Source organism: Bradyrhizobium vignae, from assembly GCF_004114425.1.
Classification (GTDB): domain Bacteria; phylum Pseudomonadota; class Alphaproteobacteria; order Rhizobiales; family Xanthobacteraceae; genus Bradyrhizobium; species Bradyrhizobium vignae.
Genome location: NZ_RDQF01000054.1, coordinates 1 through 53,689 on the forward strand (window position 1 = coordinate 1; position 53,689 = coordinate 53,689).

The following is a 53,689-nucleotide window of genomic DNA, read 5'->3' on the forward strand; positions in this document are numbered from 1 at the left end:
GCAGGCCATCTCAATTTGAAGCGAACTTGGAGCAGATGACTTTGAAACCCCGCGACAACCCGATCGGCACGAGGTTGTCACCCATCTCTTAGGTACGTTTCGTTACCCATGTCTCCGGGCCGGACATTTTGGTGGGATGGCGGAGAGAGTGGGATTCGAACCCACGGTACGGTTTCCCGCACACACGCTTTCCAAGCGTGCGCCTTAAGCCACTCGGCCATCTCTCCGGAGCGCCCTCTCTTGAAGGGGCGCCGATGATTTTGCAAGGGATCGCGGGGAAATCGAGCAATTTTTCCGCAACTTATTGTATTTACAGGATAATATCTGGTCTCCACACGTGCCTTGGCACGCCTGCCGGCTGAACCGCAGGCGGGTTTGGCGCGACGATTCACGGGAAGCCGCCAAACACCACCGGGGACGCCATGACCATCTGCAAGACCATCGCCGCCCTGAGCCTGATTTCGGCCCTCGGCTCCGCCCTCGCCGCCCCGGCCCTGGGGCGGGTCTGCACCCGGCAAGGCGTCGACGTCAGCTGCGACGACGGGCGGCGCGGGGTGCTGTCGGGGAATGCCATCATCTGGCCGGACGGCACCCGCTCGAGCTCGACGCCGCATCAGAGCGTGATCATCGGCAACAAGAGCTCGGTGCATGTCGGGCCCGGCGTGTTCGTCGGCCAGGGCAAGGGCGTGGTGCCGCTGGACGATCCCAGCGCGCCGAACAAGCCGCAATGCGCGATCCTGGATGGCCTGTCGTATTGCTATTGAGGAGGCGTCGCGAATCCGACTGTCACCGTCCTTGCGGAAACAGGCCCCTCACCCCGACCCTCTCCCCGTAAGAACGGGGCGAGGGAGAAGAAAGTCAAATCAACCGCACCCCTGATATCGCCGACCTCAGCCAGCGCAGCGCCTGCGGCGGCTGGGCTGCGAGTGGGGCGACGGCGGCCTTTTCGGTACGGCACTTCTCGAGCCCGGCAACGAAATCGGCGGACCATTGCTGGATGGTGTGGCCGCGCAGCTTCTTCATCATCGCGTCCCAGCGCATCTTGCGCTCGGTGAGCGGCATGGCGGCGGCGATCGCGATCGCGCGGGCCATGCCGTCGATGTCGTGCGGATTGACCAGCAGTGCGGCGTCGAGCTCGTTGGCCGCGCCGGCGAATTTCGACAGCACCAGCACGCCGGGATCGGCCGGGTTTTGCGCGGCGACATATTCCTTGGCGACGAGGTTCATGCCGTCGTGCAGCGGCGTCACCACGCCGATCTGCGCGGCGCGGTAGAGTCCCGCGAGCACGGCCTGGCTGAAGCCTTTGTTCAAATAGCGGATCGGCGTCCAGTCGACCTCGCCGTGGCGGCCGTTGACGTCGGAGACGAGGCGCGCGACCTCGTTCTGGAGATTGCCATAGGCCTCGATGCCGCCGCGCGAGGGGTTGGCGATCTGGAGCAGCGAGATGCTGCGCGCAAACTGCGGGTGCTCGGTCCAGAGCCTGTCGAACGCGCTGATGCGATTGACGAGACCCTTCGAATAGTCGAGCCGGTCGACGCCGATCGCGAGCCGCTCGCCGTTGAGGCTGCGGCGCAGGCGCGACACGTCAGGATGCGAGGCCGATTTTGCGGCATAGGCAGCGAACTTCTCCGCATCGATGCCGATCGGAAACACTTCGCAGCGCGTGCGCCCGTGCTGCGAGATCGCAATGCCGTCCTCGATGGCGAGACCGAGTTCGCCGCCGACATAGCCGAGAAAATTCTGGCGGTCTTCCTCGGTCTGGAAGCCGAGCAGATCGTAGGCCAGCATCGCCGTGATCAGCTCACGATGGTTGGGCACGCCCTGGATCACCGCGGCGACGGGCCACGGCGTATGCAGGAAGAAGCCGATCGGATCATCGACGCCGAGCTCGCGCAGCTCGGCACCAAGCGCGAGGAAATGATAGTCCTGCACCCAGAACGCGGTCTTGGGTTTTCGGAAGCGCAGCAGGGCCCGCGCCATGAAGGCATTGACCTCGCGATAGCTGACATAGTCCTCGCGCGAGACGCGGATCAGATCGCTGCGCGAATGCAGTGCCGGCCACAGCGCGGAATTGGCGAAGCCTTCGTAATAACCGCCGTAATGCGCCGCCGGCAGATCCAGCGTCGCAATCGCGCCCGTCCCGAGCGCCTCGATCTCGGCGAAGGGTTCCTTCTGATGGCCATCACGCACCCGGCCGGAGGAACCGACCCAGATCGCACCAGAATGTTCCACCACGGGAAGCAGTGCCGCCGCAAGGCCGCCCGTCATGGGCTCGTTGGGTTTGCCGCGGGCGACGCGATTTGAAACGACGATCAAGTTCACAGGTCGTCCCCTCCTGTTCATTCCACCGCGTTTAACTGCCGTTCATCAATATGGTTCCGGATCATCGTTTCAACCAATTGAAACCAAAATCGGGCGCGTGCGTTGGAACTGGCTTCGCTTGCGGAACCCGGCAAATTTCGCCGCCAAAACAGCTTTTCCGTTTCTGTTCCGCAGCATTCATAGCGCCGCGCAATGCGCTGCGCTGAATGCATTCGTGTCTGTAAGGTGGCGCTGCCTTGGTTTCACCTCGGATCGAGCAGGCGCGCAAGGAACGCACGCACATCGCTCGGCGCGTCGAAGTGGCCGTTCACGCCCATGGCGCGGCGGCCGACCGAGAAGGCGAGCCCGTCCATGTCGGGCATGATCGCAAACACCGTTTCATCGGTGACGTCGTCGCCGATGAAGAGCGGGCGTCGTCCGCTGAACGGCTCGTGCTTCATCAATTCGCGCACACCGCTCGCCTTGGTGAAGCCGGAATGCTTGATCTCGCAAACGAATTTGCCCGGCAGCACCTCGATCGGCGCGTTGGGCAGATCGGCGCGGATCAGCGAGACGGATTCGTAGATCGCCTTCTCCGCATGCGGTGCAAGGCGGTAATGCAGCGCGAGCGAATAGCCCTTGTCCTCGAGCAGGATGCCAGGGCTCAGCTTGGCGATGGCGGCCAGGCGCCGCTTCAGCTCCTTGTCGAGCGGCGGGGCGTGGACATCATCCGCTTCACTGTCCACCGACAGCCGCATCTCCGCGCCGTGGCCGGCGACGGCGCGGAATACATCGGGCGCGAAGATCAGGTCGATGTCGTTGAGCGAGCGGCCGCTGACCAGCGCCAGCGCTCCGGAGGTGCGCTCGGTCAGATGCTTCAGCGTTTCCGACAGGCCCGGCGGCACCCACACCTCGCGCGGCGTCGGCATCAGGTCGAGCAGCGTGCCGTCGATGTCGAGCAGGATGGCGATTTCATCGAGATGCGGCACCAGCGCATGCGGCACCGGCACCGTTTCCGGCGTATCGTCATCCCGCATGGTGCGCTTCTGCTCCAACGTCATTTCCGCAAGTTCCGATTTCATCAGTCTACTCCATAAAGGCGAGCGGGCGCGCGACGTGTTCGAGCGATTTGCGCTCCGCGGAGACGGCATAGCGCCACGCCACGATCGCAGCCGCGATCATCAGGACTGCCCCCAGCAGATAGCCGGCGAACACGCTGTTGCGTGATCCCGTGTCGATCAGCGCGCCGAACAGCGCCGGCCCGATCACGCCGCCGATGCCGGTGCCGACCGCATAGAACACCGCGATCGCCAGCGCGCGAACCTCAAGGGGAAAGGTCTCGCTGACGGTGAGATAGGCCGCGCTCGCGGCGGGCGATGCAAAGAAGAAGATCACCATCCAGGCGATGGTCTGCCCCTGCGCACTGAGCACGCCGATCGTGAACAGATAACCCGAGAGCGCCAGCAGCAGCCCGGAGACACCGTAGGTGAACATGATCATAACACGGCGGCCGAGCGTGTCGAACAGGCGACCGAGCAGCAGCGGTCCGAGGAAGTTGCCGGCGGCGAAGGGCAGCAGGTACCAGCCGACATGATCGGCGCTGATCCCGTAGAAATCGGTCAGCACCAGCGCGAAGGTGAAGAAGATCGCGTTGTAGAAGAACGCCTGCGCGCTCATCAGCACGAGACCGACCAGCGCGCGCTGACGATAGGCGGAAAACAGCGTATGCACGACTTCGCGGATCGGCGTGTGATCGCGCATCTTCAGCCGGACCGTTGTAAAGCGCTCCTCGCTCGCATCCTGGTCGCGTCCGATCACCGAACGCTCGATGTCGTCGACGATCGCGTGGGCCTGGTCTGGCCGCCCGTGGATCATCAACCAGCGCGGACTTTCCGGGATCCACATCCGCATCAACAGCACGACGAGACCGATGGAGGCACCGATGAGATAAGCCAGGCGCCAGCCGAGATCGGGGCCGGTTACGGCGGGATCGAGCAGCACGATAGCCGCCACCGCGCCCATCGCAGCACCGATCCAGAAGCTGCCGTTGATGACGAGATCGGTCCAGCCGCGATAGCGCGCCGGCACCAGCTCCTGGATGGTCGAATTGATCGCGGTGTACTCGCCGCCGATGCCGGCGCCGGTGAGGAAGCGGAATAGCGCGTAGCTCGCGACATCCCATGACAGCGCGGTCGCGGCCGTAGCCGAGAGATAGAGCGCAAGCGTGATGAAGAACAGCTTCTTGCGGCCGATGCGGTCGGTGAGCCAGCCGAAGCCGAGTGCACCGAGCACGGCGCCGGCGAGATAGGCGGAGTTGGCGATGCCGAGATCGAGATTGGAGAAATGCAGCGACGGGCTCTGCTTCAGCGCGCCGGAGAGCGCACCCGCCAAGGTCACTTCGAGCCCGTCGAGAATCCAGGTGATGCCGAGCGCCAGCACGACGCGGGTATGAAAGCCGCTCCACGGCAGCGCGTCGAGCCGCGAGGGAATGCTGGTCTCGACGATACGGTCGGTGGCGGTCGCCGCCGGGACTACGGGTGCATAGTTCAGCGCTGGGTTCTGCTGCAATTCCATCGGGTTGTTGCGTCTGATCAATGGAAGCGGCCCCGCTTCACAGGCCGTGGACGGGTCGGTCCGATCATGGGGGTGCGGCATTCTGCCTGCCACCTGCGACAACGTCTGCGATGAGGCCCGGTTCCCTCGGGAACAGTCTCCAAGAGCACCCGTTTCCGATTGAGCTCCAAGGAGTTGACGCATGGCTCAGGTCAGAAAGACGACACATTCACGCAAGACAGGCGCACGAAAGACAGGCGCGCGCAGCAGCGCGCGTCGCAAGGTGAGCACGACGCGCAAGAGGTCAAGTCGTCGTGCAGCACCGAAGCGCTGGTCGCAACGGGTGACGCAGGAGAGCGACGCGCTCGATCTCAAGCGCGGCGTGTTCAAGTTCAAGGATCCCAAGAAGATCGCGGCCTCGCTGAAGCGCTCGGCCGAGCACAGTCGGCGCCGCAAGGCCGGCGCCTATCGCTCCGCGCTGTCGATGCTGACGTTCTACATCAACCGCGCCGGCAAGACGCTGCCGAAAACGCAGCGGACGCGGCTGGAACGGGCCAAGGGAGAGCTGAAGCGGGCATTCGGGAAAGAGTGAGACGCGCGCTTTTTCTCCCCTGTCATCCCCGACCAGTGCGCCCTACGCCGCCCGGATATTCGCCATGAAGCGGTCGAGCTCGGCGCGCAGACGGGTGCTTTCGCTCGACAGCGTCTTGGCCGAGTTCAGCACCTCTTCCGAAGCCGAGCCGGTCTCGGCGGCGCCGCGGTTGACCTCGCCGATGTCGGTGGCTGCGGCCTGGGTGCCCTGCGCGACGGTCTGGACGCTGCGGGCGATCTCCTGCGTCGCGGCGCCCTGCTGCTCGACCGCGCTCGCGATCGAGGTCGAGATCGACGAGATCTGGCCGATGGTCGCGCCGATCTCCTTGATCGCGGCGACCGATTCGGCCGTGGCGCCCTGCATGCCCGTGATGTGCGAGGAGATCTCGTCGGTCGCCTTCGCGGTCTGGCTCGCCAGTGACTTCACCTCGCTCGCCACGACCGCAAAGCCACGGCCGGCCTCACCGGCGCGGGCCGCCTCGATGGTGGCGTTGAGCGCGAGCAGGTTGGTCTGCTCGGCGATCGCGGTGATCAGCTTGACCACCTCGCCGATCTGCTGGGCGGCATGCGACAGCTTGCCGATGCGGCCGTCGGTCTCCTTGGCCTGCATCACGGCGGCTTCGGCGATGCGGCTGGAGTCACGGACCTGGCGGCCGATCTCCTCGACCGAGGCCGAGAGCTCTTCCGTCGCGGTCGCCACCGACTGCATGTTGGAGGAGGCCTGCTCGGAAACGCCGGCGACCTGGCTCGACAGGCTCTGCGTGGTCTCGGCGGTGCGCGTCAGCGTGGAGGCCGCCGATTCCAGCTGCACGGCCGAGGCCGAGACGTTGGAGACGATGGCGCCGACCGCGCTCTCGAAATCGTCGGCAAAGCGGATCAGCTCGGCGCGACGCGCGGCGGCCTGCTCCCGGTTCTGGACTTCGCTGGCGGCGGCATCGCGCTCGGCCTTGGCCACCGCCTGAACCTTGAACTCCTCGACCGCGCCGGCCATCTCGCCGATCTCGTCCTTGCGCCCCAAACCCGGCAGCACGACGTCGAAATTGCCCGAGGCAAGCTCGCGCATCGCCCTGCACATAGCGATCATCGGACGCGAGATGCCGGTGCCGAGCAGGAAAGCGAAGACCGCGCCAAGCAGCGTGCCGCCGACGGCCAGCATCAGCACCAGCTGCTCGGTCTTTCCGATGGTCGCCTCCGACTCCGAATCCAGCCGCTGCTGTTCGGCGACGAGGTCCGCCTTCATGGCGGTCGCGCCTTGCAGGATCGCACCGGCCGAGCCGTTCATTTCGTTGACGAGATCATCGACCAGCTTGGCATTGGCGATCAGCTTCTCCAGCGCTTCGCGATACGCACCGAGCAGTCCCCTGGCATCCTTCAGGCCGGCGACGATCTTGTCGTCCATGGAGTAGACCGCGCTGAGCGAGTTCTCGACGAATTTCAGCCGTGCCAGCGCGCTGGTGGCGATCGCCTGATCGGACGTCAGCACGAAATTGGTCGCGGCCGCACTCGCGGTCTGGAACTGGGCATTGACCTGCTTGGTGCCGAACTCGATCGCCTGTGCTTCGGCGTCGGACGCGTTGTTGCCGATGTCGTCGAGCTTGTATTTCAGGAGGTTGGCGTTGCGGCTGAGCTGGTTCTGCACCAGCAGCGCACTGTCGCGCTTGGCCTGGAGCACCTTTGCGAAAGTCGCGGAGAAGTTGGAGAATTCTTTGGTGAGCTTGTCGAGACTCTCCTGCCGCGCCGGCTTCTTGGCACCCTTGACGGCCTGGCCGATGGCGTCCTTCAGGCTGGCTTCAGCAACGAGGGCCGCCTTGGCGTCGTCTTCCTTGCCGGTGACGACGAAATATTTGACGGCCGAACGATAGGCAAGCAGCTCACGGTCGATGTTGCGGGCAAGATCGGCCTCGGACACGCTGCTGCGGTACGACCCGACCCCGGAGGCGACGCGTTCGAAGCCGAAATAGGAGAAGGCCATGCTGCCGGCGGAGATCACCAGCACGGCGGCGAAGCCGAGGATGATTTTTGCGCGGAACCTGAGGGTCGGAAATAGTGTGCGCTTAGACGGCGACGCGATACGCCCGGACATTCCCAACCCCCAGCTCATGTTCTTGCAGGATTCTGCGGCCCGGAAGCAGCCCTTTCCGAACCGTGCGCAAAATTAAGGCATAATCGTCAAGGGGTGGTAAATCCGTGCAGCCCGCATTCTGGATGGAGAGCTCCTCCACCCGGCCTTGTGGGGGTCGGGCGCCGTGTTGCAGCCAACCGGAAAACGCCTTACTCTCGAATACTTATCAGGCACTTGGCGTTAGACCGAGCTGGTCCTCGAGGGGAGAAACGGAGTGGGGCAAACCGATTTTCGGTTTGACGGTGCGCCTGGCATTGCCGTGGCCAAGTCGAAGGCTGCGAGCGTCGATGAAGCCGTGGCCGAACTGGCGGCCCAGCTCCCGTCCGACGAGCTGGCGCTGATCCTGGTGTTCCTCTCCCCCAGCTACGACCCCCATCACTTCATCGCCGAGATCACCCGGCAATTCGACGAGACCCAGGTCTGCGGTTGTACCACCGCGGGCGAGCTTGCCCCTGATGGCTGGGACGAGAACAGCGTCGTGGCGCTGGCGTTCAGCCGCGCCGAGTTCTCCGCGGCGGTGCGGCCGATTCTCAACCTCGACAGCTTCCGCGTCGAGGACGGCCGTCGGATCGGCGGCGAGCTCCGGCACGAGCTGTTGCGGGCTACCCCGCAGGTCGACCGCGGCAGTCCCTTCGGCCTGGTCCTGATCGACGGCCTGTGCCGGCGCGAAGAAGCGGTGATGTCCGCGATCTATGCATCGCTGGACGACATTCCGGTCGTCGGCGGATCCGCGGGCGATGGGATGCGCTTCGAGAAGACGTTTGTGTTCTTCGACCGCAAGGCGCACACCAACGCCGCGCTGCTGATCCTGCTGAACACGTCGCTGCCGTTCCGCGTCTTCAAGTGCGACAATTTCGAGCCGCAGGCGCAGAAGATGGTCGTGACCGAGGCCGACATCGAAAATCGGACGGTGAGGGAGCTGAACGCAGAGCCTGCCGCACTGGAATATTCGCGTGTGGTCGGGATCATGGACGCCAAGCTCGATCCGTTCTCCTTTGCGTCGCACCCGGTGCTGGTGCGCGTCGGCGGCTCCTATTACGCGCGCTCGATCCAGCGCGTCGAACCGGACGGCTCGCTGCATTTCTTCTGCGCTATCGATGAGGGCATGGTGCTGACGGCGGCATCGTCGAAAAGCTTGGTCGGCTCGACCCGCGAGACGTTTGCCGAAATCCGTGACCAGATCGGAGACGTCTCGCTCTATATCGGCTTCGAGTGCCTGCTCCGCCGGCTCGACGCCGAGCAGCACCAGCTCGCCCGCGACATGTCCGAACTGTACCGGCAGAACCGCGTGGTCGGCTTTCACACCTATGGCGAGCAGTTCGGCTCGATGCATGTGAACCAGACCTTCACCGGGGTTGCGATCGGAAGGCGCACCGCGTGACGGAGACGTGGCAGGATCCGCAAACCGTCGAGCAGCTCCAGCGGGAAGCTGCGAAGCTGAGGAAGATCAATGCCGCGCTGATGTCGCGCGTCGAGCGCTCGATGGACCAGCAGCTCAACGCATTCTCCCTGTTCGAGACGGCCATCGCGCTCGACCACAAGGTCCGCGACCGGACGCACCAGTTGCGCGAGGCGCTGCATTCGGTCGAGCGCGCCAATGAGGGTCTCTATCGCGCCAAGCAGCAGGCGGAAGCGGCAAGCTCGCTGAAATCCTCGGTGCTGATCTCGGTCACCCACGACCTGTTGCAGCCGCTCAACGCGGCCCGCCTGACCCTGTCCGCACTGACCGAGATGATGGAATCACAGGAGGCGGGCCTGCTCATCGACCAGGCCGACCGTTCGCTGGTGATGCTGGAGGACCTGCTGCGGTCGCTGCTGGAGATCGCGAAGCTCGACGCCGGGGCGCTCAAGCCTGAGGTGCGCGCGATCGCGCTGGCGCCCTTGTTCGAGCAGCTCCGCAACGAGTTCGAACCGATCGCCGCGCGGCAAGGCCTGTCCTTGCGCATCCGCAGCTCACAGCTCGCGGTGAAGTCGGATGCGATGATGCTGCGGCGGATCCTGCAGAACCTGCTTGCCAATGCCATTCGCTATACCCGCAGCGGCGGCGTCGTCATGGGATGCCGGCCGCGGGGCGACCAGATCTGCGTCCAGGTCTCCGACACCGGACCTGGAATTGCGCAGGCGCAGCAGGACGCGATCTTCCGCGAATTCCAGCGCGGCGAGGCAAATGCGACCGACCAAGCCGGCTTCGGGCTCGGCCTCTCCATCGTCCGCCGCTTCGCGACCGTGCTCGGGCACGAGGTGCGGCTGTCGTCGCAACTCGGCAGGGGATCGACCTTCACCCTGCAGCTGGAGCCCGCCGACCTCGCCGAGGTCGGCGACGAGGTGCAGGAGGTCAAGCTCGCCGAGCGGCACTACAATTATAGCGGGCTCGAAGGCGCCAAGATCCTGCTGATCGAGAACGATCCGAACGGCTCGGAAGCGATGGCCGCGCTGCTGGAGGGGTGGGGCTGCGACGTCGCGACCACGCGATCGGCCGCGGACGCGCTCGTGCGCCTCGGCGAGCTCGGCGGCGCCCCCGATGCCGTGATCGCCGATCTCCATCTCGATCACGGCGAGAGCGGCCTGTCCGCCATTGCAGACGTCCGGGAGCATTTGAAGCTCGACACGCCCGCCATGATCATCACGGCCGACTATTCCGAAACGGCGGCGAAGGAAGCGAGCCTCCACGGTCTCGAAGTGCTGAAGAAGCCGATCAAGCCTGCCGAGATGCGGGCGCTGCTGTCGTTCCTGCTGAGCTAGCCCGCGGGCTCACATCAAATATCGCAAAACAACCCCATGCACAGTACCGGTAATATCTTACATTTCATCAAGCCAATGATTTGAACTTAAAATCATCGCTCGCGTGCGCTCAACCTGCGAGCCAGAGACGAGATAACCGCGTCACTGCTGATCCGGCTGTGCCCGCTCGCGCCTGGTCGTGGCACCCTCGGCTGCCAGCGTCACGAAATCGATCCGGGACATTTCCACGATGGCCTTGGTGCGGCTCAGCACGTTCAGCTTGCGCAGGATGTCGGAGACGTGGACCTTCACGGTGGTCTCGGAAATCTTCAGCTCATAGGCGATCTGCTTGTTCTGCAGGCCGCGCTTGAGCATTTCGAGCACGCGCAATTGCTGCGGCGTCAGTTCGTGCAGGCGCTTCAGCAAATCCTGCGCGGGGCCGGACGGGCGTTGCGGGCGGACAAATCCGCGATAGGCGGCGGGAACACAGACCGAGCCGCGCAGTACCTCGCAGATCGACTCCGCCAGATCCTGCTTGGACGATGATTTGAGGATGTAGCCGGACACGCCGAGCGACAAGGCACCGGACATGATCTGCGGATCCTGATGCCCGGATACGATGACGACGGGAATTTTGGGAAATGCCTTGCGGATGCGGATGATGCCCGAAAGACCTGTGGTGCCCGGCATCGACAGGTCGAGCAGGATGAGGTCGAGCTCGGTGGTCGCCGCGACCTGCTCGAGCGCACCGTCGATCGACGTCGCCTGCAGGATCTCGGCCGCCGGCGCCACCATCTGGAGCGCGCCCTCGAGGGCCTCGCGAAACAGCGGATGGTCTTCGACAATCAGAAATCGCATCACGTATGAACCATTCCCAAATCGTTGCCGGGTTCGAAGCAAGAACGAGAACGAGAATGTGCCAGCCGAGTCCGGCCGGCTTGATCCAGGTTAAGCCCGACGTCAAGCACGACATCGCGCGTCATTGCGGCCGCCCGCGGTCGGCCCGCGCATAGGGCCGGCCCTTTGGATCCGGCAGGTCCACCTTGCCGACCTCGATGATCGCCTTGTTGCGGCTGAACAGGCCGAGCTTGCGCAGAATCTCGGTGATGTGCGCCTTCACCGTGGATTCGGCGAGCTGAAGCTCCTGGGCGATCTGCCGGTTCGGATAGCCGCGCCGCAGCAGATCGAGCACGCGAAGCTGCTGCGGCGTGAGCTCGCGCAGCTTGACCTCGAGCGCCTTGCTGGCCTCGGCCCGCCGCCGCTGCGGCGCCGCCACGAAATCCTTCGGCACCGACACCGATCCCTTCAACACGCCCTCGATCGATTGCGCCAGCTCACGCTTCGACATCGACTTCGGCAGATAGCCGGCAGCCCCCAGCTCCAGCGCCTCGCGGACGACGCGCTGGTCCTCGTCGCTCGACACGATGGCGACAGGCAGGCGCGGATAAGCTTCGCGCAAACGCAGAAAGCCGGAGAAGCCCGTCGCATCCGGCAGCAGGAGGTCGAGCAGCGCGAGGTCGATGCCCTCGCCCTGCTCTGCCATCAGGACACGAAGGGCATCCTCGATCGACATCGCCTCGAAGATCCGCGCCTCCGGCAGGGCCAGCCGCACCGCATTGCCGAGCGCCTCGCGAAACAGCGGATGATCGTCGATGATCAGGAAGCTGGTCATGGCGCCTTCACAGGACTGCACCGCCGAATAGTCCACCGTACAGGCATCCACCACGACAGCGGAAGAGGCAGAACCATGCGGACCCCGTCCGGCGCCGGGATGGTGCCGGACGGACGCTACCACATCCTCCCGATCGGGTTCGGTCAAGGTCGTTCAGTCATTCGATTCGGACTGGACCGTCAGCAGGAAGGAAAAGATGCTGTCGAACTGGTCGTCGGTGAAGACCTCCTTCCAGGACGGCATGCCCTTGGTCGGCCGTCCCTCGTGCACGGTCGTCCAGAACTTCTCGCGCATGTCATCGCCGTAGCGGTGACGCAGCAGCCGCAGATCGATCTTACGCTCGCTCTGGACCGCATCGGGACCGTGGCAATGGGCACAGGTTCCGTTGAAGATCTCCTTGCCCGCACCGACGGCATCGTCGTGTGGCGCGGCTGCATCGCCCTTGGTTTCGGTCGCCACCACATTGGCGACCTGCGCAACGTCGGCTCCGGTTCCCGTCCCCGTCGTGACTGCCGCCGGCGCCCCGCCGAAGCGAACCGGCGCGCCGGACGGCAGGCCATATTTCACCGCGAGCTCACCGATCGTCTTCTGAAGCTGCGGCAAGACGGCATCGATGCGATCGCGCAGCTCGGCCGAGGTCTTCGCAAAGCCGATGGCGGCGTCCCACGACAGACCTTCACCTTCGGTGAGCTCGATCTGATAGCGGCCGTTGTAGGTGGTCTTGTTCAGCCAGCCGGCGACCGGCGCCCAGATGAAGGCGACGTCGGCCCTGCCCTGGTCGAGCGCCTGCATGCCTTCCTCGGGCGACAGCACCGTCACCTTCTGGATGTCGTCACGGCTCGCCAGCAGGTTTTGCGGCGTGCTGGCGAACTGCACGGCGACGCGCTTGCCCCTGAGGCCGTCGATGCCGCCGAGCACCTGCCCCTTGGCGGCGACGAGGGCATAGCCCTCCTTGGCGAAGCTGTTGGAGAAGATCACGGCCGGTCCCATGAAATCCTCCGAGCGCGGCAGCCCGATCATGGCGTCACATTGCTTGCCGAGCAGCGTGACGCGCACGGTGCGCTTGCCGAAATAGGATTTGTACCAGTCATAGGCGATCGGCCGGCCGAGCGCCTGCGCCAGGGCCTGTCCGATCTCGACATAGAACCCCGGCTGCGACGGACTATCGCTCGAGAATGGAAGGTTGGTCGGATCGGCGCAGAGGCGTAGCGGCTGCGCCTCGTCGGCATGCAGCGGCAAGGCCGGAGCGACCAGCGCGGCGGCACATGCGAGCAGGCCTGCGATGGCGCGATATCGGCTCGCACCGATGGCAGAATGATTCGGACGCATCCTCGTCTCCCTTTGCGTTTCCCTTGGCGTTTCCCTTGGCGGAGCTCGTTGGGCCAGGCGCGGCGGCACCAGGCCTCGTCGATGCCGCAGCTCATGTCTTAAAAAAACGCGCGCGTATCCCGTCACCTCGGGGATACGCGCGCGAGTGGTCACTGGACGGAGAACACGAAGAGCGAACCGCCCTCGGGGGCTGCGGCCGTCATCTTCTTACCTACCTCGCCCAGGAACGCAGGCAGCGCAGCCGTGCGGCCGACGACGATGGCGACATATTGCTTGCCGTCGACCTGGTAGGTCACCGGGCCGGCGCCGATGCCGGAGCCGAGATTTTTGCTCCACAGCACCTTGCCGGATCTCGCATCGATGGCGCGGAAGTCGCCATGGATGTTGCCGGCAAACACGAGACCACCGCCAGTGGTCAGCGTTCCGCCGTTGAACGGCAGGTCTTCCTTGATCGACCAGACCTTCTTCTGCGCGACCGGATCCCAGGCCACGAGCTCGCCGAGGAAGCCGCCGGGGCCTTCCTTGGTCGGGAATTCGGCGCCGAGATAGAACACGCCACGCTTGTAGGCGACATCACTGACCGACCAGTCCATGCAGACATTGTTGGACGGGATGTAGACGAGGCCGGTCTGCGGATTGAACGACATCGGCTGCCAGTTCTTGCCGCCGATCAGGTTCGGGCAGATGTCCTTGGCGGGATGATTCGGCCCGGGACGCTTGTCGGGATCCTCGACCGCGCGCATCGTGGCGACGTCCCACTTCTTGGCCCAGTTCGAGAACACGTATTTCTCCGCCGACAACACCTTGCCGGTCTCGCGATTGGCGACGAAGAAATAGCCGTTGCGATCCGCCTTCATGAGCGCCGGAACGGTGCTGCCGCCGATCTTCAGATCCGCGAGCACGGCTTCGTTGACGCCGTCATAGTCCCAGGCGTCGGCCGGCGTGGTCTGGATGTGCCACTTGATCTTGCCGGTGTTGGGATCGAGCGCCAGCGTCGAGGCGGTGTAGAGGTTGGTCAGCTTGCCGAAATTTCCGTCGCCGGTCGAACGCACCGCCGTGTTCCACGGGCCGGGATTGCTGGTGCCCCAATAGACCGTGTCGCTCTTCGGATCGTAGGAGCCGACTAGCCAGGCCGCGCCGCCGCCATGCTGGGCGGAATCGCCCTTCCAGGTGTCGCCACCGGGCTCGTCCGGGGACGGAACGGTGTAGGTCTGCCACACCTGCTTGCCGGTGTTGATGTCGAAGGCCTGGAGCGCACCGCGCACGCCGTATTCGCCGCCACCGAAACCGGTGATGACCTTGTCGCGCACGACGAGCGGCGGCGAGGTGATGACCGAACCCTGCTTGTAGTCGACCACCTTCGCCGTCCACAGCGCCTTGCCGGTCGCGGCATCGAGCGCCGTCAGCTTGCCGTCGAGGCGGCCGACGAAGATCTTGCCGTCGGCATAGGAGACGCCGCGATTGTTCACGTCGCAGCAGGCGTATTGCAGCACGTCCTCGGGAATGTCGGGCTCCCAGGTCCATTTGCGCGCGCCGGTGGCGGCATCGAGCGCATAGACGTATTTCGGCCCCCACGAGCTCGAAACGTAGAGCGTGTTGCCGATGACGATCGGCGAGGATTCGTTCGAACGCAGCGACGCCAGCGAGAAGGAATAAGCCAGCGTCAGCTTGCCGGCGTTTTCGGTGTTGATCTGCTTCAGCGGGCTGAAGCGCGTGTTGCCATAGTCGTGGCCGGCGACAGCCCACTGATTCGAATCGGATTGCGCCTTGAGCAGGGAGTCGTTGGCGCGAACGCCCGGTGTAACGGCGGCAAGCATCGCAATCATGGAGATGCCAGCCAAGAAGCCCTTCGTTCCAAAGGTCATGTATTCCCTCCGCGATGTTGTTGTGCACGCCTCGTTGGGCGCCTGAGCGCGTTGCGCTCGTGACGCGCAGTTTGCCCGCGAGCCATGGTTCGAAATTACAGCATCGCCTTTTCGCGCTTAGTATAGGCGGAAGGTAGTAGTGCAGATCATTGCCGGCTCTCGCCGCTCATCTCGTTGTCCCGGCTTGCGTCTTGCCCGTATTTTGCAGCCCGAAATGCGTCATCGGATTTGGGCAACATCGCGCCCGCAATCCGATTGTCCTTGCGTGCATCGGTCAAGATGATGGCGCTACCACGCCTGCAAAGCTTTGGAAGAAGTTCGCGGCAAGTTTTCGCGACGTCGATTCGATCAGTCGCGAGCCGAGCTGTGCGAGCTTGCCGCCGATCTGCGCGTCGGCTTCGTAATGCAGGATGGTGAGGTCAGGCGATTCTTCTTCCAGCCTGACCTTCGCGCCGCCCTTGGCAAAGCCCGCGACGCCGCCGGCGCCTTCGCCGATGATGCGGTAGCCGTTGGGCGCATCGATGTCGGTCAGCGTCACCTTGCCGCTGAACGTTGCCTTCACTGGACCGACCTTCAGCACAACGGTCGCTGTCATCTGCGTCGACGATGTCATCTCGAGCGATTGGCAGCCGGGAATGCAGCGCCTGAGAATATCGGGATCGTTGAGCGCAGCCCACACCGTGGCCTTCGACGCCGGGATCCGCTGACTGTCATTCATCTGCATCGCTTCCACCCTTTTGGTCGTTGACTTGTACGGTCCGACTAGGGGGAGGCCCGGCTGCGATCAATCGCCAGGAAGTACTAGAAGATCGTGGCTGACGCGGCTTGCCGGCGAGCCGCGCGGCGGGCGCGGCTTCGCTGCATCGCCATAAGCAAAATCAATGACTTAAGTGGTCTCCGCCTACTACCAAGATCGCGATTACAAAGACGGGAGCGCGTGCTCCTATTTGCGCAACGAACAAGGCATTCAAGGGAGAAACGACGCACGACGGCGCCGAGTCCAGGGGCAAGCGGCAAGCATGACCAAGGCAGGCGCCACCAGGACAAAGCGCTTCGCATGACGGCGGTCGAACTTGCCATCGCAGATGGCGGAGCGACCTTTTCCGCAAGCTTCCTGCAAGGTCACGCCACGCACCGGCGGCGGTGCGGATTGTCGTGGCCGGAGCGTACGACTGCGACGGCCGCACGATGTCTTTTACATGACGCGCGGTCGCCAAAATCCCAGTTGCAAAGTTTCGCTCGCGCTGTCTCTAATTAGAACCAATCAAAATCACTCTGGGAGGACTCCAAGTGTCTACAGTCAAACTGACGGTCAACGGCAAGGCCGTTGCTGTCGACGTCGAGGACCGCACGCTGCTGGTCCAGCTCCTGCGCGACCATCTCAATCTCACGGGAACCCATGTCGGCTGCGACACCAGTCAGTGCGGCGCCTGCGTCGTGCACATGGACGGCCGCGCCGTGAAATCCTGCACCATGCTGGCAGGACAGGCCGACGGTGCCAACGTCACCACCATCGAAGGCATCGCCAAGGGCGAGGAACTGCATCCGATGCAGGCCGCTTTCCGCGACAATCACGGCCTGCAGTGCGGCTATTGCACGCCGGGCATGATCATGTCGGCGATCGACATCGTGCAACGCCATGGTGGACAGCTCGACGAAGCCACCGTCCGCCACGAGCTCGAAGGCAATATCTGCCGCTGCACCGGCTATCACAACATCGTCAAAGCCGTGCTGGATGCGGCCGGCCGCATGAAGGTTGCGCAGGCGGCCGAGTAACGAGGCCGCCGCAAACAAGAAAACCACCGCCGCTTTCGAGGGAAAGCGCGGGTCAACAAATTTCCGGTCGGGAGGACCAGACATGGGTGTTGAAGGCATCGGCGCACGCGTCGTGCGCAAGGAAGACAAGCGCTTCATTACCGGCAAGGGCCGTTACGTCGACGACATCAAGCTGACGGGCATGACCCATGCCTATTTCATCCGCAGCCCGCACGCGCACGCCAAGGTGAAGGGGATCGACTCGTCCGCCGCGCTGAAGATGCCGGGCGTGGTCGCGGTGCTCACCGGCAAGCAGCTCGTCGACGACAAGGTCGGCAACCTGATCTGCGGCTGGGCCATCACCTCCAAGGACGGCAGCCCGATGAAGATGGGCGCATGGCCGGCGATGGCGCCCGAGACGGTGCGCTTCGTCGGCCAGGCCGTCGCCGTCGTGATCGCCGAGAGCAAGAATCTGGCACGCGACGCGGCGGAGGCCGTCGTCGTCGATTACGAGGAGCTTCCCGCGGTCGCCGACATGCACGCCGCGATCAAGACCGGCGCGCCGCAGCTTCATCCCGAAGCCCCCGGCAACCAGGTCTATGACTGGGTGATCGGCGACGAGGGCGCGGTGAATGCCGCCTTCTCGAAGGCCGCCAATGTGGTGAAGCTCGACGTCACCAACAACCGCCTCGCGCCGAATGCGATGGAGCCGCGCGCGGCGATCGCTGATTACGACGCGGCGGAAGAGCACTTCACGCTCTACACGACGTCGCAGAACCCGCACGTCGCCCGCCTCGTGCTGTCGGCGTTCTACAACATCGCGCCCGAGCACAAGCTGCGCGTGATCGCCCCCGACGTCGGCGGCGGCTTCGGCTCGAAGATCTTCATCTACCCCGAAGAAATGGTGGCGTTGTGGGCCTCGAAGAAAGTCGGCCGTCCCGTCAAATGGACCGGCGACCGCACCGAGGCCTTCCTCACCGACGCACATGGCCGCGACCACATCACCCATGCCGAGATGGCGTTCGACGCCAACAACAAGATCATTGGCCTGAGGGTGAAGACCTACGCCAATTTCGGCGCCTACATGTCGCTGTTCTCGTCCTCGGTGCCGACCTATCTCTACGCGACGCTGCTGTCGGGCCAGTACAACATCCCGGCGATCCATGCCGAGGTCATCGGGGTCTACACCAACACCACGCCGGTCGATGCCTATCGCGGCGCGGGCCGGCCGGAGGCGAGCTATCTGATCGAGCGGCTGATGGAAACGGCGGCGCGGCAGCTGAATGTCGATCCGGCCCAATTGCGCCGGACCAACTTCATCACCCAGTTCCCGCACCAGACGCCGGTCATCATGGCCTACGACACCGGCGACTTCAACGCCTCGCTCGATGCCGCGATGAAGGCGATCGACTATGCCGGCTTCCCTGCCCGCAAGGCGCAAGCAAAGTCACAAGGCAAGCTGCGCGGCATCGGGGTGTCCTGCTACATCGAAGCCTGCGGCATCGCACCGTCCAAGGCGGTCGGCAGCCTGGGCGCCGGCGTCGGCCTGTGGGAATCGGCTGAGGTCCGCGTCAATCCGGTCGGCACCATCGAGATCCTCACGGGATCGCACAGCCATGGCCAGGGTCACGAGACCACCTTCTGCCAGCTCGTGGCAGACCGTCTCGGCGTTCCCATCAGCCAGGTCTCGATCGTCCATGGCGACACCGACAAGGTGCAGTTCGGCATGGGCACCTACGGCTCGCGCTCGGCGGCCGTCGGCCTCACCGCGATCCTGAAGGCGATGGAGAAGGTCGAGTCCAAGGCCAAGAAGATCGCAGCGCATGCGCTCGAGGCCTCGGAAGCCGACATCGTCATCGAGAACGGCGAGTTCAAGGTGACCGGCACCGACAAGGCGATCGCGTTCCCGATGGTCGCGCTTGCGGCCTACACCGCGCACAATCTGCCTGAGGGGATGGAGCCGGGCCTGAAGGAGAGCGCCTTCTACGACCCGACCAATTTCACCTTCCCCGCCGGCGCTTATATTTGCGAGCTCGAAGTCGATCCCGGCACCGGCAAGACCTCGTTCATCAACTTCGTCGCGGCCGACGATTTCGGCCGGCTGATCAACCCGATGATCGTCGAGGGCCAGGTCCATGGCGGCCTCGCGCAAGGCATTGGCCAGGCACTGCTCGAGCACGCGATCTACGATGCCAACGGCCAGCCGGTCACGGCCTCGTTCATGGACTATGCCATGCCGCGCGCCGACGACCTGCCCTCGTTCAACCTCTCCCACACCACGACGCTGTGCCCGGGCAATCCCCTGGGCATCAAGGGTTGCGGTGAGGCCGGCGCGATCGGGGCGTCTGCGGCCGTGATCAACGCGATCACGGATGCGATCGGCAAGAACAACCTGGAAATGCCCGCAACCCCTGACCGGGTGTGGCGCACGATCCACGCGGCTTAACCGCCTCATCGTCGTCATTCCGGGGCGAGGCCAAGCGTCGAACCCGGAATCTGGAGCTTAAGAATTCAACCTCGAGATTCCGGGTCTGCGCCTTTCGGCGCATCCCGGAATGACAGAGAAAAGATTTCAGGAGCAACCAAGATGTACCAGACCACCTATCATCGTGCCTCCTCGGTCGACGAGGCTGCCAGCCTGTTCGCCAAGAGCAGCGAGGCGAAATTCCTCGCCGGCGGGCAGACGTTGCTGCCGGTGATGAAGCAGCGCCTCGCAGGTCCCTCCGACGTGATCGATGTCGCCAAGATCAAGGACATGATCGGCGTCGAAGCCTCCGGCGATACGCTGACCATCAAGGCCGCCACGCCGCATTACGATGTCGCGACCAGCGACGCCGCGAAGAAGGCGATCCCTGCGCTCGCCTACCTGGCCTCGCTGATCGGCGATCCCGCCGTGCGCTACCGCGGCACGATCGGCGGCTCGATCGCCAACAACGATCCCGCCGCCGACTATCCGGCCGCGCTGCTTGCGCTCGATGCGACCGTGAAGACCAACAAACGGTCGATTGCGGCGGCCGATTTCTTCAAGGGCCTGTTCACGACCGCGCTCGAAGACGGCGAGATCATTACCGCCGTGTCGTTCCCGGTTCCGGCGAAAGCCGGCTATTCCAAGATGCCGCATCCGGCCTCGCGTTTCGCGCTGGCCGGCGTGTTCGTCGCGCAGACCAAGTCGGGCGAGGTTCGGGTCGCCGCCACCGGTGCCTCGCAGAACGGCGTGATGCGGGTGCCTGCGATCGAAGCCGCGCTGAAGACGAACTGGTCGCCGGCGGCGATCGACAGCGTCAGCATTCCCGCGAGCGGATTGCTCGCTGACATCCATGGCTCGGCGGAGTACCGCGCCAACCTCGTCAAGGTGATGGCGCAGCGCGCGGTGGCGGCAGCGGGCTGACCATCCCGCTCCAGCGTCTCAGCACAAATTTTCCGCGGCGCGCACTTCGGTGCGCGCCGCTTTTATTATGCGCCGATGCATGAAAACCGCTTGCCTCGCTGGCGTGAAGGCGGGAAAAGTTAATCAGCCAATTAACTCGCCCACAGAGGAACGTCGGAGGCGCTTGCCGGATCCCGGCAACCGCCCGCGACCCGAGGAAACAAAACGTGCTCGATCAATCAGCCCAGAAATCAGCCCAGAAATCAGCCCAAGACAAATCCGAAGGCTCGTCCGGCCGCGCTTCCGGCCCGCTCGCGGGCTTCCGCATCGTCGAATTCGCCGGCATCGGGCCCGGTCCGTTCGCCTGCATGATGCTGGCCGACATGGGCGCCGACGTCGTCACGCTCGATCGCGTCGGCGCCAAGAAGAGCATGAAATCGGTGGCGGGCCGCGGCCGCAAGCTGATCGAGCTCGACCTCAAGGACAGGGGCGCGATCGCAGAGGTGCTCGACCTCCTGGCCAGCGCCGATGCGCTGATCGAAGGATTCCGTCCCGGCGTCATGGAGCGGCTCGGGCTCGGGCCCGACGTCGTGCTCGCGCGCAACCCGAAGCTCGTCTATGGCCGCATGACCGGTTGGGGCCAGGAAGGCCCGCTCGCCAACGCCGCCGGCCACGACATCAACTACATCTCCATCACCGGCGCGCTCGCCGCGATCGGCACGAAGGAAGCACCGGTGCCGCCGCTCAACCTGGTCGGCGATTTCGGTGGCGGCGCGCTCTATCTGGTCGTCGGCGTGCTCGCAGCGCTGTTGGAAGCGCAAAAATCCGGCAAGGGTCAGGTGGTCGACGCCGCGATGTGCGACGGCGCGGCGTCGCTGATGTCGTTCTTCTTCGACATGACCACGATCGGCCGCTGGACCGAGGAGCGCAACCAGAACTTCCTCGACGGCGGCGCGCATTTCTATGGCGTCTATGAATGCGCTTGCGGGCACTTCATTTCGATCGGCTCGATCGAGCCGCAATTCTACGCGCTGCTGCGCGAGCGCGCCGGCCTGACGGATGCGGATTTCGACGCGCAGATGGACCGCAAGGCCTGGCCCGCGCTGAAGGAGAAGCTGAAGGCGGTGTTCAAAAGCAAGACGCGCGAGGACTGGTGCAGGATCATGGAAGGCACCGACATCTGCTTCGCGCCGGTGCTGACCATGTCGGAGGCGACACAACATCCACACATGGTCGCCCGTAATGTCTTCATCGAGCGCCACGGCGTGAAGCAGCCGGCACCCGCGCCGCGATTCTCACGCACGCCATCGGCCGTGCGTGAGCCGGAAGCGGCGGAGATCACCGCGGTGACGAAGGCATGGAAGAGGTAAAGCCGACGAGCACGCTCTTGTAGGGTGGGCAAAGCGAAGCGTGCCCACCGCTTTGAGCGAGATCACACAGAGATGGTGGGCACGGCGCTACGCGCCTTTGCCCACCCTAGGGCAGCGCGGCTGCCGCCCTACGCCGCGTTCTCCACCTTCAGCACCCCGCGGCGGATCTGGTCCTCCTCGATCGATTCGAACAGGGCCTTGAAATTGCCCTCGCCAAAGCCGTCGTCGCCCTTGCGCTGGATGAACTCGAAGAAGATCGGGCCGATGGCATTGGCCGAGAAGATCTGCAGCAGCACCTTGGTCTGGCCACCCTCGACCACGCCCTCGCCGTCGATGAGGATGCCGTTCTTGCGGAGCCGTGCGACGTCTTCGCCGTGCTTGGACAGGCGCGTATCGATCCGCTCGAAATAGGTGTCGGGCGGGGACGGCATGAACGGCAGGCCGGCTTCGCGCAGGCCTTCGATGGTGCGGTAGATGTCTCGGCAGCCGCAGGCGATGTGCTGGATGCCTTCACCGCGATAGGTCTTGAGATATTCCTCGATCTGTCCGGAATCGCCGGCGTCCTCGTTGATCGGAATCCGGATCTTGCCGTCGGGGCTGGTCAGCGCTCGCGAAAACAAGCCGGAGGCGCGGCCTTCGATGTCGAAGAAGCGAATCTGGCGGAAGTTGAACAGCTTCTCATAAAAGCCGGCCCAGACGTCCATGCGGCCGCGATGAACGTTGTGGGTAAGATGGTCGAGATAGAACAGGCCGGCACCGACCGGTCGCGGGTCGCGTGCGCCCAGCCATTCGAACTCGGCATCATAGGCCGAGCCCTTGTCACCGTAACGATCGACCAGATAAAGCAGGCTGCCGCCGATGCCCTTGATCGCGGGCACGTCGAGCGTCTTCTGTGCGGATGACACATCGGCCGGCTCGGCACCGAGCGCAATCGCCCGGTCATAGGCCGCCTTGGCATCGACCACGCGGAATGCCATCGAGGGCGCACAGGGGCCATGCGCGGCGACGAATTCATAGCCGTGAGTACCCGGCTCCTCGTTGACGAGATAGTTGATGTCGCCCTGGCGGTAGACCGTGATCTTCTTAGTTCTATGACGCGCGACGGGTGCATAGCCCATCAGCTTGAACAGCGCGTGCAGCTCTTCCGGGTGGGGATGCGCATATTCGACGAACTCGAATCCGTCGGTGCCCATCGGATTGTCGGCGCTAACAGTGGCCGGCGGTGCATCATGCGGAAACGGACCCATTGACGGTTCTCCCAAATTGCTGGCTGGGAGGAATTGTCCTTCATGAAGCGCGCAAGGGGCGTGCAAACGGCACACGATTCCGCTAGCTTATGCACGACTCGTGCATGAATTGGACGATTGACGCATGATTTCCGTGGACGCGTTCGACCTCAAGATCCTGGGTGCACTCCAGGACGATGGCCGCCTCACCAACCAGGAGCTTGCCGACCTCGCGGGTCTCTCCGCCTCGCAATGCTCGCGGCGGCGGATGCGGCTGGAAGAGGAAAAGGTGATATCAGGCTATCACGCCGATCTTTCCAGCGAAGCGCTCGGCTTCGGCGTGATCGCCTTCATCCAGGTGGGGCTTGCGACCCACTCACCGGACAACTCCAAGCGCTTCCGCGCGCTGGTGAACCGGATCGACGAGATCCAGGAGGCGTATTCGCTGACGGGCGATGCCGACTACGTGCTCAAAGCCGTGCTGCGCGACCTCAAGGGCCTGTCCAACCTCGTCAACGACGTTCTGATGCCGCACCAGAGCGTGGCGCATGTTCGCTCCTCGATCGTCCTCGACCGGCTGAAGGAGAGCTCACGGCTCCCGCTCAAGGAGATCAAGCCCGGCTGAAATCGAGGGAACTATGGCATTCGCGCTGGCTACACGATCTGCGATGATCGCAGCTCCATGTCCGGAGATTCAACATGGCCCTGCAGCTGCGACCGAACTGCGAATATTGCGACCGCGACCTGCCGCCGAACGCAACCGATGCGCGGATCTGCTCCTATGAATGCACGTTCTGTGCGGATTGCGTCGAAACGAAGCTGTTCAACGTCTGCCCGAACTGCGGCGGCGGATTTGTGCCGCGCCCGATCAGGCCGGCGCGGGAATGGCGGCCGGGCGTGTGCGTGGCCAAGCACGTGCCGTCAGACAAGCGCGTGCATCTGAAGTACAGCGTGGAGGATGTCGCAGCGTATTGCGCACGAATCCGCGACGTGCCGCCGGAGAAACGATAGGCTCTCTCTCCACGTTCTTGCGAGGAGCTCGCGACAAAATTGCGTAGCAATTTGGCGCTGATGCGACGGAGCAATCCAGACTGCCGCCGCGGAGAGATTCTGGATTGCTTCGCTGCGCTCGCAATGACGGAGGTTGTGACAGGGACGGCGGCTCACTCCGCCGCCACAATCGTCCCCTCGACCTCGCCGAACCCGACGCGATAGCCGTTGCCCTGGCACCAGCCGCGCATCACGAGGCTGTCGCCGTCCTCCAGGAACGAGCGCTTGGTGCCGCCGGGCAGCTCGACCGGCTCGGTGCCGTTCCAAGAAATCTCCAACAAGCTGCCGCGCTGGTTCTTCTCCGGGCCGGAGATGGTGCCGCTGCCGAGGAGATCGCCGACATTCATGGCGCAGCCGGAAGAAGCATGGTGCATCAGCTGCTGCACCGAGGACCAGTACATGTATTTGAAATTGGTGCGGCTGATGCTGACAGGCGCATTGGCCCCCGCAGCGCGCAAGGAGACGTCGAGCTCGACATCGTAGTTCTGTGGCTTGGTCTGCTTGAGATAGTCGAGCGGCACCGGCTGCTGCTCCGGTCCCTTCAGGCGGAACGGCTCCAGCGCCTCGCGCGTCACCACCCAGGGGCTGATCGAGGTCGCGAAGGCTTTTGCGAGGAATGGGCCGAGCGGCACGTATTCCCATTGCTGGATGTCGCGCGCGCTCCAGTCGTTGAGCAGCACGAATCCGAAGATCATCTCCTCGGCCTGTTGCTCGCTGAGCATGCCGCCCATCGGCGAAGCCTGGCCGATGACGGCGCCCATCTCCAGCTCGAAATCGAGCCGCTTGCACGGCGCAAAGCTCGGCAGCTCCACATTCGGCGGCTTCAGCTGCCCGCGCGGCCGCTTCACCTTGGTGCCGGAGACCACGACGGTGGAGGCGCGGCCGTTATAAGCGATCGGCATGTGCAGCCAGTTCGGCTGCAGCGCATTGTCCTTGCCGCGGAACATCACGCCGACATTGGTGGCGTGCTCCTTGGAAGAATAGAAATCGGTGTAGCCGGAGACTGCGAACGGCATGTGGAGCTTCGCATCGCGCATCGGCACCAGCGCGCGGCTGCGCAGCTCCTCGTTGTCGCGCAGCTCATGATGATCGTGACGGAGCAGTTCGCTGATCCGCGCCCGCGTCTTCGCCCACACCTTCGGCCCCAACGCCATGAAGGGATTGAGCGAGGCCCCGGAGAACACGCCGAACGGGCCGACGTCGAGCCGGGAATCCTGCTCGAGCTCCCAGAGATCGAGCACGTAGCCTCCGATCGCCACACCAACCCGCGGCGTCGGATTGGCCGCGGTCGAGAACACGCCATAGGGCAGGTTCTGAATCGGAAAGTCCGAGGCGGGGTCGACCTCGATGAAGGAGCGGAGGCTGGGGTCGTTGGGGTGGGGCATTGGTTTCCCATGGCGCAGCGGTGGCGGTGTCACCCTCCCCTGGAGGGGGAGGGTCGGCTCATATTGAGCGCAGCGAAATATGAGACGGGGTGGGGTGACCTCTCAACACGGGGACTGTTGGACGTGGAGGGACCGTCACCCCACCCCGCTACGCATTCCGCTTCGCTGCATGCGTAGCGACCCTCCCCCTCCAGGGGAGGGTAAGAAAGACTACGGCTTGTTCGGATCGAAGCGCTTCTCCAGGCCCTTCCAGCAATCGGCGTAATCGTCCTGCAGCGTCGAGGACTTCGCGGCATGCGCGGTGACGCGCTGCGGGTAGCGGGTCTCGAACATGAAGGCCATGGTGCCCGTGAGCTTCACCGGCTTCAGCTCGCCATTGCTGGCGTGCTCGAAGGCGTCGCGATCAGGTCCGTGCGGCAGCATGCAATTGTGCAAGGAGATGCCGCCGGGAACGAAGCCCTGCGGTTTGGCGTCGTAGACGCCGTAGATCAGGCCCATGAACTCGCTCATGATGTTCATGTGGTACCAGGGCGGACGGAAGGTGTTTTCCGCGACCATCCAGCGCTCGGGGAAGATGACGAAGTCGATATTCGCCGTGCCCGCGGTCTCCGAGGGCGAGGTCAGCACCGTGAAGATCGAGGGATCGGGATGATCGAAGCTGATCGCGCCGACCGGGGAAAACGCGCGCAGGTCGTATTTGTAGGGCGCGTAATTGCCGTGCCAGGCGACGACGTCGATCGGTGAATGCGGCAGCGTCGTCTTGAACAGCGAGCCGCCCCATTTCACGAACAGCTCGGTCGGCGTGTCCTTGTCCTCGTAGTTCGCGACCGGCGTCAGGAAGTCGCGCGCATTGGCAAGACAATTGGCGCCGATCGGGCCACGCTCCGGCAGCGTGAAGGCGCCGCCATAGTTCTCGCAGAGATAGCCGCGCGCCGGCCCGTTCGGAATCTCGACACGGAACTTGACGCCGCGCGGAATCACTACGATCTCGCCGGGCTCGGCATCGATGCGGCCGAACTCGGTGACGAGACGAAGATTACCCTGCTGCAGCACGAACAGCAATTCGCCGTCGGCGTTGTAGAAATGCTGATCCACCATCGATTTGGTGATGAGATAGACATGCGCGGCCATGCCTGCTTGCGTGTTCACATCGCCCGCCGTCGTCATGGTCTGCACGCCCTGGACGAAGGTGAGCTCCTCCTTCGGGATCGGCGTCGGATCCCAGCGCAGCTGCGCGATCGGGAGATCGTATTCGTGGCATGGCGCCGAGCGCCACAGTCCGGCATCGATCTTCTCGAAGCGGCCGGAATGCTTCACCGACGGACGGATACGATACAGCCAGGAGCGTTCATTGGTGCCACGCGGCGCGGTGAAGGGCGAGCCGGAAAGCTGCTCGGCATAGAGCCCGTAGGCGCAACGCTGCGGCGAGTTGCGTCCGATCGGCAGCGCGCCCGGCAGCGCCTCGGTCTCAAAACTATTGCCGAAGCCGGACATGTAGCCCGGCGTGACCTGGGCCGAGCTGCGAACGATCTGGTCAGGCGAGGTATTGATGTTCATGACTATCCTCCTCCTTGCAAGGCGGCCCACATTTCCTGGTCGCGCTTGTCGGTCCAGATCACGGGATCGTCGATCCCGGATGCTTCGTCGTAGGCGCGCGACACGTTGAACGGCAGGCAGTGCTCGTAGATGGCGAAACTCGAAAATTTCGGATCCATCACCTCGCGGGTCGCCGCCATCGACTCCTTCAGCGTGCGGCCCTTGGCAACCGAGATTTCGGCCGCGCCATAGAGCGAGGTGACGAAATCCCGCGTCATCGCGATGGCCTCGCGTACCGTAGCGGTGCCCTTCAGCGCATCGCCTCGGCCGGGCGCGATCGCCTTGGGATTGAAGTTGCGGATCTCATTCAGCGTCATCGGCCATTCGCGCAAATGCGCATCGCCGCAATAGCAGGCCGAGTGATATTCGATGAGATCCCCGGAGAACATCACCTCCGCATCCGGCACCCAGGCGACGATGTCGCCGGAGGTGTGGCCGGCACCCAGCTGCATCAGCCGCACCTCGCGCTTGCCGAGATAGATCGACATCTCGCCTTCGAAGGTCAGCGTCGGCCAGGTCAGGCCGGGAATGCTCTGCGCGTCCTGGAACAGGCGCGGGAAGCGGCCGTATTCGGAATCCCAATCCTGCTTGCCGCGCTCCTCGATCAGCCGATAGGTTTCCTGCGAGGCGACGATGCCTTGGGCCTTGTAGGCGGAGGCTCCGAGCACGCGCACGGCGTGATAATGCGACAGCACGACATATTTGATCGGCTTGTCGGTGACGGCGCGCACGCGCTCGATCACTTTGTTCGCCATCGCCGGCGTCGCCTGCGCATCGAACACGAGGCAGCCGTCGTCGCCGACGATCACGGCCGTATTCGGATCGCCCTCGGCGGTGAAGGCATAGAGATCGGGGCCGATCTCGGCGAAGGTGATTGTCTTCTCGGAGAGGTCGCCGGTGGATGCGAAGTTCTTCGCCATTAGTTCGTCCTTACAAGTCTATTGTTGTTGCTGTTGCTGCTGCTGGTCATCGATCATGCGGCGCCTGGCGAGCCCGATCGCCTCGCGCAGCACGTCGATGTCGCCGATATGATTGGCGAGGATCAGCACCAGCGCCGCGTCGAAATCCGCGCTCTGCTCCTCGGTGAGTCCGCGATGCGCCTCGACGATGGCGCGGAAGGCATCGTCCGGGCGTGCGAAGTTCGAGCTGGTTGAAAGCGGCATGCGAAACCTCAATACAAACCTTCGGCCCGCGCCAACGCCGCCGCGATCGCCGAACGCGTCGGATGGCGGAAGCGCGCCGCGACATAGCCGTCGGGCCTCAGCAGATAGGCGGAGCCCGGCTCGGCGGCGTAGCGCTTTGCGGCCAGACCCGAGGGATCGGCAAGTCCGCCCTCGCCACCAATGCGGATGCCCTTGATGCCATCGGGCGCATCGATCGGCGCGCCATTGCTGAACGACAGCAAGGTGAAGTCCGTTCCACCGTTGCGGAAGGCATCCGTCAGATAGATCTGCTCGCCGGCGCGCGTTGAGACGGGTGCATCGAGCATCGAACAGCCGGGCGAGGGTCCACCGCGCCACGCATCCGCATCGAGCGAGGACAGCGGCGAGTCATAGCTGCACGGCACCGAGAGTCGTCCGCCATTGACCATGCGCTTGCCGAACTCGGTCTCCTTGGCCAGCGACAGCACCGCCTTGCGCAGCCGCGCTTCCTGATGCGAGTTCGGTGCCATGAAATCGGTCGAGCGGGTGGATTCGCGGATGTTCTCGTCGGCGGCTGCGCTGCGCTCGGTATGATAACTCTCGAGCAGGCTCGCGGGCGATTTGCCCCGCAGCACGCGATCGAGCTTCCAGGACAGGTTCTCCGCGTCTTCAAGTCCGGAATTGGCGCCGCGCGCACCGAAGGGCGAGACCTGATGCGCGGAATCGCCGGCGAAGATCACGCGGCCATGGATGAAGCGATCCATCCGCCGGCACTGGAATTTGTACAGCGAGATCCACTCGAACTCGAACTTGTCGTGGCCGAGCATGCGCGCAATCCGCGGCCGCACGTTTTCCGGCTTCTTCTCGACGACAGGATCGGCGTAACGGTTGAGCTGGAGATCGATGCGCCAGACATCGTTGGGCTGCCGGTGCAAGAGCGCCGAACGCCCGGCATGGAACGGCGGATCGAACCAGAACCAACGCTCGGTGGGAAATTCCGCCGTCATCTTGACGTCGGCGATCAGGAACTGATCCTCGAACACCTGGCCCGCAAATTCCGCACCGACCATCTGGCGCAGCGACGACCGCGCACCGTCGCAGGCGATGACATATTGCGCATTCAGGCGATAGGCGCCTTCAGGCGTTTCGATCGTCAGCAGCGCGGAGTCGTTGCGCTGCTCCAGCGCCGTCACCTTGTTGCGCCAGCGCAGGTCGATCTCGGGCAGTTCGTTGATGCGATCGACCAGATAGGCTTCGGCGTAATATTGCTGGAGATTGATGAAGGCCGGACGCTTGTGACCGTCTTCCGGCAGCAGATTGAACTGGTAGAGCTGCTGCTCGCCGTGAAAGATCCGGCCGACGCTCCACACCACGCCCTTGTCGACCATGCGGTCGCCGACGCCGAGTCGGTCCCAATATTCCAGCGAGCGCTTCGAGAAGCAGATCGCGCGCGAGCCTTCGCCGATGCGGTCGGCATCGTCCAGCAGCACGACGCGCTGGCCGCGCTGGGCGAGATCGATCGCCAGCGACAGGCCGACCGGGCCGGCACCGACAATCACGACCGCATGCGCCGCGGGGCGTGGCCCCGGGCGGTCCTGATCGGGATGGCGGCGATAGCCGAACTGGGTCTTGGCCTGATGCGTATTGGCCGGCGCCATACACTAACCTCGGCTCTGGTCAGAAGAGGACTGATCTGCTAGATAGTCTCACGTGCAACTATTTTGGACCGGAGCCGGCCGGCCGTCAACTGGAATTCGGAGCGCTCTCCGTGGCGAGGACATCCAGCGACATTGCGCTGAAGACACCCCAGGCCGACGAGGCTTCATCGCGGCCGAAGCCGCGTCTCGACCTGTTCAAGTTCGTGCCGTTCCGCCTCAACCGGCTGGCAGCGGAGGTGAGTTCCGCGCTCGCGGTCGAATATCAGGAACGTCACGGCCTCGACATTCCGGCCTGGCGCGTGCTCGCCACGCTCGGCTTTCGCGTTGATGCCTGCAGCGCGCAGTACATCGCGCAGTGCACCCGCACGCACAAATCCACCATCAGCCGCGCGGTGACCACGCTGCTGCATGCAGAGCTGATCGAGCGGGTCGAGAACGAAGCCGATCGCCGCGAATTCCGCCTGCAACTGACCAGGAAGGGCCGAACGCTTTACGAAGAGCTGTTCCCGCAATTGCTGCGGCGTGAGGACGAGATCCTCGCCTGCCTGTCCGCGCAGGAGCGCAAGCAATTGTCGGCCCTGCTCGGCAAGATCGAGCAGAGCCTCGATCTGATCCAGACCAGCGAAGAGGCTGACGCGAAGCAGGCGTATTAGGACGGGCATGCATAGAGGCGGAGACGCCTAGACCGGTTGAGAAAGCTTGGTAGGCTCGTGACGGCACCAGCTTATATAGTGGCGCTACTTGTGGCATTTGCCGCAACTCGCGCATACGCCGTTGATATAGGTTATCTGGCTCCCCCCGGAGTCGCTGCAAACGAGTTTCCCTCACCGCAGCGCCCCGTTGCACGGATCGTCAGCCCACGCCGCGCCGCCGAAGAGCGCCGCGACGCCCTCAATGAGGCCGGTCAAATCGCACGTATTCTTGAGCTGAAACCAGGCATGACAGTCGGCGACATTGGAGCAGGCGATGGCTACCACACGGTCAGGCTCTCGCGCCTCGTCGAACCCGCCGGCTCTGTCATTGCCCAGGACGTCACGCGGGATTACCTGATCGAACTCGCAAAGCGAACAGAGCTTCTGAAGTTGACGAACGTGCAGTTCGCGCTCGGCGAACCACACGACCCGCGCCTGCCCGCCTCCTCACTGGATGCCGCAATCCTCGTGCATATGTATCATGAGATCGCCCAGCCCTATGCCTTCCTCTACAATCTCGCGCCCGCTTTGAAGCAGGGTGCGCGGGTCGGAATTGTCGATCTCGAGCTTCCGACGTCGAAGCATGGCACGCCAATTGCGCTCTTGCGCTGCGAATTGACCGCCGTCGGCTATCGCGAGATCGCCACATATCAGCTCGCAGGTGACGGAGGATATTTGGCGGTATTCTCTCCGCCAGAGGTCGCGGCTCGAAAATCTCCCCGCGATATCGCTGCTTGTGGGAATCCCGCCGGCGCTCGTTGACACCACGTCAGCCGCCCGTCTCAGAGGCTGACCGTATCCGGAGAAGAGGTCAGACCGGAAGTCGCCGGCTGAAACTCAAATCGGCGCTTTTGACCCGAAGCGCACATGAGCAGCTGGGGCCATCGCAACGCTAACCCATGAGTTTTCGCCACTCAGTTGCACTGCTTGGCCGTTAACCGTAAGCTACCGAGCGGGCTAGGCTTGAGGGAAGCCATGGTTGTCGAGACGCGCTATGTGACCAGCGGCGACGTCTTCGTCGCTTATCAAATATCCGGACAGGGCGGTCCGGACTTGCTCATGACACCGGGCTTTGTATCGCATCTCGAGCAGGCGTGGGAGAATCCCAACGTCGCGCGCTTCCTTAACGACCTCGGCTCGTTCTCGCGATTGATCCGATTCGACAAACGCGGCACGGGTCTCAGTGATCGTGGTGTCGGTGTCCCGCATCTCGATGAAAGGATCGACGATATCCGCGCCGTGCTCGACGCTGCGGGTTCTAAGAGGGCCTATTTGTTCGGTGTTTCGGAGGGTGGGCCGATGTCGATCCTGTTCGCGGCGACCTATCCTGAACGTGTCGCGGGGCTCATCCTGTTCGGCACGTATGCGCGCACGGTGGGTGCTTCCGTTCCGTTTGACGACTTTGCGACCCTGGAGCGCGATATCCGGTCCAACTGGGGAACCGGCAAAAGTCTGCCCAGTTTCTCTCCGTCGGCCGCCGCAATTCCCGGGGCCATGGAGCGCTTCGCCAAGTTCGAGCGCTCGGCGGCCAGCCCGTCTGATGTGATCAACCTGATGCGCATGAACCGCGAGATCGACGTAACGGCCATCCTGCCGTCGATCCATGTCCCTACGCTGGTCATGCATCGGCGCGACGACGTGCGCATTCGTGCATTCGCCGGCCGCGAGCTTGGAGAGAGAATTCCTCACGCGCGCTACATCGAACTTCCGGGTAGTGATCACCTCGCATGGTCAGGAGATCAGGATCGGCTTGTCGAGGAAATCAGACAATTCATGGGTGTGTCCGCTACCACCATCGAGGGCGATCGCGTCCTCTCGACCGTGCTGTTCACCGACATCGTCGATTCGACAAAGAAAGCCTCGTTGGTGGGCGACAGGCAGTGGCGTTCAACTCTGGAAGCGCACCATGCGGCGGTGCGTTCGGAACTGGAGCGGCATCGCGGACGCGAAGTTAAAACTACAGGCGACGGATTTCTGGCCCTTTTCGACGGCCCGGCGCGCGCCGTTCGCTGCGCCCAGAGGATCGTCAGCGCGGTGCGGCCGCTCGATCTCGAAGTACGGGCCGGCGTCCATACCGGCGAGGTTGAAATGATGGGCGACGATGTGGGCGGCATTGCTGTGCACATCGCAGCACGGGTAGCTCAGCATGCGCATGCGAGCGAAGTGCTGGCCTCGAGCACGGTAAAGGATTTAGTAGCAGGTGCCGGCCTCAAGTTCGTCGATCAGGGATCGGCCGAGCTTAAGGGACTTGCCGAGCCCATGCGCCTATTTGCAGCCGTCTGAATGAGCTTCGGTGTCGCCGATGCCGCCTTAGAAAGCTCAGACGTTATCGCCGATGTCCCTTTGTGGCCCACAACGCGCCTCCGGCGATGCTTGTTTGCGCACTGCTTCCAGGTGCACAGCGGATATCAGGCCTGACTGATCTGAGCCGCGCTTAGGACTTACAAGTAGACGCCCCGGATTCCATCACTTCGCAAACGACCGCGTCGGCGGCAGATGCAGTGCCCAGGCGTCGACCTTGTCGCTGGCGGGCGGATAAATCTCCGTCACGATCGGATCGTGACCGGGGATGAACCTGTCAGGATGGCCGGCGAGGCGCTCGATCGTCTCCCAGCCTGCGGCCATGTCGCCGACATTGTAGACGATCGGGAACGGGCTCCGGCGCTGGAGGTTGGCGTAGTAATGCGCGGCATCGGACGCCAGCACCACCGGCCCGCGCGCGGTCTCGACCTTCACCACCTGCAAGCCATCGGAATGGCCACCGACGCGATGCACGGTGACGCCGGGCGCGACCTCGCCGTCGCCGGAATGGAAGGTGACGCGCTCGCCATAGACATGGCGCACCATCAGCGTGACGTGCTCGACCGAGAATGGATGTCGCAGCAGTCCGTTGCACATGCAGCGGCCCGTCGCGTAAGCCATCTCGCGCTCCTGGAGATGGAAGCGCGCATTCGGGAAGCGGTCGAGATTGCCGGCATGGTCGTAGTGCAGATGCGTCACAATGATGTCGCGGATGCCGGATGCCGCGACGCCGAAACGCTCCAGCGCATCGACCGGATTGAGCGTCAGCTTGCGCGCCCGCGCGCTCGCCTCCTCGGCATTGAAGCCGGTGTCGACCAGGATGTCGCGACCGTGCCCTCGGATCAACCAGACGAAATAGTCGAGATCCTGCGCCGCACTGTCATGCGGGTCGGGCACGAGGAAGTTCATGTGGGGGGTGCGCGGCGACATCGTCGCATAGCGCAGGGCGTAGATTTCGTAGACGTTTCCCATGGTCTGCTTTTCTGAGTTGGATGTTGTGGGACCATCGAGCACACCAAGCCATCGCCGGCAGGAAAGGTCAAACGTGGGGCGTTGCGGAGGCAGGGCTGCAATGTGAGACCAATCACAGCTCCATCACCATGATGACCCCAGCATGCTGCCGATAGGATCGAACCAGGTCACCGAGTACTGTCATGACAACGGTCTATTCCGCCCGCGGCACGCCCCCTGCGTTGCCATCCATCGTCACGATAATGCCGAATCTCCAAGCGGTTGACGCCCCCCGTCCCCGGTTTGATAATGCAGGAAGCGTAAGTTAAGGTCGCCGCGGCGCAAGCTGGAACGGCGCCTTTTGGCTGGACCGCGCTGAATATGAAAATTCGCTTCTTTCTTCTTCTCTCCTTGCTCATCTCGCTCGTCCCGACTGCTCCATCGCTTGCGGCCGGTGACCGCTTTGCGCTGGTCATCGGCAACGCCAAATATCCGGACGCGGATGCTCCGTTGAAGGAACCGATCAACGATGCGCGCGACGTCGCCGATGAGCTCAAGCGGGACGGCTTTTCGGTCGAGATCGGCGAGAACCTGACCGGCGACGGCATGCGCCGTGCCTTCGACAAGCTCTACAGCAAGATCAAGCCGGGATCGGTGGCGCTGGTGTTCTTCAGCGGCTTCGGCATCCAGTCTGCGCGCCAGAGCTACATGCTGCCGGTCGATGCGCAGATCTGGACGGAGTCCGACGTGCGCCGCGATGGTTTCAGCCTCGAGACCGTCCTCGGCGAGCTCCACACCCGCGGCGCCGGCGTCAAGATCGCGCTGATCGACGCCTCCAGGCGCAACCCCTTCGAGCGCCGGTTCCGCAGCTTCTCGGCGGGCCTTACACCTGTCATCGCGCCGAACGGTACGCTCGTGATGTATTCAGCGGCGCTGGCCTCGGTGGTCTCGGATGCCGGCGGCGACCACAGCCTGTTCGTCCAGGAGCTGCTGAAGGAAATCCGCGTCCCCGACCTGATGGCCGAGGAGACGCTGAACCGCACCAAGATGGGCGTCACCCGCGCCTCGCGCGGCGAGCAGGTGCCGTGGATTTCCTCGTCATTGGCCGAGGATTTCTCGTTCACTCCGGGAGCCGGCGGATCGCGCCCCGCAACGCCACCGCCCGCACCTCCTGCTGCGCCGGCCGTCGTCGCCAACAACCCGCCGCCCGTTCCACCCGCGCCGCCGACACCAGCTCCGGCGCCGAAGCCGGCCGATGCTGCTGCGGCACCCGCGCCTGCTGCTCCACCTGCCCCCGCGCCTGCGCCGGCCCCACCGCCGAAACCGCAGATCGAGGCCGGCCTGCCCCCGCCGCCACCGCCGGTGAAACCGATTGATCCCGCTCCCGCACCGAGCACGGACAGCGGGCCCAGTGCCGCCGTCCTGGCTGACGATCCCACGATCAAGAGCCTCACCGCCAAGATCGCCGCCAATCCCGATGACGTGAATGCGCTGTATCGGCGCGGCCAGGTCTATGCCAGCAAGGGCGCCTACACGCTCGCCATCAAGGATTTTGACGATACCCTTCGGATCAATCCGAAGGATGTCGAGGCGCTGAACAACCGCTGCTGGACCCGCACCGTGGTCGGCGATCTCCAGGGCGCGCTGAAGGATTGCAACGAGGCGCTGCGGCTGCGGCCGAACTTCGTCGATGCGCTCGACAGCCGCGGGCTGGTCAACCTCAAGTCGGGCGCGGTGAAGAATGCCATCGCCGATTTCGACGCGGCCTTGAAGATCAATCCGCGCCTGACCTCCTCGCTTTATGGACGCGGCCTTGCCAAGCAGCGCAACGGCTCGGCCCAGGAAGGGGCGCTGGACATTGCCAATGCCAAGGCGATGGATCCGAACATCGTTCAGGAATTCGCAAGCTACGGAGTGCGTTGATATTTTTTTGAATGAGGCAGTCCAAGCCTCGAACCTTGAACAGCCCAGGGAAGACCAATGGGCGGATGCCGGAACAGGCCTTTTCGGCCTGTTGCTGGAATTTGAAATACGCGAGCTGGCTGCGCAGGAGGGACTGGCTATGAGATCGGCTGCAAAAGGGCTTACCGCGATTCTGTCCATCATCACCGTCGGCGCCGCGCTGTCACTGCCAAGCTCAGCTGCATTTGCGGGCGATGACGGCAACAGCAAGAATGTCACCGAGGACGAGATCGTCCGCGCGCTCGCGCCGGCGCCGAAGAAGCCCCTGACCCGCGGCCTCTCGATCGGCCCGCAGACGGAACCCGCGCCGAACGCAGCGGAGACCAAGCTGCTTCAGTCCGTGCGCGGCCGCTCGACGCGCTCATTGTCGTCGACCGAGCGCGAGGACATCGCGGCGGTCGCCAAGGACAAGCCGAACATCGATCTCGAAATCACGTTCGACTACAACTCGGCCAATATCAGCGCCAAATCGCTGCCATCAGTGCAGGCGCTCGGCCGTGCCTTGACCAGTCCCGACCTGAAGGGCTCGACCTTCGTGGTCGCAGGCCACACCGACGCCGCCGGCGGCGAAGCTTACAACCAGGACCTCTCGGAGCGTCGCGCGGATTCGATCAAGCGCTACCTCGTCGAGAAGTACAGCATCTCCGCGACCGATCTCGTCACCGTCGGCTATGGCAAGAGCAAGCTCAAGAATCCGAGCCAGCCGCTGGCGGAGGTCAATCGCCGCGTGCAGGTCGTCAACATGGAAAACAAGACCACCGCATCGAAGTGAGCACGGCATAATCCTTTGCAGTGACAAGTCGTGATGTGGTGTAAGGTCTCGCTGTCGAAGCGCGTCCCGCGGCCTTGCGGGACGCCGCTTTATTTCCGGGAAACGCTCTGTTTGGGCCTCGCGCGGATGGCCGTGAGCCAGGTCAGGATGATTCCGCGATGAATTTGACTGAATATCTCAAGCCGGCTGGAACCGTCGTGTTCGTCCTCGCGCTCGGCGTCGGCTATTATCTGTTCGAGCATCGGCGCCGCCCCGAGGTGAAGGAGACGCCAAGCACGGCGCTCGTCATCGTGACGAAGTCGACCAATGCCTGCTTCTCCGACCTGGTGCGGGTGACCGGCTTCTTCGTGCCGCGCCGCGAGGCGGTCGTCCTTGCCGACCAGGAGGGGGCCAGGGTCACCGACCTTCTGGTCACCGAGGGCACCGTCGTCGCCGACAACCAAGAGCTGGCGCGGCTGACTGCGCCGCCGCAGATTCCGGGCCAGCCGCAGCGGCCCGGCCCACAAGGCCCGGTCTCGCTGAAAGCACCCGCGCCGGGTCTCATCACCGAGGTCCGCACCGTCGTCGGCGCGCCGGCCTCGCCGCAGGCAGGTCCGATGTTCCGCATCGCCGTCAACAATGAGATCGAGCTCGACGCCCAGGTTCCGGCGGTGCACATGTCCAAGCTCAGCTCCGGCGCGACCGTGCGCATCAGCCGCGACGATGCGCCCGATTTGATCGGACGGGTCCGGCTGGTTGCGCCCGAAATCGACCGCGCCACCCAGCTCGGGCGCGTCCGCATCAGCGTCACCAACAATCCCTCACTGAAGGTCGGCGTGTTCGCCCGCGCCTCGATCGACGCCAAGCGGAGCTGCGGCGTTGCAGTGCCCAAGACCGCGATCGATCATCTGACGGTGCAGGTCGTCAAAGGCAACATTGTCGAGACACGCAAGGTGCGGGTCGGACTGTCGTCCGACAGCGCTACGGAAATCCTGGAAGGCCTCGAGGTCGGCGAAATCGTCGTGGCCGACGCCGGCTCTTCGCTCCATGACGGCGACCAGATCAAGACCATGTTCGCCGATGAACTCGATCGCACGCGGGTACGCTGATGGCTCTCAATATCTCGGCATGGTCTATACGTCATCCGCTGCCGTCCGCCGTTTTTTCGATCATCCTGCTGGTTCTGGGCTGGACCTCCTTCACCAAGCTCGCGATCACACGGCTGCCCTCGGCCGACATCCCCGTGATCTCGGTCGCGGTCTCGCAATTCGGCGCGGCACCGGCCGAGCTCGAATCCCAGGTCACCAAGACGGTTGAAGACGCGGTTTCCGGCGTCGAGGGCGTCAGGCACATCACCTCCTCGATCACCGACGGCCTCTCGGTCACCACGATCCAGTTCGCGCTCGAGACCAACACGGACCGCGCGCTCAACGACGTCAAGGACGCGGTGACGCGCGTGCGCTCCAACCTGCCGCAGAACGTCACCGAGCCGCTGATCCAGCGCGTCGACGTCATCGGCCTGCCGATCGTGACCTATGCCGCGATCTCGCCCGGCAAGACGCCGGAGCAGCTCTCCTATTTCGTCGACGACGTGGTCAAGCGCTCGCTGCAGGGCGTGCGCGGCGTCGCGCAGGTCGAGCGCATCGGCGGCGTCGAGCGCGAGATCCTGGTCTCGCTCGATCCCGACCGCCTGCAGGCGATGGGGCTTACTGCGGTCAATGTCAGCCAGAGCCTGCGCGGCACCAATGTCGACGTCGCCGGCGGCCGCGCCGAGATCGGCAAGAACGACCAGGCGATCCGCACGCTCGCCGGCGCCAAGACGCTGGGCGATCTCGCCGGCACCATGATCCCGCTGTTCGGCGGCGGCGAGGTCCGGCTCGACGATCTCGGCACCGTCACCGACACCATCGCCGATCGCCGCACCTTCGCCCGCTTCAACGGCGAGCCGGTGGTCGCGCTCGGCATCAAGCGTTCCAAGGGTGCCAGCGACGTGAAGGTGGCCGAGGCCGTGCAGAAGCGCATCGACGCGCTGAAAACCGCCTATCCCGACGTCGACCTGAAGCTGATCGACACCTCGGTCGAATACACCAAAGGCAATTACCATGCGGCGATTTCGACCTTGTTCGAAGGCGCCATCCTCGCCGTCGTCATCGTGCTGCTGTTCCTGCGCGACCTGCGCGCGACCATCATCGCCGCGATCTCGCTGCCGCTGTCGATCTTCCCGGCGTTCTGGGCGATGGACCTGCTCGGCTTCTCGCTCAACCTCGTCAGCTTCCTCGCCATCACGCTGTCGACGGGCATTCTCGTCGACGACGCCATCGTCGAGATCGAGAACATCGTCCGGCACATGAACATGGGCAAGTCGCCCTACCGGGCCGCGCTCGAGGCCGCCGACGAGATCGGCCTCGCGGTGATCGCGATCTCGCTGACCATCATCGCGATCTTCGCACCGGCGAGCTTCATGTCGGGCATCGCCGGACAGTTCTTCAAACAGTTCGGCATCACCGTCTCGGTGCAGGTGTTCTTCTCGCTGCTAGCCGCGCGCTTCGTCACGCCGGTGCTGGCCGCCTATTTCCTCAAGCACAGTTCGCATGCGGAGCCGCCGCCCGGCCGCATCCTGCGGTCCTATCATGGGATCGTGGCCTGGTCGGTGAAGCACTATTTCATCACGGTGCTGATCGGCCTCGGGATCTTCGCCGCCTCGATCTGGAGCATCACGCTGCTGCCGCAGGGCTTCCTGCCGGCCCAGGACAGCGCCCGCTCGCTGCTTGCGCTCGAGCTGCCGCCGGGCACCCAGCTCGCCTACACCGAAAAGGTCACCGAGGACATCGTCGCGCGCCTGCGCAAACGGCCCGAGGTCAAGAGCATCTTCGTCGACGGCGGACGCGTCCCGCCGGGAACCCAGGAAGTCCGGCGCGCAGCCCTGATCATCAACTACACACCCAAGGACAGCCGCGACATCACCCAGCGCGAGCTCGAATTCTCGATCAGCCAGGAGCTGGAGAACGTTCCCGACATCCGCTTCTGGTTCCTGGACGAGAACGGCCTGCGCGCGATCTCGCTGGTGGTGACCGGTGTCGACCCCAACATCGTCAACAACGTCGCGAGCGAGCTTGCGACGCAGATGAAGCGCATTCCCACCATCTCCAACGTGATCTCCGAGACCTCGCTGGAGCGCCCCGAGCTGCGCATCGAGCCGCGCGCCGATCTCGCCGCACGGCTCGGCGTCTCCACCGAAAGCCTGTCGCAGACCATCCGTGTCGCCACCATCGGCGACGTCGGGCCCGCGCTCGCCAAGTTCGACGTCGGCGATCGCCTGGTGCCGATCCGCGTGCAACTCGAGGATGCAGCCCGCGGCAATCTGAAGACGCTGGAGCAGTTGCGCGTGCCGCTCGGCGAGCACGGCGAGAAGGGCGGCGTGCCGCTCTCGGTCATCGCCGACGTCAAGCTCGACCAGGGTCCGACCAGCATCAACCGCTACGATCGTGAACGGCAGGCGACCGTTGCCGCCGACCTCGTCGGCTCCGCCGCGCTCGGCGATGCCACCAAGAAGATTTACGACCTGCCGGTGATGAAGACGCTGCCGAAGGGTGTGAAGGTCTCGCCCTCGGGCGATGCCGAAAGCCTGAACGAATTGTCGGACGGCTTCGCGACCGCCATCACGGCCGGACTGATGATGGTCTACGCCGTGCTGGTGCTGCTGTTCGGCACCTTCCTGCAGCCTATCACCATCCTGTTCTCGCTGCCGCTCTCGATCGGCGGCGCCATCGCGGCCCTGCTCGTCACCGGCAAGCAGCTCACCACGCCGGTGTGGATCGGCATCCTGATGCTGATGGGCATCGTCACCAAGAACGCGATCATGCTGGTGGAATTCGCCATCGAATCCATCCGTGCGGGCAAGCCGCGCGAGGAGGCCATGATCGACGCCGGCATGAAACGCGCCCGCCCGATCGTGATGACCACGATCGCGATGGCCGCGGGCATGATGCCGAGCGCGCTCGCCGTCGGCGCCGGCGGCGAGTTCCGCTCGCCGATGGCGCTCGCGGTGATCGGCGGCCTGATTTTCTCGACCATCCTGTCGCTGGTGTTCGTGCCCGCGATGTTCATGGTGATGGACGATTTCGGCGCCCTGATCTGGCGCTTCGCCAAGCGGCTGATCGTGCACAGCGAGGATGTGGAGGTTGCCTCTCATCACGACTCCGCACCGGCGCAGACGGCTTCGGCACCGAAGAGCGTCGCGCGGCCAGCTGCGGAGTAGGCTTACGAGGCGTGCTCGTAAGCCTACTCGTTCCGCGCGATCGCGGTCAGCTTGGTCATGTTCCGCAGCAAGATCCGGCCGCGCTGGAGATCGAGGATCGCTTCCTTGCGCCAGGCCTGAAGCTGGCGGTTGACGCTTTCGCGGGCGGCACCGACGAAGACGCCGAGCTGCTCCTGCGAGATATGGACCTCGGAGCCGAAATCGGCGGCGAGCGCGCAGAGCCGCCGCGCCAGCCGCACCGGCAGCGGCTGCAGCATGGATTCTTCCATGCGCTCGCTCTGCCAACGGATGCGCTGGCACAGCAGGGCGATGATCTTGATCGCGACCTTTGGCTCGCGCTCGAGGAAGCCGAGGAAATCGTCGCGCCGCAGCACGAACAATTCGCTGGCCTCGCCCGCGGTGGCGTCTGCCGTGCGGTTCTGGCCGTCCAGCACCGCGACCTCGCCGAACAGGTCGCCCGGCCCCATGAAATTCAGCGTCAGCCGGCTGCCGTCGGAGGCGCCGGTCTCGATGCGGACCTGGCCGCGACGCACGCCGAACAGCGCATCGCCGGGATCGCCCTTCTGGAACAGCAGCTCGCCGCTCCCCAAATGCTGCGTGTGACAGAGATTGGACAACCGCTGGAGCTCGTCTGCGCCGAGATCGGCGAACATCGGGTTCATCTTCAGGATGACCGCAAATTCGGCCTGCTTGCTCATTTCAATGTCCTTGTGAACGCCCTGGTCATTGTTCTCAGCAAATCGCTTGAAACCATCAACTTCAGGATCGCGTAAAACCGCGTCGGAGAAGTGTGTCATAAGTCACATAACTTTGCAGTACCCCCTGACTATTTTTACGCGCTTGGAGCCGCTTGCCGTCCGGGGATAAACTTAAGGCGCAAAGGACGGGCCATCTGGCGGGTTCGACGCCGATTGTCCGTCGTTGGAAAGTCGACATGAGAGCATTGAAATTCGTCGGCGGGGCTTTGGCCGCCGTCATCATCGTGATCGCACTCCTGCTCGTGGTCGGGATCCCCTCGGGCTTCCTGACCTCGACCATCGCCTCGCGGGTCGAGAGCGCCACCGGCTATCGCCTGTCGATCGACGGCACCACCAGGATCAGTTTGTGGCCGACGCTGAACATCACCTTGAATGACCTCACGCTTGCCGACCCCAAGGACCGCAGCGGCATCAGGCGCCTGACGATCGATAGCGTGCAGGCCGACATGTCGCTCGCCAGCGTCTGGTCGGGCCGCCCTGAGATCAGCGAGCTCGTCGTCGCCCATCCCGTTCTCTACCAGCCGCTGCTGCGTGAGCGCCTGCCGAATGCCGGCAGCCCGTCGAAGCCGATCGCGCTGGGCACCAATGCTGCCACGATCGACCGCATCAAGGTCACCGAAGGCGAAGTGGCGTTCTCGCGCCTGCGCGATCGTGTCGAGGGCCGCATCAGCGCCGTCAACGCCGAGGCGATCGTTGACCGCGACCGCAAGGTCAACATCACCGGCACCGCGCGCGTCGGCGAGCATCCGACCAAGTTCGACATCAAGGCAACCTCGCAGGCACTGCCGGCCGAACGGCCGACGGTTCCGGTGGATTTCGCCATCGACATGCCCAGCGTGCTGAAGTCCCAGCTCACCGCTCACGCCGAGATGCGGCTCAATGGCGATGTCGTGATGATCAACGGCGTGAATGGCAGGCTCGGCGACGGCGCATTCAACGGCTGGGCCTCGGTCGACATCGCGAGCAAGCCGCTGGTCAAGGTCGATCTCGATTTCCAGCGGCTCGCGATGCCCCTGGCGAAATCGCCGGACGGCGTGTCCGGGCAGCCCTGGAGCAATGCGCCGATCGACGTCTCCGGGCTCAACTATGTCGATGCGCAGGTGAGGATCTCCGCGAACGAAGCCGTGATCGGCGATGCGCGCATCGCGCCGCTGGCGCTCGACGCCAAGCTCGCCGGCGGCGTCCTGAAGGCCGGCACCGCCAATCTCGGCGTCTATGGGGGCCAGGTCTCGGGCGAGGTGGTCCTCGATGCGACCACGGGCGCGCCGAGCTTTGCGATGCATTCCGACCTCGTCGGCGTGCGCGCGCTGCCGCTGCTGCAGGGCCTCGCCGAATTCGACCGTATCGACGGCAAGCTGCAGGCCAAGCTCGCTTTGCGCAGCGCCGGCAACAGCCAGCGGGCGCTGATGGCGAACATGCAGGGCACGGCCTTCGTCAATTTCCAGGATGGCGCTATCCGCGGCATCAATGTCGCGCAGATGATCCGCTCGCTGACGACGAGCACGCTGTCCGGCTGGCAAGGAAACCAGGACCGAAACCAGGACCCCAGCCAGGAGCAGAGCACGGATCTGTCGCAGCTTTCGGCCTCCTTCCGCATCGACAAGGGTCAGGCGGTGACGACCGATCTCAATCTGATCGGGCCGCTGGTGCGCGTCACCGGCGCCGGCACGATCGCCCTCGACACCAAGATGATGGGCTTTCGCGTCGAGCCGAAGCTCGTGATGACGACCGAAGGCCAAGGCCGCACCTCCGAGCCCGTCGGCTTCGGCATCCCCGTGATGATCCAGGGCAGTTGGTCGCAGCCGCGGATCTACCCTGACATCGCCGGCGTGCTGGACAATCCGGACGCCGCCTATGCCAAGCTGCGCGAGATGGGCAAAGGCCTGTTCGGCCCCGACGGCGCCGGGCTCGGCAACATCCTGGGCAACCTCGGCAGCAACCTTGGGCTCGGCGGCACCACCGCGCCGGGCGGAGGCAATGCCAATCCGCAAGCCCAGCAGCCCGGGCAGAACAACCTGCTCGGCGGGCCCTTGGGGGAGGCGATCGGCAATCTGATTCAGCAGGGACTTTCCAATGGCACAGCAACCGGCACTGGCACCAGCCGCAGTCGCAGCCTGCCGGTAACGCCCTCCACACCGGCGCCGCAGGCCTCGCCTGCCCCAGCTCCGGAGGACCCGCCGCCTGCGCAGCAGGACAGTCAGCCAATGAACGACGTGCTGCGACAGCTCTTCAATCGTTGATTTGCGGGCTGGACCGGCTTGCTCGCCTGCGGCGTCCTCCGAACGGATGAGGCTGCGACAATTCACCACTCTGCTTCCTGCCCGGGAGTCCACAGGGAGTAACCACACCGGCCGCGCGACGGCCGCGCGACGCCCCTTGGCCCAAATTGTGGTAGAACGGCCCGGAAGGGGCTTTGCGGCCCGCAGCGCGCAGCGTCAGTGGCGGCGCGAGAGGATCGGGATGGCAGGAGCGAACGACAAGACACGATCTCTGCGCGAGGGTCTGTTCGCCAAATACGTCGTCTCCCTCGTCGGCCTCGTCGTGTTCGTCCTCGCCGTCAACGGCGCGATGGAGACCTGGATCTCCTACCGCGCCACCAGGACACAGCTGACCAACGGGCTGGAGGACAAGGCGCAAGGAGCCGCCCGGCGCATCGAGCAGTCGATCTCCGAGCTCGAGCGCCAGATCAGCTGGGTGACGCGCGCGAGCCAGGACACGCTGGAGAAACGCCGCGCCGATTACGCCTCGCTGCTGCACCAGGTCTCGGTCGTCAACCAGCTGTTCCAGCTCAACGGCGACGGCCGCGAGGTGCTGCGCGTCTCCAGGCAGTCGACCACGACCGGCGCCAATGCCGACCTCTCCCGCGACGTGCGCTTCACCGACGCCGTCACCCGCGGCGTCAGCTATGCCTCGGCCTGGTTCGCCGACGGGACGCCGCTGATGTCGATCTCGGTGGCGCATTCCGGCTTCAATGCCGGCGTCACCGTGGCCGAGATCGATCTCAGCTTCCTCTCCGACTTCCTGTCCGACGCCCAGGTCGGCAAGGCAGCCTTCGCCTATGTCGTCGATCCGCGCGGCCGGGTGCTGGCGACATCGTCGAAAGGTCCCGAAATCGGCAAGGACCTTTCCAAGCTGCCGCAGGTTGCGGCCGCGATCGCGCCCGGCCACGAGCCCGACACATCGGGCACCGATTTCAACGGCCAAGCCGTGATGAGCGCCGCGAGCATGGTGCCGAAGCTCGGCTGGAGCGTGCTGTTCGAGCAGCCGACCACGCAGGCCTTGATGCCGATCCGCGACCAGCTGGTGCGCATCGCGCTTCTGATCGGCATGGGGCTGTTGGTCGCGATCCTCGCCGGTACGCTGCTCGCCCGCCGCATGATCATCCCGATCACGGCGCTGCGCGATGGCGCGCACAAGCTCGGCGAAGGCGATTTCAGCCACCGCATCGACGTGCACACCTCCGACGAGCTCGAAGACCTCGCCGGGCAGTTCAACCGCATGGCCGACCAGATCCAGGAGACCTATTCGAACCTGGAGACCAAGGTCGAGGAGCGCACCCGCGATCTCGCGCAGTCGATCCACGAGCTCAAGGTGCTGGAGGAGGTCGGCCGTGCGGTGGCCTCCTCGCTCGATCTCAAGGCCGTGCTTGCGACCATCGCCGCCCGCGCGATCGAGATCACCCATGCCGACGCGGTGCTGATCTACGGCTTCGACGCCGAGGCGCGATGTTTCGACCTGGTCGAAGCCAACGGCATCGACAAATCCGCCGAGGGCGCGCATGTCACCGTCGCGCAGGGCGAGAACATCCTGAGCGATGCCGCCGCGAGCGGCGAGCCGATCGCGCTTGCCGAGCTCGGCGAGGCCGCCGAGCAGCCGCTGCGCGAGGTCGCACTCGCGGCCGGCTTCCAATCGGTGCTGGTGGTGCCGCTGATCGACCAGCAGGGCACGCTGGGCTCGCTGGTGGTGCTGCGCCGCGCCGGCGGCGAGTTCGCCGGCAGCATCATCGGCCTGATGCGCACCTTCGCCAACCAGGCCGTGCTGGCGATGCGCAATGCGCACCTGTTCACCGAGGTCGATCACAAGAGCCACGCGCTGGAGGCCGCGAACGAGACCGTGCGCGCCCAGGCCGACAAGCTCAAGCAGCAGACCGAGCAGCTCAAGGACTGGAACAAGTCGCTGGAGGCGCGCGTCAAGACGCAGCTCGGCGAGATCGAGCGCATCCGCAAGCTCGAGCGTTTCCTGGCGCCGCAGGTGGCGCAGCTGATCGCCTCCTCCGACAGCCCGGAAGGACTGCTCACCAGCCAGCGCCGCGAGGTCACGGTGGTGTTCTGCGATTTGCGCGGCTTCACCGCGTTCACGGAAACGACGGAGCCGGAGGAGGCGATGAACGTGCTGCGCGAATATCACGCCGCGCTCGGCCAGCTGATCTTCAAATATGAGGGCACGCTCGACAAATATGCCGGCGACGGCGTGATGGTGCTGTTCAACGCGCCGATCCAGTTCGAGGACCACACCAAGCGCGCGGTGAGGATGGCGGTGGAGATGCGCGATACCATCGGCCCGCTGACCGAGCGCTGGCGCAACCGCGGGCATAGCCTGGGGTTCGGCATCGGCATCGCGCTCGGCTACGCCACGCTCGGCCAGGTCGGCTTCGAGCAGCGGCTGGAATATGCCGCGATCGGCAGCGTCACCAACCTCGCCTCCCGTCTCTGCGGCGAAGCCAAGGCGGGCCAGATCGTGGTGAGCCGCCGCGTCTACGGCATGGTCGAACCATGGGTCGAGGCCCGCGCCCTCGACGACCTCCAGCTCAAGGGCTTCAATCACCCCGTGCTGGCGATGGAGATTTTGAATTGGCGCGAGGAGGTGGAGAACGTGGTGGATGCGGCGGCGGTGCGGCGGAGAGGGTAGCCAAAGCAAAAATTGCGAAAACAACCCCATGCACAGTAGGCGGGAGCTGGAAGATCAATGGGTTACCCGAGCATCAAAGTCGGACGGTGACGACGGTCTGGGCTGGCCGGTGCTTTGACACGTCGGGCAAAACACTGGCATGATGGCATCATCGAGAGTTCAGGCCAGTGCAAACGCATCGAACGGGCGCGACCGCTGACATCGGCAGCGTGACGCGCACCCAAGGCGCAGCTTTACGGCCGCTGCGGTGATTGGGCGGCGACAACGCGCAGCTCGACTTCAGGGAGATGAAGTTCGACTGGGCGTGCGGGTCCTCACACCTCCCGCTTCGGCCCGATCGCCTCGAACGCCGCCTTCTGCTCGTCGCTTAGATCCGCCTCGAAATCGTCGAGCGCATCAGTGACGCCGTTCACCGCTTCCAGCATCGTCGCCAGCCGCGCCTTCACGGCGGCGAGGCGGGCTTGCGCGGTTGCGGCGGGCTCTGTCGGGCAGGCGCTGAGCGTCTGCATGGTGCGCAGCGTGGTGTCCTGCAGCACTTCGAGGCGGGCGCGCGCGATCTCGTCGAGGTGGAGCGTGGAGGCAATCTCGGCGGCGGGCCATTGCTGCTGGACGAGTTGCTCGTATTGGCGCTGCGCGTTTTCGTCAGAAAGGGGATCGTAGTCCGCCTGGCAGGCCTTGGCCGCCTGCGCGTCCTTGGTCGCGTTCTTGCTCGCGTCCTTGCTCGCGTCCTTGGGCCGGTGGGACGCCAGCGCGGCGCGACGCTCATTGGCGAGGGCGTTGAGCCTGGTTTTCTTGTCGTCATCGAGCAGGCCGACGAATTTCGTCAGCGGCGCTTCAATTGCGTCCGTCGCCTTGATCATGGCCTCGAGTCGCTCGCGCATCAGGCCGAGGCGCTCGGAGGCATTCGCAGGAGCCTGCGCCGGGCAGGCCGCGCGGATGGTGTCGCGCGCCGCATTCCAGGCGGATGCGAGCTCGTCGAGCGCGGTGCGCTGCAGCTCGTTCGGCTGAACGGCGCTCGCGATCCGGTCGACCGGCAGGCCACCGGTGTCGCTGGCCTCGCAGAGGGTTTCCGCGGACGGGATTCTTCGCGCGCGCCGGCCTTGCGGCACGGTGTAGGCGGCAAGCTCGGGCGCGGCATAGGGCGTGAAGAGTGCGGCATAGATGTCGCCGTAGCCGTAGAGCGAGAGGCTGGTCGCATCGCCGAAGATGATTGCGGTGGTGAGATCGTCATGCGCGAACGGCCAGAACACCGGGCCGACCCAGCCGTAGCTGCCGTCGGGATGGCGCCACCAGCCCTGCGGCCGCCGGCCGCCTTGCCAGCCCGCCAGCGCAGCCTGCGCCGTGAGGGCCGCACGCAGGACGTAAGGATTGGATAGCTGGCCGCGCTCGGCTCCGCGCGGGTCTTGCGACCTCAGCGCGGCGGAGCGGTAGCGGCCACCGCGCACGGCCATGCGGGAATGGCGCAGCCGCGACAGGCCCATCATGTGGCCGACGGCGAAACGCGCAACCCCGAGCGGACCGCCACGCAACCCGAACTGCGCCTCGGCCCTGCCAGGCAGCAACACTGCCGCAATCACGAGAGCTGCGCCGGCCAGCGCCAAGCCCATGCGCCTCGAAATGATCGCTGACCTGACCGCCGACTTGACCAATCTGGCCACGTCTTGGCACTCCCTCCCACACCAAGCGCGCAATGCGTCGCATCACAATGACGCGCGAGGGAACCGATTGTTCCGCGGCGATGCAGGGCAAAGCGTCGCAACGCTCACCGGCCATGCCGGCGCGGGGTCACTGCGGCTTTTGCGGCAGCACGAACGTCTGCCCGGGATAGATCAAATCGGGGTTGTGGATCTTGTCGCGGTTGGCCTTGAAGATCACCCCGTAGCGGGCGCCGTCGCCGTAAGCGAGCCGGCTGAGCGCCCACAGGCTGTCGCCGCGGGCGATAACGCGGCTGCCGCCTGCTTCCGCCGGTGCGGTGGTGAGCACCTCCGCCGGCGAGGCCGATGCGACCGCCGTCGCCGCCGGCGCATGCGCGAAGGCCTTGGGCTTCGGCGCGCCGATCAACCTCGGCCGGGCCGCTTGCCTGTCAGGCACTGAAGCCAGGTGCGGCGAGGCCGATGGCAGCGCGGCCACGACATCCGGCTTGTCGTCGGTCTTCTCGGCCTGCTTGGTCTCCTGCCGCGCATCCTGCTTCGCGGCCGGCGCGGGCGGCGGCGCCGCCTCGGCGATGGTCACCGGCATGGTCCGGCCGGATTCCGTCACCGTGCCGTCAAGCGCCTTGGCCCGGAGCGTCAGTTCATAGGAACCGGCAGGAAGCTGCGGCGGAGTCATCACGAACTGGCCCGAAGCGTCGGCGACCACGGCATCGAGCGGCTTGCCGTCGCGCAGCAGCTCGACCCTTGCACCCGGCGTGGCGCGGCCCGCAATCACTGCCGCCTCGCCATGACTGTCGATGCGGGCGACGTCGAACCGAGGCCCGGCATCCGCAACCGCCGGCGCCGGCTTGACCGGCGCGAAATCGCCGAGCGCGGCCGTGACCTGCTTCTGGGTTTCGCCCAGCGCGCCCGCCTTCGGCTCCGCGGCCGGTGCAGGCGGCGCGCTGGCGGCAAGCTTTGGCTGGTTCGCCTTCTGCTCTGGTTTGGACTCGTCCGCTCCGGGCTCCACCTTGAGCTCGACTTTGGTCTCGGGCTTGGCGTCGGGCTTGGCTTCGGGCTTGGCGGCGACGATGGTCGTCGTCCCGGCCGGCAGCAGGCGGCGCAGCTCGGTCGGGCCGATCACCAGCGCGGTGCCGACCAGCGCCAGCAGACAAAAGGCAATGAAGGCCTTGGATGCCGTGATCATCTGAAAAGGACCTTGAGTGGCAAATCAGCCGAGGTCGGCAAAGTGCGCCGATTTGGCTGCGGCAGCAAGACGGTCGATGGGATTATGCCTCCATCCCGGCGCGTCCGGAATGACCCGGCGAGGTCCCCTCGGCGTCAAATGCGCGAGGCCGCACCGCGGCTATATTTTTAAGGAATTTCCTGTGAGCGATTTTTTTCGCACCGCGCCACGGCTGGCGCTTGCTCTGACACTCGCCGCTCCTGCCGCACTGGCCGCCTCCGGCCCGCCGCCTGGTTACATACCTATCGCCATCTGCACGGCGAACGCGGTGAAGCGGAGACTGACTGCTGTCGGACTGTTCGACGCGAGATGGATGATCGACTGCACGATCCTTGCGCCAAGAGATCAAAACGCCAGAGGGTCCGTAACATCTGTTCTTGATATCATGATCGCGATCGCCAACAAGCCGCCGAAGATCGGTAGACATGCAATTCGCGTGAGCCCGCGCGAGACGCTGCATGAAGGGCGATAGTCCGGAATTGTCCGGCGCCTTTCCCCGCGCCACCGTTCACCGTCACCGCGAGAATAGGATCGAACCTCCGAGTTCGTGGTTATCGACTCGCTGAGACGGCCGGGAACTCCGGCCGGCGGGCACCTGTCAACATTGCATCACGCGCAACGCAGGCGGCTTTTCGCCGGGGTCGTGGCGCGCGCGTGCGAGAAGCGAGCGAGGTGACATGGCGGTCTTGTCTTTCAGAACGATCCCTCTCGTGGTGGTTGCAGCCGTCATCGGGCTCTCCGCGGAGGCCCGCGACGACGGGCGCTACGCCAACTCTCCCCTCAAGGGCTGGTTCGAGAGCCTGCACAGCAAGGGCGGCGGCCCCTGTTGTGCCGACGCCGACGGCACTGCGCTGGCCGATGTCGACTGGGAGACGCGGGACGGACATTACCGGGTACGGCTTCTCGGCAATTGGGTCAATGTGCCCGACGACACTGTCATCACCGAGCCCAACCGCGCCGGGCGCACCATGGTCTGGCCTTATTACGTCAACGGCCGTCCCATGATCCGCTGCTTCATGCCCGGCAGCATGATCTGAACCGCGACGAGCTCCGCGGGATCGGGAAGCTCACATCGAACGTCGGGCCGCACGCACTTCGGCGAATTCGGCGTCGGGGTGGCTGACGATGGTGGCGACCATGATGCCGCTGATGATCAGCGACCAGGCGGTGTCCCAATAGATCCAAAACACGAGCCAGCCTCCCTTTTCTCGCTTTCACTCTCTTTCGCGCCCGCCGCACCGGGCTAACCGCATCGCGATGCCGGCGTTTCCAGCGCGAGCCCGGCCCGACGACGCGCGGACGGGCCGGGCGCTATTTCTGTTTGGTCGGTGGCGGTGTCCGATCGGTTTGGCCGGTGTGGCGCTTTGCCACGACGTCCTCGTCGTGCTCGCCCTGGTGCGGCCGCGGCGCAAGCTTGGGCTGACCGGCTTGACCGCCATGCTTGCCGCCCATGTCGGGCTTTCCTTCGAGATCGTTTTCGCGGGGCATGCGGTTCAATGCGTTCGCACGGCATTGGTTCGCAACAGGATCGGCCGTTTTCGCACTGTGAACGAACTCATAGAACCGCCCATCTTTGCAGTGCACGATGGAGCTGGCGCCCTGGTGCATCGCGATTTCTACCGACGGATTGGCCTGATGCGAAAACGACTGATCGTCTGGACCATCATGACCGCCACCCTGGTTGCAGTCACCGTGTGGACCATGCTCGGGCCGCCGGACCGCCCGTCCAGCCCGCATCTGCCCTCCCGCACGGCGGCGGTGCGTTAACTCATCATCCTGCGACCGATACCATTTCGGCATCGATCGATCCCAATTGGAATTTGGTGCGGCGGCGCGCCTCCCGCTATCCTCGCGGCAAAAGGACGATGCCGCGAGCCGGCTTTCAGGAGGAGCCCATATTGAGACCGATCCGACGCATCGCATCGCGCGCACCACGCGCTGCGATCGCCATCTCCCTGTTCGCTTCTCTCATTGTCATTTCTGGAGTCCGTGCCGGCATGGCCGAAACCTTCGCCTATGTCGGCAACGCCGACAGCAACGACATCAGCGTGTTCAAGATGAGCGAGAGCGGCGAGATGATACCGGTGCAGACGGCCGCCTTCAAAGGCGTCGAAAAGCCCGGCTCCTCGACGCCGCTCGCGATCACACCCGATCACCGCGTGATGATTGCCGGCGTCCGCTCGCAGCCATACCTCGCGGTGAGCTTTGCGATCGACCCGAAGACTGGCCAGCTCAGCCATCTCGGCAACGGACCGCTCGCGGACAGCATGGCCCATATCGCCGTCGACCGCAGCGGCAAGTTCCTGTTCAGCGCCTCCTATGGCGGCAACAAGGTGGCGCTGAATCCGCTTCTTGCCAGCGGCGTCGTCGGCGAGCCCAAGCAGGTGATCCCGACCGGGCTGAACGCCCACGCCTTCCTGCCCTCGCCCGACAACCGCTTCGCGTTCGCGACCAATCTCGGCTCCGACCAGGTGTTGAGCTTCGCCTTCGATGCCGCGGCCGGTACGCTCACGCCGAGCGATCCGCCGGCCCACAAGGTGGCGGAAAAGTCGGGGCCGCGGCACTTCGTGTTTCACCCGGGCGGCAAGTTCGTCTATCTCCTCCACGAGCTGAACGGCGATGTCGCGGCATTCACCTATGAAGCGCGGAGCGGCGCATGGGACGAGATCCAGCGCACCACCGCGCTGCCGGAAGGGTTCTCCGGAAAAGAGTCTGATAAGAAGGCTTGGGCCGCCGACATCCACATCACGCCGGACGGCCGCTTCCTCTACGCCTCCGAGCGCACCACCAGCACGCTCACCGCCTACAAGGTCGATGCATCAAGCGGCAAGCTGACCACGATCGGCAGCGTGCCGACCGAGAAGCAGCCGCGTGGCTTCCAGATCGATCCAAGCGGGCGCTACCTCGCTGCGGTCGGCGAGCTCTCGGACGGCATGACGGTCTATGCCATCGACCAGAGCAGCGGCGCACTGGCCAGGCTGAAATCCTACCCCACCGGCAAGAAGCCGAACTGGGTCGAATTCCTGAGCCTGCCGTGAGGGGCCGCGGCGACGGACCTACGTAAACATCCGTAATTTCGCAGCGTCCGCCTTCGGGCCATATCAGCGGGCATGGACCGACAGATCGTCTTCAAATGCCTCAGACCGACCTGAACGTGCAGCATCGGCTTACTGATGAGCCGGACGATCGCACCCACGTGTCCGTATCCTGTCCGGCCTGCACGCGGCTGCATCTGATCGATCGGACCACCGGCAAGCTGCTGGGCGATCGGCGCGGCTGACGGTCAACGCCGGCCTGCGGCGTGACGTCTTCGGGGCGAACCTCTTCTCCAATCCTGCGACTAATCAAGGACTTGTAATCAAGGACTTGCCGCGACTGCCTGCGGCGGCGCGGCATCCTCTCTCGGGACTACGCGGCCGTAGTGCGGGCGGCGGCCATCTGCTATCGATTGGAGGCATAGCCCCTGTGGAATTTCCGATGCGTCATTTGTCCCGTGCCGTCGTTCGAAACCTGTACCCCGCAGCCGTCGCCGGCGTGCTCGTCTTCAGTCCCTATCCGGCCGGCGCGGCCGATGACGATGCGCCCAAGGGACCCGCGGTCACGGTGCTGAAAGTCGCGAAATCCTGCTTCTCCGACATCGTCGAAGCCACCGGCACGATCATCGCGCGGGAGGAAACCTCGGTGCGGCCCGAGCGTCCCGGCCTCAAGGTCACGGACGTGCTGGCGGAAGCGGGCGACACCACCACCGCCGGCCAGGTGCTGGCGCGGCTGGCGCTGCCCGAAGGCGGCACGCTTCAGGTCACCGCGCCCGTGGCGGGCGTGATCGCGACCTCGACTGCGCAGATCGGCAACTTCGCCTCGGCCAAGGGCGAGGCGCTATTCACGATCGTGGCGCGCAGCGAATACGATCTCGTCGGCCTCGTGGCCACCACCGATGTGCGCAAGCTCGCCGTCAATCAACAGGCCACCGTGAGGATCGCGGGCGCCGGCGACATCAGCGGCAAGGTGCGCCGGATCGGCCCGACCGTCGAGCCGAACATCCAGCAGGGCATGGTCTATATCGGCATCTCCTCGCAGAAGCGGCTGCTCCTGAACGCGAGCGGGCGGGCGCTGATCAAGACCGGGCAAAGCTGCAACGTCGCGGTGCCGCTCACCGCCGTGCAATATTCATCCGCCGGCACCGTGGTGCAGGTGATCCGCCGCAACCGCGTCGAGACCAAGCGTGTCGAGATCGGCTTGATGTCGGGCGGCAATATCGAGGTTCGCGACGGCCTGAACGAAGGCGATGTCGTCGTCGCCCGCGCCGGCGCATTGCTGCGCGAAGGCGATCCGGTGCGTCCGGTGATGGCGAGCGCGGAAGCAGCGAAGTAGCAGCCGCGATCCTTCACCCTCCCCCTCCAGGGTAGGGGAATCGCATATGGTGCTGGCAGGGTGTTGCCAAGCGGTTGGAACTGGATTCTTTGGGTGTCTCTCGATTCCAGAGGGAGACCTGAATGCGCAAGCTCAAGCGCCTGTTTCGACCGCTCAA

General features: G+C 64.6%; 45 protein-coding genes and 1 tRNA gene. 25 read left to right on the forward strand and 21 right to left on the reverse strand.

Annotated elements, in window-relative coordinates:
- Positions 1 to 137: 137 nt before the first annotated feature.
- A tRNA-Ser gene (locus EAV90_RS31210) sits at positions 138 to 227 on the reverse strand.
- A gap of 195 nt (positions 228 to 422) precedes the next feature.
- Here EAV90_RS31210 and EAV90_RS31215 point away from each other — a divergent pair.
- Entirely contained in the window at positions 423 to 764 is a 342-nt protein-coding gene (locus EAV90_RS31215; protein ID WP_129145648.1) for a hypothetical protein, read from the forward strand.
- 94 nt (positions 765 to 858) lie between these two features.
- Here EAV90_RS31215 and EAV90_RS31220 read toward each other — a convergent pair whose 3' ends face one another.
- The 3 genes from EAV90_RS31220 to EAV90_RS31230 all read right to left on the reverse strand — a co-directional run bounded on the left by EAV90_RS31220 (position 859) and on the right by EAV90_RS31230 (position 4,875).
- Entirely contained in the window at positions 859 to 2,322 is a 1,464-nt protein-coding gene (locus tag EAV90_RS31220; protein WP_162500075.1) for a trehalose-6-phosphate synthase, read from the reverse strand.
- A 242-nt stretch (positions 2,323 to 2,564) separates the two neighbouring features.
- A complete protein-coding gene (gene otsB, locus EAV90_RS31225; RefSeq protein ID WP_122400498.1) occupies positions 2,565 to 3,383 on the reverse strand; it encodes a trehalose-phosphatase in 819 nt (272 codons plus the stop codon).
- Positions 3,384 to 3,387: 4 nt separating this feature from the next.
- Positions 3,388 to 4,875, reverse strand: coding sequence for an MFS transporter (locus EAV90_RS31230; RefSeq protein WP_162500535.1), 1,488 nt, complete (start codon positions 4,873 to 4,875; stop codon positions 3,388 to 3,390).
- Positions 4,876 to 5,056: 181 nt separating this feature from the next.
- Between EAV90_RS31230 and EAV90_RS31235 the strand changes: the two genes are divergently transcribed.
- Complete coding sequence (locus tag EAV90_RS31235) at positions 5,057 to 5,446, forward strand: DUF3175 domain-containing protein (protein WP_129145649.1); 390 nt, start codon at positions 5,057 to 5,059, stop codon at positions 5,444 to 5,446.
- Positions 5,447 to 5,488: 42 nt separating this feature from the next.
- Here EAV90_RS31235 and EAV90_RS31240 read toward each other — a convergent pair whose 3' ends face one another.
- Entirely contained in the window at positions 5,489 to 7,528 is a 2,040-nt protein-coding gene (locus EAV90_RS31240; protein ID WP_129145650.1) for a methyl-accepting chemotaxis protein, read from the reverse strand.
- A 253-nt stretch (positions 7,529 to 7,781) separates the two neighbouring features.
- Here EAV90_RS31240 and EAV90_RS31245 point away from each other — a divergent pair, with 253 nt between their 5' ends.
- Together EAV90_RS31245 and EAV90_RS31250 are read left to right on the forward strand one after the other, a co-directional pair.
- A complete protein-coding gene (locus EAV90_RS31245; RefSeq protein ID WP_129145651.1) occupies positions 7,782 to 8,948 on the forward strand; it encodes an FIST N-terminal domain-containing protein in 1,167 nt (388 codons plus the stop codon).
- Entirely contained in the window at positions 8,945 to 10,309 is a 1,365-nt protein-coding gene (locus tag EAV90_RS31250) for a hybrid sensor histidine kinase/response regulator (RefSeq protein WP_129145652.1), read from the forward strand. The genes EAV90_RS31245 and EAV90_RS31250 overlap by 4 nt, the downstream gene beginning before the upstream one ends.
- 141 nt (positions 10,310 to 10,450) lie before the next feature.
- Here EAV90_RS31250 and EAV90_RS31255 read toward each other — a convergent pair whose 3' ends face one another.
- From EAV90_RS31255 to EAV90_RS31275, 5 genes are all read right to left on the reverse strand, one after another.
- The gene (locus tag EAV90_RS31255) at positions 10,451 to 11,146 is read right to left on the reverse strand and encodes a response regulator (RefSeq protein ID WP_164937185.1); all 696 of its coding nucleotides are present in this window, start codon (positions 11,144 to 11,146) and stop codon (positions 10,451 to 10,453) included.
- A 121-nt stretch (positions 11,147 to 11,267) separates the two neighbouring features.
- Positions 11,268 to 11,960, reverse strand: a complete 693-nt coding sequence (locus tag EAV90_RS31260; RefSeq protein WP_122400491.1) for a response regulator — start codon at positions 11,958 to 11,960, stop codon at positions 11,268 to 11,270.
- A gap of 153 nt (positions 11,961 to 12,113) precedes the next feature.
- On the reverse strand, positions 12,114 to 13,289 hold the full coding sequence (locus EAV90_RS31265; protein ID WP_164937186.1) for a c-type cytochrome: 1,176 nt from the start codon (positions 13,287 to 13,289) through the stop codon (positions 12,114 to 12,116).
- A 149-nt stretch (positions 13,290 to 13,438) separates the two neighbouring features.
- Entirely contained in the window at positions 13,439 to 15,154 is a 1,716-nt protein-coding gene (locus tag EAV90_RS31270) for a PQQ-dependent methanol/ethanol family dehydrogenase (protein ID WP_129145655.1), read from the reverse strand.
- A 274-nt stretch (positions 15,155 to 15,428) separates the two neighbouring features.
- A complete protein-coding gene (locus tag EAV90_RS31275; RefSeq protein ID WP_129145656.1) occupies positions 15,429 to 15,878 on the reverse strand; it encodes an SRPBCC family protein in 450 nt (149 codons plus the stop codon).
- A gap of 566 nt (positions 15,879 to 16,444) precedes the next feature.
- Between EAV90_RS31275 and EAV90_RS31280 the strand changes: the two genes are divergently transcribed.
- The 4 genes from EAV90_RS31280 (at position 16,445) to EAV90_RS31295 (ending at position 21,646) form a co-directional block, all read left to right on the forward strand.
- Positions 16,445 to 16,930: a (2Fe-2S)-binding protein gene (locus tag EAV90_RS31280; protein WP_122400488.1), complete on the forward strand. Its 486-nt coding sequence runs from the start codon at positions 16,445 to 16,447 to the stop codon at positions 16,928 to 16,930.
- An 82-nt stretch (positions 16,931 to 17,012) separates the two neighbouring features.
- Positions 17,013 to 19,355, forward strand: a complete 2,343-nt coding sequence (locus EAV90_RS31285; RefSeq protein WP_129145657.1) for a xanthine dehydrogenase family protein molybdopterin-binding subunit — start codon at positions 17,013 to 17,015, stop codon at positions 19,353 to 19,355.
- Positions 19,356 to 19,496: 141 nt separating this feature from the next.
- On the forward strand, positions 19,497 to 20,297 hold the full coding sequence (locus EAV90_RS31290; RefSeq protein ID WP_129145658.1) for an FAD binding domain-containing protein: 801 nt from the start codon (positions 19,497 to 19,499) through the stop codon (positions 20,295 to 20,297).
- A gap of 206 nt (positions 20,298 to 20,503) precedes the next feature.
- Positions 20,504 to 21,646, forward strand: coding sequence for a CaiB/BaiF CoA transferase family protein (locus tag EAV90_RS31295; RefSeq protein WP_129145659.1), 1,143 nt, complete (start codon positions 20,504 to 20,506; stop codon positions 21,644 to 21,646).
- 128 nt (positions 21,647 to 21,774) lie between these two features.
- Here EAV90_RS31295 and hppD read toward each other — a convergent pair whose 3' ends face one another.
- A complete protein-coding gene (hppD, locus tag EAV90_RS31300) occupies positions 21,775 to 22,893 on the reverse strand; it encodes a 4-hydroxyphenylpyruvate dioxygenase (protein ID WP_129145660.1) in 1,119 nt (372 codons plus the stop codon).
- A gap of 124 nt (positions 22,894 to 23,017) precedes the next feature.
- On the opposite strand from hppD, the gene EAV90_RS31305 reads away from it, so the two are divergent.
- Together EAV90_RS31305 and EAV90_RS31310 are read left to right on the forward strand one after the other, a co-directional pair.
- Positions 23,018 to 23,497 carry an Lrp/AsnC family transcriptional regulator gene (locus tag EAV90_RS31305; protein WP_100180721.1) on the forward strand — a complete coding sequence of 160 codons (480 nt, stop codon included), beginning with the start codon at positions 23,018 to 23,020 and terminating at the stop codon, positions 23,495 to 23,497.
- A gap of 74 nt (positions 23,498 to 23,571) precedes the next feature.
- Complete coding sequence (locus tag EAV90_RS31310) at positions 23,572 to 23,883, forward strand: DUF1272 domain-containing protein (protein ID WP_129145661.1); 312 nt, start codon at positions 23,572 to 23,574, stop codon at positions 23,881 to 23,883.
- Positions 23,884 to 24,035: 152 nt separating this feature from the next.
- Here EAV90_RS31310 and fahA read toward each other — a convergent pair whose 3' ends face one another.
- The 5 genes from fahA to EAV90_RS31335 form a co-directional block, all read right to left on the reverse strand.
- The gene (gene fahA / locus EAV90_RS31315) at positions 24,036 to 25,307 is read right to left on the reverse strand and encodes a fumarylacetoacetase (RefSeq protein ID WP_129145662.1); all 1,272 of its coding nucleotides are present in this window, start codon (positions 25,305 to 25,307) and stop codon (positions 24,036 to 24,038) included.
- A gap of 210 nt (positions 25,308 to 25,517) precedes the next feature.
- Complete coding sequence (gene hmgA, locus EAV90_RS31320) at positions 25,518 to 26,864, reverse strand: homogentisate 1,2-dioxygenase (RefSeq protein ID WP_164937187.1); 1,347 nt, start codon at positions 26,862 to 26,864, stop codon at positions 25,518 to 25,520.
- A 2-nt stretch (positions 26,865 to 26,866) separates the two neighbouring features.
- Positions 26,867 to 27,823, reverse strand: a complete 957-nt coding sequence (locus tag EAV90_RS31325; protein ID WP_129145664.1) for an MBL fold metallo-hydrolase — start codon at positions 27,821 to 27,823, stop codon at positions 26,867 to 26,869.
- 18 nt (positions 27,824 to 27,841) lie between these two features.
- Positions 27,842 to 28,066 (reverse strand): DUF2783 domain-containing protein, encoded by a 225-nt coding sequence (locus EAV90_RS31330; RefSeq protein ID WP_129145665.1) that lies wholly within the window; start codon positions 28,064 to 28,066, stop codon positions 27,842 to 27,844.
- 8 nt (positions 28,067 to 28,074) lie between these two features.
- A complete protein-coding gene (locus EAV90_RS31335; RefSeq protein WP_129145666.1) occupies positions 28,075 to 29,703 on the reverse strand; it encodes an FAD-dependent oxidoreductase in 1,629 nt (542 codons plus the stop codon).
- Between the two features lie 110 nt (positions 29,704 to 29,813).
- Between EAV90_RS31335 and EAV90_RS31340 the strand changes: the two genes are divergently transcribed.
- From EAV90_RS31340 to EAV90_RS31350, 3 genes are all read left to right on the forward strand, one after another.
- The gene (locus EAV90_RS31340) at positions 29,814 to 30,356 is read left to right on the forward strand and encodes a MarR family winged helix-turn-helix transcriptional regulator (RefSeq protein ID WP_122400475.1); all 543 of its coding nucleotides are present in this window, start codon (positions 29,814 to 29,816) and stop codon (positions 30,354 to 30,356) included.
- A 90-nt stretch (positions 30,357 to 30,446) separates the two neighbouring features.
- Positions 30,447 to 31,157 (forward strand): class I SAM-dependent methyltransferase, encoded by a 711-nt coding sequence (locus tag EAV90_RS31345; RefSeq protein ID WP_245509667.1) that lies wholly within the window; start codon positions 30,447 to 30,449, stop codon positions 31,155 to 31,157.
- A 213-nt stretch (positions 31,158 to 31,370) separates the two neighbouring features.
- On the forward strand, positions 31,371 to 32,678 hold the full coding sequence (locus EAV90_RS31350; protein ID WP_129145668.1) for an adenylate/guanylate cyclase domain-containing protein: 1,308 nt from the start codon (positions 31,371 to 31,373) through the stop codon (positions 32,676 to 32,678).
- Positions 32,679 to 32,861: 183 nt separating this feature from the next.
- On the opposite strand, the gene EAV90_RS31355 is transcribed toward EAV90_RS31350, so the two are convergent.
- On the reverse strand, positions 32,862 to 33,668 hold the full coding sequence (locus tag EAV90_RS31355; protein WP_122400473.1) for an N-acyl homoserine lactonase family protein: 807 nt from the start codon (positions 33,666 to 33,668) through the stop codon (positions 32,862 to 32,864).
- A 360-nt stretch (positions 33,669 to 34,028) separates the two neighbouring features.
- Between EAV90_RS31355 and EAV90_RS31360 the strand changes: the two genes are divergently transcribed.
- From EAV90_RS31360 to EAV90_RS31375, 4 genes are all read left to right on the forward strand, one after another.
- A complete protein-coding gene (locus EAV90_RS31360) occupies positions 34,029 to 35,570 on the forward strand; it encodes a caspase family protein (protein WP_129145669.1) in 1,542 nt (513 codons plus the stop codon).
- Between the two features lie 139 nt (positions 35,571 to 35,709).
- Positions 35,710 to 36,381, forward strand: a complete 672-nt coding sequence (locus tag EAV90_RS31365) for an OmpA family protein (protein WP_164937188.1) — start codon at positions 35,710 to 35,712, stop codon at positions 36,379 to 36,381.
- Between the two features lie 158 nt (positions 36,382 to 36,539).
- Positions 36,540 to 37,469: an efflux RND transporter periplasmic adaptor subunit gene (locus EAV90_RS31370; RefSeq protein WP_129145670.1), complete on the forward strand. Its 930-nt coding sequence runs from the start codon at positions 36,540 to 36,542 to the stop codon at positions 37,467 to 37,469.
- Positions 37,469 to 40,618: an efflux RND transporter permease subunit gene (locus tag EAV90_RS31375; protein ID WP_129145671.1), complete on the forward strand. Its 3,150-nt coding sequence runs from the start codon at positions 37,469 to 37,471 to the stop codon at positions 40,616 to 40,618. Before EAV90_RS31370 ends, EAV90_RS31375 begins: the two co-directional genes overlap by 1 nt.
- 23 nt (positions 40,619 to 40,641) lie before the next feature.
- On the opposite strand, the gene EAV90_RS31380 is transcribed toward EAV90_RS31375, so the two are convergent.
- Positions 40,642 to 41,316 carry a Crp/Fnr family transcriptional regulator gene (locus EAV90_RS31380; RefSeq protein WP_122406329.1) on the reverse strand — a complete coding sequence of 225 codons (675 nt, stop codon included), beginning with the start codon at positions 41,314 to 41,316 and terminating at the stop codon, positions 40,642 to 40,644.
- 236 nt (positions 41,317 to 41,552) lie between these two features.
- On the opposite strand from EAV90_RS31380, the gene EAV90_RS31385 reads away from it, so the two are divergent.
- Together EAV90_RS31385 and EAV90_RS31390 are read left to right on the forward strand one after the other, a co-directional pair.
- On the forward strand, positions 41,553 to 43,616 hold the full coding sequence (locus EAV90_RS31385) for an AsmA family protein (protein ID WP_129145672.1): 2,064 nt from the start codon (positions 41,553 to 41,555) through the stop codon (positions 43,614 to 43,616).
- Between the two features lie 220 nt (positions 43,617 to 43,836).
- Positions 43,837 to 46,284 (forward strand): adenylate/guanylate cyclase domain-containing protein, encoded by a 2,448-nt coding sequence (locus EAV90_RS31390; RefSeq protein WP_129145673.1) that lies wholly within the window; start codon positions 43,837 to 43,839, stop codon positions 46,282 to 46,284.
- A gap of 314 nt (positions 46,285 to 46,598) precedes the next feature.
- Here the strand turns inward: EAV90_RS31390 and EAV90_RS31395 are convergent, their stop codons facing one another.
- Together EAV90_RS31395 and EAV90_RS31400 are read right to left on the reverse strand one after the other, a co-directional pair.
- A complete protein-coding gene (locus EAV90_RS31395) occupies positions 46,599 to 47,891 on the reverse strand; it encodes a Spy/CpxP family protein refolding chaperone (protein ID WP_129145678.1) in 1,293 nt (430 codons plus the stop codon).
- A 178-nt stretch (positions 47,892 to 48,069) separates the two neighbouring features.
- Positions 48,070 to 49,122, reverse strand: coding sequence for a LysM peptidoglycan-binding domain-containing protein (locus EAV90_RS31400; RefSeq protein WP_129145674.1), 1,053 nt, complete (start codon positions 49,120 to 49,122; stop codon positions 48,070 to 48,072).
- A 181-nt stretch (positions 49,123 to 49,303) separates the two neighbouring features.
- Here EAV90_RS31400 and EAV90_RS40235 point away from each other — a divergent pair, with 181 nt between their 5' ends.
- On the forward strand, positions 49,304 to 49,633 hold the full coding sequence (locus EAV90_RS40235) for a hypothetical protein (RefSeq protein WP_208738560.1): 330 nt from the start codon (positions 49,304 to 49,306) through the stop codon (positions 49,631 to 49,633).
- Positions 49,634 to 49,838: 205 nt separating this feature from the next.
- Complete coding sequence (locus EAV90_RS31410; RefSeq protein ID WP_122400466.1) at positions 49,839 to 50,198, forward strand: hypothetical protein; 360 nt, start codon at positions 49,839 to 49,841, stop codon at positions 50,196 to 50,198.
- Between the two features lie 30 nt (positions 50,199 to 50,228).
- On the opposite strand, the gene EAV90_RS41315 is transcribed toward EAV90_RS31410, so the two are convergent.
- Positions 50,229 to 50,351: a hypothetical protein gene (locus EAV90_RS41315; protein WP_256375944.1), complete on the reverse strand. Its 123-nt coding sequence runs from the start codon at positions 50,349 to 50,351 to the stop codon at positions 50,229 to 50,231.
- Positions 50,352 to 50,508: 157 nt separating this feature from the next.
- Here EAV90_RS41315 and EAV90_RS39795 point away from each other — a divergent pair, with 157 nt between their 5' ends.
- The 4 genes from EAV90_RS39795 (at position 50,509) to EAV90_RS31430 (ending at position 53,532) form a co-directional block, all read left to right on the forward strand.
- Positions 50,509 to 50,928 carry a hypothetical protein gene (locus EAV90_RS39795; protein ID WP_162500029.1) on the forward strand — a complete coding sequence of 140 codons (420 nt, stop codon included), beginning with the start codon at positions 50,509 to 50,511 and terminating at the stop codon, positions 50,926 to 50,928.
- A gap of 128 nt (positions 50,929 to 51,056) precedes the next feature.
- The gene (locus EAV90_RS31425; RefSeq protein WP_164937192.1) at positions 51,057 to 52,199 is read left to right on the forward strand and encodes a lactonase family protein; all 1,143 of its coding nucleotides are present in this window, start codon (positions 51,057 to 51,059) and stop codon (positions 52,197 to 52,199) included.
- Between the two features lie 95 nt (positions 52,200 to 52,294).
- Positions 52,295 to 52,441, forward strand: coding sequence for a hypothetical protein (locus EAV90_RS39800; protein WP_164937184.1), 147 nt, complete (start codon positions 52,295 to 52,297; stop codon positions 52,439 to 52,441).
- Between the two features lie 197 nt (positions 52,442 to 52,638).
- Entirely contained in the window at positions 52,639 to 53,532 is an 894-nt protein-coding gene (locus EAV90_RS31430; RefSeq protein WP_164937189.1) for an efflux RND transporter periplasmic adaptor subunit, read from the forward strand.
- Positions 53,533 to 53,689: the final 157 nt, after the last annotated feature.

What these genes read in the sequence shown, in the direction of transcription:
- EAV90_RS31365 (WP_164937188.1), top strand. Translation starts at nt 35,710, where the DNA reads ATGAGATCGGCTGCAAAAGGGCTTACCGCGATTCTGTCCATCATCACC.
- EAV90_RS31270 (WP_129145655.1), bottom strand. Translation starts at nt 15,154, where the DNA reads ATGACCTTTGGAACGAAGGGCTTCTTGGCTGGCATCTCCATGATTGCG.
- EAV90_RS31355 (WP_122400473.1), bottom strand. Translation starts at nt 33,668, where the DNA reads ATGGGAAACGTCTACGAAATCTACGCCCTGCGCTATGCGACGATGTCG.
- EAV90_RS31240 (WP_129145650.1), bottom strand. Translation starts at nt 7,528, where the DNA reads ATGTCCGGGCGTATCGCGTCGCCGTCTAAGCGCACACTATTTCCGACC.
- otsB (WP_122400498.1), bottom strand. Translation starts at nt 3,383, where the DNA reads ATGAAATCGGAACTTGCGGAAATGACGTTGGAGCAGAAGCGCACCATG.
- EAV90_RS31275 (WP_129145656.1), bottom strand. Translation starts at nt 15,878, where the DNA reads ATGCAGATGAATGACAGTCAGCGGATCCCGGCGTCGAAGGCCACGGTG.
- EAV90_RS31400 (WP_129145674.1), bottom strand. Translation starts at nt 49,122, where the DNA reads ATGATCACGGCATCCAAGGCCTTCATTGCCTTTTGTCTGCTGGCGCTG.
- EAV90_RS31430 (WP_164937189.1), top strand. Translation starts at nt 52,639, where the DNA reads ATGCGTCATTTGTCCCGTGCCGTCGTTCGAAACCTGTACCCCGCAGCC.
- EAV90_RS31395 (WP_129145678.1), bottom strand. Translation starts at nt 47,891, where the DNA reads ATGGGCTTGGCGCTGGCCGGCGCAGCTCTCGTGATTGCGGCAGTGTTG.
- EAV90_RS31215 (WP_129145648.1), top strand. Translation starts at nt 423, where the DNA reads ATGACCATCTGCAAGACCATCGCCGCCCTGAGCCTGATTTCGGCCCTC.
- EAV90_RS31285 (WP_129145657.1), top strand. Translation starts at nt 17,013, where the DNA reads ATGGGTGTTGAAGGCATCGGCGCACGCGTCGTGCGCAAGGAAGACAAG.
- EAV90_RS31350 (WP_129145668.1), top strand. Translation starts at nt 31,371, where the DNA reads ATGGTTGTCGAGACGCGCTATGTGACCAGCGGCGACGTCTTCGTCGCT.
- hppD (WP_129145660.1), bottom strand. Translation starts at nt 22,893, where the DNA reads ATGGGTCCGTTTCCGCATGATGCACCGCCGGCCACTGTTAGCGCCGAC.
- EAV90_RS31385 (WP_129145672.1), top strand. Translation starts at nt 41,553, where the DNA reads ATGAGAGCATTGAAATTCGTCGGCGGGGCTTTGGCCGCCGTCATCATC.
- EAV90_RS31330 (WP_129145665.1), bottom strand. Translation starts at nt 28,066, where the DNA reads ATGCCGCTTTCAACCAGCTCGAACTTCGCACGCCCGGACGATGCCTTC.
- EAV90_RS31390 (WP_129145673.1), top strand. Translation starts at nt 43,837, where the DNA reads ATGGCAGGAGCGAACGACAAGACACGATCTCTGCGCGAGGGTCTGTTC.
- EAV90_RS31310 (WP_129145661.1), top strand. Translation starts at nt 23,572, where the DNA reads ATGGCCCTGCAGCTGCGACCGAACTGCGAATATTGCGACCGCGACCTG.
- EAV90_RS31335 (WP_129145666.1), bottom strand. Translation starts at nt 29,703, where the DNA reads ATGGCGCCGGCCAATACGCATCAGGCCAAGACCCAGTTCGGCTATCGC.
- EAV90_RS31370 (WP_129145670.1), top strand. Translation starts at nt 36,540, where the DNA reads ATGAATTTGACTGAATATCTCAAGCCGGCTGGAACCGTCGTGTTCGTC.
- EAV90_RS31360 (WP_129145669.1), top strand. Translation starts at nt 34,029, where the DNA reads ATGAAAATTCGCTTCTTTCTTCTTCTCTCCTTGCTCATCTCGCTCGTC.
- EAV90_RS31255 (WP_164937185.1), bottom strand. Translation starts at nt 11,146, where the DNA reads ATGCGATTTCTGATTGTCGAAGACCATCCGCTGTTTCGCGAGGCCCTC.
- EAV90_RS39800 (WP_164937184.1), top strand. Translation starts at nt 52,295, where the DNA reads ATGCCTCAGACCGACCTGAACGTGCAGCATCGGCTTACTGATGAGCCG.
- EAV90_RS31230 (WP_162500535.1), bottom strand. Translation starts at nt 4,875, where the DNA reads ATGGAATTGCAGCAGAACCCAGCGCTGAACTATGCACCCGTAGTCCCG.
- EAV90_RS31410 (WP_122400466.1), top strand. Translation starts at nt 49,839, where the DNA reads ATGGCGGTCTTGTCTTTCAGAACGATCCCTCTCGTGGTGGTTGCAGCC.
- EAV90_RS31260 (WP_122400491.1), bottom strand. Translation starts at nt 11,960, where the DNA reads ATGACCAGCTTCCTGATCATCGACGATCATCCGCTGTTTCGCGAGGCG.
- hmgA (WP_164937187.1), bottom strand. Translation starts at nt 26,864, where the DNA reads ATGAACATCAATACCTCGCCTGACCAGATCGTTCGCAGCTCGGCCCAG.
- fahA (WP_129145662.1), bottom strand. Translation starts at nt 25,307, where the DNA reads ATGCCCCACCCCAACGACCCCAGCCTCCGCTCCTTCATCGAGGTCGAC.
- EAV90_RS31290 (WP_129145658.1), top strand. Translation starts at nt 19,497, where the DNA reads ATGTACCAGACCACCTATCATCGTGCCTCCTCGGTCGACGAGGCTGCC.
- EAV90_RS31380 (WP_122406329.1), bottom strand. Translation starts at nt 41,316, where the DNA reads ATGAGCAAGCAGGCCGAATTTGCGGTCATCCTGAAGATGAACCCGATG.
- EAV90_RS31235 (WP_129145649.1), top strand. Translation starts at nt 5,057, where the DNA reads ATGGCTCAGGTCAGAAAGACGACACATTCACGCAAGACAGGCGCACGA.
- EAV90_RS31265 (WP_164937186.1), bottom strand. Translation starts at nt 13,289, where the DNA reads ATGCGTCCGAATCATTCTGCCATCGGTGCGAGCCGATATCGCGCCATC.
- EAV90_RS31305 (WP_100180721.1), top strand. Translation starts at nt 23,018, where the DNA reads ATGATTTCCGTGGACGCGTTCGACCTCAAGATCCTGGGTGCACTCCAG.
- EAV90_RS31375 (WP_129145671.1), top strand. Translation starts at nt 37,469, where the DNA reads ATGGCTCTCAATATCTCGGCATGGTCTATACGTCATCCGCTGCCGTCC.
- EAV90_RS31325 (WP_129145664.1), bottom strand. Translation starts at nt 27,823, where the DNA reads ATGGCGAAGAACTTCGCATCCACCGGCGACCTCTCCGAGAAGACAATC.